Annotated in this window: 40 protein-coding genes, 1 pseudogene and 1 riboswitch (1 of these 42 running past the window's edge); of the genes and pseudogenes, 35 read left to right on the top strand and 6 right to left on the bottom strand. The window is 46.9% G+C overall.

What is annotated here, in order from left to right; translation table 11 throughout:
• The 10 genes from NSB28_RS23330 to NSB28_RS23285 form a co-directional block, all read left to right on the top strand.
• On the top strand, positions 1 to 439 hold the final stretch of the coding sequence (locus NSB28_RS23330) for an ABC transporter permease (RefSeq protein WP_109748706.1). It extends 503 nt beyond the left edge of the window; the window shows 439 of its 942 coding nt (coding positions 504–942); its start codon lies beyond the left edge, outside the window; its stop codon occupies positions 437 to 439.
• Positions 440 to 473: 34 nt separating this feature from the next.
• Positions 474 to 1,400 (top strand): carbohydrate ABC transporter permease, encoded by a 927-nt coding sequence (locus tag NSB28_RS23325; RefSeq protein ID WP_109748705.1) that lies wholly within the window; start codon positions 474 to 476, stop codon positions 1,398 to 1,400.
• A gap of 87 nt (positions 1,401 to 1,487) precedes the next feature.
• Complete coding sequence (locus NSB28_RS23320; protein ID WP_109748704.1) at positions 1,488 to 3,215, top strand: type 2 periplasmic-binding domain-containing protein; 1,728 nt, start codon at positions 1,488 to 1,490, stop codon at positions 3,213 to 3,215.
• Positions 3,216 to 3,387: 172 nt separating this feature from the next.
• On the top strand, positions 3,388 to 6,441 hold the full coding sequence (locus NSB28_RS23315; protein ID WP_109748703.1) for a glycosyl hydrolase 2 galactose-binding domain-containing protein: 3,054 nt from the start codon (positions 3,388 to 3,390) through the stop codon (positions 6,439 to 6,441).
• A gap of 2 nt (positions 6,442 to 6,443) precedes the next feature.
• Positions 6,444 to 7,526 (top strand): glucuronyl esterase domain-containing protein, encoded by a 1,083-nt coding sequence (locus tag NSB28_RS23310; RefSeq protein ID WP_109748702.1) that lies wholly within the window; start codon positions 6,444 to 6,446, stop codon positions 7,524 to 7,526.
• A 13-nt stretch (positions 7,527 to 7,539) separates the two neighbouring features.
• A complete protein-coding gene (locus tag NSB28_RS23305; RefSeq protein ID WP_257497932.1) occupies positions 7,540 to 9,819 on the top strand; it encodes a glycoside hydrolase family 95 protein in 2,280 nt (759 codons plus the stop codon).
• 22 nt (positions 9,820 to 9,841) lie between these two features.
• Positions 9,842 to 12,562: a hypothetical protein gene (locus NSB28_RS23300; RefSeq protein WP_109748700.1), complete on the top strand. Its 2,721-nt coding sequence runs from the start codon at positions 9,842 to 9,844 to the stop codon at positions 12,560 to 12,562.
• A 19-nt stretch (positions 12,563 to 12,581) separates the two neighbouring features.
• Positions 12,582 to 13,928: an alpha-L-fucosidase gene (locus tag NSB28_RS23295; RefSeq protein ID WP_109748699.1), complete on the top strand. Its 1,347-nt coding sequence runs from the start codon at positions 12,582 to 12,584 to the stop codon at positions 13,926 to 13,928.
• Positions 13,929 to 13,939: 11 nt separating this feature from the next.
• Positions 13,940 to 15,961, top strand: a complete 2,022-nt coding sequence (locus NSB28_RS23290; protein WP_109748698.1) for a beta-galactosidase — start codon at positions 13,940 to 13,942, stop codon at positions 15,959 to 15,961.
• On the top strand, positions 15,958 to 18,258 hold the full coding sequence (locus tag NSB28_RS23285; RefSeq protein ID WP_109748697.1) for a glycoside hydrolase family 31 protein: 2,301 nt from the start codon (positions 15,958 to 15,960) through the stop codon (positions 18,256 to 18,258). Before NSB28_RS23290 ends, NSB28_RS23285 begins: the two co-directional genes overlap by 4 nt.
• Positions 18,259 to 18,351: 93 nt before the next feature.
• On the opposite strand, the gene NSB28_RS23280 is transcribed toward NSB28_RS23285, so the two are convergent.
• Positions 18,352 to 20,160 (bottom strand): sensor histidine kinase, encoded by a 1,809-nt coding sequence (locus tag NSB28_RS23280; protein WP_109748696.1) that lies wholly within the window; start codon positions 20,158 to 20,160, stop codon positions 18,352 to 18,354.
• A 259-nt stretch (positions 20,161 to 20,419) separates the two neighbouring features.
• Between NSB28_RS23280 and NSB28_RS23275 the strand changes: the two genes are divergently transcribed.
• The 7 genes and pseudogenes from NSB28_RS23275 to NSB28_RS23245 all read left to right on the top strand — a co-directional run bounded on the left by NSB28_RS23275 (position 20,420) and on the right by NSB28_RS23245 (position 29,524).
• Positions 20,420 to 22,168, top strand: coding sequence for an extracellular solute-binding protein (locus tag NSB28_RS23275; RefSeq protein WP_257497931.1), 1,749 nt, complete (start codon positions 20,420 to 20,422; stop codon positions 22,166 to 22,168).
• Between the two features lie 107 nt (positions 22,169 to 22,275).
• Positions 22,276 to 22,468: riboswitch (cobalamin riboswitch) on the top strand.
• Positions 22,469 to 22,650: 182 nt separating this feature from the next.
• On the top strand, positions 22,651 to 24,252 hold the full coding sequence (locus tag NSB28_RS23270) for an ABC transporter substrate-binding protein (RefSeq protein ID WP_109748694.1): 1,602 nt from the start codon (positions 22,651 to 22,653) through the stop codon (positions 24,250 to 24,252).
• Between the two features lie 5 nt (positions 24,253 to 24,257).
• Positions 24,258 to 25,208 (top strand): ABC transporter permease, encoded by a 951-nt coding sequence (locus NSB28_RS23265; protein ID WP_109748693.1) that lies wholly within the window; start codon positions 24,258 to 24,260, stop codon positions 25,206 to 25,208.
• Positions 25,208 to 26,032 carry an ABC transporter permease gene (locus NSB28_RS23260; protein ID WP_109748692.1) on the top strand — a complete coding sequence of 275 codons (825 nt, stop codon included), beginning with the start codon at positions 25,208 to 25,210 and terminating at the stop codon, positions 26,030 to 26,032. The genes NSB28_RS23265 and NSB28_RS23260 overlap by 1 nt, the downstream gene beginning before the upstream one ends.
• Positions 26,025 to 26,987, top strand: coding sequence for an ABC transporter ATP-binding protein (locus NSB28_RS23255; RefSeq protein ID WP_109748691.1), 963 nt, complete (start codon positions 26,025 to 26,027; stop codon positions 26,985 to 26,987). Before NSB28_RS23260 ends, NSB28_RS23255 begins: the two co-directional genes overlap by 8 nt.
• Positions 26,980 to 27,498: pseudogene (locus NSB28_RS23250) on the top strand (ATP-binding cassette domain-containing protein); the annotation flags it as partial. The gene NSB28_RS23255 and the pseudogene NSB28_RS23250, both read left to right, overlap by 8 nt.
• A gap of 262 nt (positions 27,499 to 27,760) precedes the next feature.
• Positions 27,761 to 29,524, top strand: a complete 1,764-nt coding sequence (locus NSB28_RS23245) for a LysR substrate-binding domain-containing protein (RefSeq protein WP_109748690.1) — start codon at positions 27,761 to 27,763, stop codon at positions 29,522 to 29,524.
• A gap of 197 nt (positions 29,525 to 29,721) precedes the next feature.
• Here NSB28_RS23245 and NSB28_RS23240 read toward each other — a convergent pair whose 3' ends face one another.
• The 5 genes from NSB28_RS23240 to NSB28_RS23220 all read right to left on the bottom strand — a co-directional run bounded on the left by NSB28_RS23240 (position 29,722) and on the right by NSB28_RS23220 (position 35,985).
• The gene (locus NSB28_RS23240; protein WP_109748689.1) at positions 29,722 to 31,983 is read right to left on the bottom strand and encodes an ABC transporter permease; all 2,262 of its coding nucleotides are present in this window, start codon (positions 31,981 to 31,983) and stop codon (positions 29,722 to 29,724) included.
• Positions 31,983 to 32,684 (bottom strand): ABC transporter ATP-binding protein, encoded by a 702-nt coding sequence (locus NSB28_RS23235; RefSeq protein ID WP_109748688.1) that lies wholly within the window; start codon positions 32,682 to 32,684, stop codon positions 31,983 to 31,985. Before NSB28_RS23235 ends, NSB28_RS23240 begins: the two co-directional genes overlap by 1 nt.
• A 73-nt stretch (positions 32,685 to 32,757) precedes the next feature.
• The gene (locus NSB28_RS23230; RefSeq protein WP_257497930.1) at positions 32,758 to 33,342 is read right to left on the bottom strand and encodes a TetR/AcrR family transcriptional regulator; all 585 of its coding nucleotides are present in this window, start codon (positions 33,340 to 33,342) and stop codon (positions 32,758 to 32,760) included.
• A 162-nt stretch (positions 33,343 to 33,504) separates the two neighbouring features.
• Positions 33,505 to 34,920: a glucuronate isomerase gene (gene uxaC, locus NSB28_RS23225; RefSeq protein WP_109748686.1), complete on the bottom strand. Its 1,416-nt coding sequence runs from the start codon at positions 34,918 to 34,920 to the stop codon at positions 33,505 to 33,507.
• Between the two features lie 60 nt (positions 34,921 to 34,980).
• Positions 34,981 to 35,985, bottom strand: coding sequence for a LacI family DNA-binding transcriptional regulator (locus NSB28_RS23220; RefSeq protein ID WP_109748718.1), 1,005 nt, complete (start codon positions 35,983 to 35,985; stop codon positions 34,981 to 34,983).
• 267 nt (positions 35,986 to 36,252) lie between these two features.
• Between NSB28_RS23220 and NSB28_RS23215 the strand changes: the two genes are divergently transcribed.
• The 18 genes from NSB28_RS23215 (at position 36,253) to NSB28_RS23130 (ending at position 57,508) form a co-directional block, all read left to right on the top strand.
• A complete protein-coding gene (locus tag NSB28_RS23215; protein ID WP_109748717.1) occupies positions 36,253 to 37,737 on the top strand; it encodes a tagaturonate reductase in 1,485 nt (494 codons plus the stop codon).
• A 41-nt stretch (positions 37,738 to 37,778) separates the two neighbouring features.
• Positions 37,779 to 38,918, top strand: coding sequence for a uroporphyrinogen decarboxylase family protein (locus tag NSB28_RS23210; RefSeq protein WP_109748685.1), 1,140 nt, complete (start codon positions 37,779 to 37,781; stop codon positions 38,916 to 38,918).
• Entirely contained in the window at positions 38,915 to 39,955 is a 1,041-nt protein-coding gene (locus tag NSB28_RS23205) for a uroporphyrinogen decarboxylase family protein (RefSeq protein WP_109748684.1), read from the top strand. The genes NSB28_RS23210 and NSB28_RS23205 overlap by 4 nt, the downstream gene beginning before the upstream one ends.
• 226 nt (positions 39,956 to 40,181) lie before the next feature.
• A complete protein-coding gene (locus tag NSB28_RS23200; RefSeq protein ID WP_109748683.1) occupies positions 40,182 to 40,892 on the top strand; it encodes an IspD/TarI family cytidylyltransferase in 711 nt (236 codons plus the stop codon).
• Positions 40,893 to 40,902: 10 nt separating this feature from the next.
• Positions 40,903 to 42,006, top strand: coding sequence for an NAD-dependent epimerase/dehydratase family protein (locus NSB28_RS23195; RefSeq protein WP_109748682.1), 1,104 nt, complete (start codon positions 40,903 to 40,905; stop codon positions 42,004 to 42,006).
• 45 nt (positions 42,007 to 42,051) lie between these two features.
• Positions 42,052 to 42,819 (top strand): DeoR/GlpR family DNA-binding transcription regulator, encoded by a 768-nt coding sequence (locus tag NSB28_RS23190; RefSeq protein ID WP_109748681.1) that lies wholly within the window; start codon positions 42,052 to 42,054, stop codon positions 42,817 to 42,819.
• Between the two features lie 59 nt (positions 42,820 to 42,878).
• The gene (locus NSB28_RS23185) at positions 42,879 to 44,303 is read left to right on the top strand and encodes a rhamnulokinase (RefSeq protein ID WP_109748680.1); all 1,425 of its coding nucleotides are present in this window, start codon (positions 42,879 to 42,881) and stop codon (positions 44,301 to 44,303) included.
• A gap of 22 nt (positions 44,304 to 44,325) precedes the next feature.
• Positions 44,326 to 45,990, top strand: a complete 1,665-nt coding sequence (locus NSB28_RS23180; RefSeq protein WP_109748679.1) for a propanediol/glycerol family dehydratase large subunit — start codon at positions 44,326 to 44,328, stop codon at positions 45,988 to 45,990.
• A gap of 14 nt (positions 45,991 to 46,004) precedes the next feature.
• Positions 46,005 to 46,658, top strand: a complete 654-nt coding sequence (locus NSB28_RS23175) for a propanediol/glycerol family dehydratase medium subunit (RefSeq protein ID WP_109748678.1) — start codon at positions 46,005 to 46,007, stop codon at positions 46,656 to 46,658.
• The gene (locus NSB28_RS23170) at positions 46,655 to 47,053 is read left to right on the top strand and encodes a diol dehydratase small subunit (protein ID WP_243135024.1); all 399 of its coding nucleotides are present in this window, start codon (positions 46,655 to 46,657) and stop codon (positions 47,051 to 47,053) included. Before NSB28_RS23175 ends, NSB28_RS23170 begins: the two co-directional genes overlap by 4 nt.
• On the top strand, positions 47,050 to 48,864 hold the full coding sequence (locus tag NSB28_RS23165) for a diol dehydratase reactivase subunit alpha (RefSeq protein WP_109748677.1): 1,815 nt from the start codon (positions 47,050 to 47,052) through the stop codon (positions 48,862 to 48,864). The genes NSB28_RS23170 and NSB28_RS23165 overlap by 4 nt, the downstream gene beginning before the upstream one ends.
• A 1-nt stretch (position 48,865) precedes the next feature.
• Complete coding sequence (locus NSB28_RS23160) at positions 48,866 to 49,207, top strand: glycerol dehydratase reactivase beta/small subunit family protein (protein ID WP_109748676.1); 342 nt, start codon at positions 48,866 to 48,868, stop codon at positions 49,205 to 49,207.
• Between the two features lie 18 nt (positions 49,208 to 49,225).
• Entirely contained in the window at positions 49,226 to 50,308 is a 1,083-nt protein-coding gene (locus NSB28_RS23155) for a cob(I)yrinic acid a,c-diamide adenosyltransferase (protein ID WP_109748675.1), read from the top strand.
• A 230-nt stretch (positions 50,309 to 50,538) separates the two neighbouring features.
• On the top strand, positions 50,539 to 53,460 hold the full coding sequence (locus NSB28_RS23150) for an insulinase family protein (protein WP_109748715.1): 2,922 nt from the start codon (positions 50,539 to 50,541) through the stop codon (positions 53,458 to 53,460).
• 23 nt (positions 53,461 to 53,483) lie between these two features.
• Positions 53,484 to 54,389 (top strand): GTPase Era, encoded by a 906-nt coding sequence (gene era, locus NSB28_RS23145; RefSeq protein ID WP_109748674.1) that lies wholly within the window; start codon positions 53,484 to 53,486, stop codon positions 54,387 to 54,389.
• A gap of 39 nt (positions 54,390 to 54,428) precedes the next feature.
• Positions 54,429 to 55,181, top strand: a complete 753-nt coding sequence (gene recO, locus NSB28_RS23140; RefSeq protein ID WP_109748673.1) for a DNA repair protein RecO — start codon at positions 54,429 to 54,431, stop codon at positions 55,179 to 55,181.
• Between the two features lie 133 nt (positions 55,182 to 55,314).
• Positions 55,315 to 56,034 carry a hypothetical protein gene (locus NSB28_RS23135; RefSeq protein ID WP_109748672.1) on the top strand — a complete coding sequence of 240 codons (720 nt, stop codon included), beginning with the start codon at positions 55,315 to 55,317 and terminating at the stop codon, positions 56,032 to 56,034.
• Between the two features lie 85 nt (positions 56,035 to 56,119).
• Positions 56,120 to 57,508, top strand: a complete 1,389-nt coding sequence (locus NSB28_RS23130) for a glycine--tRNA ligase (protein WP_109748671.1) — start codon at positions 56,120 to 56,122, stop codon at positions 57,506 to 57,508.
• The last annotated feature ends 163 nt before the right edge of the window (positions 57,509 to 57,671 follow it).

Here is a 57,671-nt window from a genome sequence, read left to right as displayed (position 1 = left end):
TAAATGGATATATCTGATCATTGTGATCCAGTCGCTCTGGAAGAGTGTAGGATGGGGATCCATCGTATATCTGGCTGCTATCTCAGGAATTGACCAGTCACTTTATGAGGCAGCTAAGATGGACGGCGCAAACAGATTCCAGTGTATGTTAAAGATTACGCTTCCGAGTATCATGCCTACAGTAGCAGTTATGCTGATCCTGAGAATGGGAAGCATCATTTCTGTAGACTTTGAACAGGTATTCCTTATGAATAATGCCATGGTTAAATCACAGCTGGAGGTATTTGAAGTTTATATCTACAACAACAGTATTGGAGCCGGCAGTACACAGTACTCCTACACAACAGCGATTGGTCTGTTTAAATCAGTGATCAATACTGGCCTGGTTATTTTCACTAACTGGATCACCAGCCGTAAAGGTTATGAAGGCGTTATGTAACCAATCATGTGGAAGATAGAAAGGAGATTGTGAAATGTCAGACGGTGCAAATACGAGAGCGTATTCAGGACAAATAAAGAAGAGAAACAAACTTGGCATGAAAGCCAAAGAAAATGTATATCAGGGAATTTTATGGATTCTTCTGATCGTGTTGGCAGCAACAATGATTTTACCCTTTGTATATGTAGTGCTTCTTTCCTTTACAGATTCTACTGCATATGTGGCCGGAGAGTTTATGCTCTGGCCCAAGAAATGGTCACTGGCGGCATACGAGTTGATTTTGAGCGGTTCAGGTTTCCTGAACTCCCTTAAAACAACACTTATAATTACCGCTGTCGGTGTTCCCTTAAGTGTACTTTTAAACGCAGGGCTGGCTTACATGCTTTCCAAGCCGGTTCCGGGAAAAAGTTTTCTTAACAAATATGTAATGATAACCATGCTGTTTTCAGCAGGTATGGTGCCAAACTTTATGAATATCAAGAGCCTTAATCTGATAGATAATTATTTTGCCCTTATCCTGCCGGCAGCCTGCGGGGCCTGGAATATCATGGTAATGCGTTCCTTCTTCCAGTCGCTTCCGGTTGAGCTGGAGGAAGCAGCAAAGATTGACGGATGCGGACAGCTGAAGATTTTCGGTACCATCGTAATACCGCTTTCCAAGGCAATGCTTGCCACAATGACCTTGTTCTCATTCGTGAGCTACTGGAATACATATTTCAATTCCATCATGTACATGACTTCCACATCAAAGTCTACACTGCAGGTTTATGTACAGAAGGTTGTGCTTTCATCAAACATCTCGGATGTCATGGATATCCAGACAACAGTAGTTAACGCAGTACCCCAGGAAGTTATGAGAATGGCGGCAGTCGTAGTCGTAGTGCTTCCGGTGCTTATCATCTATCCGTTCCTGCAGAAGTATTTTGAGTCAGGTATGATGGTAGGAGCAGTAAAAGGCTGATGGATATCAGCATAGTTACCATAATGAGCAAAAACGCAGCGCGTTTTTGAATAAAGTAAAAACAATATAATTATAGGAGGAATGAACATGAAAAAGAATTTTCGTAATCAGGTAGCATTTGGGCTGGCAGCAGTTCTGGCTGTGGGAAGCCTTGCAGGATGCGGAGACGGAAAAAAAGATTCTACAGAAGCCAAGACTGAAGCCAAGACAGAGGCTGCTAAGACAGAAGCAGCAGAGGAAACTAAGGCTGCAGAGAAAGAGACTGCTGCAGTTGAGGCAACTGAGGCAGCTACCACAAAATCAGGAGACCGTATGACAATTTCTGTCATGGGTATTGACTGGGGTTATGGCCCTCAGGCAGGCAGCGATATGGAGAAATACTGGGAAGATTTATTCGATGTAAATTTGGAAATTGAATGGATCAACTATCAGGATTATGACCAGAAGGTAAATACACTTATCGCATCTGACAGTATTCCTGATGTCATCCAGGTCAGCAAACAGGGAAATGGTTCTTACTATTATCCGATTTTCACACAGGCTGTAGATGCTGGCGTATTCGTAGATATGACACCGTATTTATTTGACAATGGAAACGGGATCGCTGAGACAAATGCTGTTATGAAGAACTGGGACGACGCTATGTGGGCTCAGACAAAATATAAAGACGGCATCTATATCCTGCCGAGAAGCAAAGCTGAAAGCGGACAGAACTCAGGTATTGAAGTGCGTAAAGACCTGATGGAGAAATATGGCTTTACAGAAGAGCCGACTACAATGGATGAATTAAAAGACTTCCTCATTGGCCTTTCAAAAGCAGCTTCAGAAGGCGAAGGCAAGAAGATCTATGGCTTAGAGTTCTATGATGACGGCAAAAAAGGATTTATGAATGACTACATCAAGGCATTTGCAATTGCATTTACAGGACAGACAGACTGGGCAGTTGATGAAAATGGTGACTTCCAGTATATGCAGTTCCAGGATTCCTATATTGACTTCCTGAACTGGATGAAAGATCTGTATGATGCAGGCGCTATTGATCCTGAATTTGCATTAAATAACTCTGACACATCCAAGTGGAAAGCTGGAAATTCAGTGGCATTCTTAAGTGCATGGTACAACTGGAACCAGTCAGCTGACCTGACAAGCAACAAGATCTTTGACGAGAGCACACCGGCTACATATGAAGCATGGTGCCTGATGCCTGTCAAAGGACCTAAGGCATACACAGTAAGTCCGAACTACACAGATGTTGACTCCTGTATCGCTATCAGCTCCAAGTGTGATGATGCAAAGATCCAGAAGATCATGGAGATATTCAACGGAACAGAAGAGCAGTACCCGGGATACAACGATGTTATGAAAGACGGCGTGGAAGGCCTTCACTACACACTGCTTGAAGACGGAACAAAAGATACAACTGATGAAGCATTCAAGAAAGCAAGACAGGACGGATATGTGGGCGCATGGAACCAGATCTTCTTAAAGACAGATATGGACCAGGTAACAGATAAGTTTATGAGACCGGGCGCAAAGGGAGCTTCTGAAGAAAATATTGCAAGAGTAAAAGAAATCAAAGAATTCGTATACAGCGACCTGGCTGCTACAGGAATGACAAATGCGATCCAGAACCTTCAGTCTGCAACATATGACAATACATGGAACGTGCTTACAGATGACGTTGACACAATGTGCGCTCAGTATGTAATGGGACAGATCGGTGAAGAAGAATGGAAGAGCTTTGTACAGGGAATCGTAGAGTCATCTGATTACCAGACAATACAGCAGGAGTTCAAAGAGGCAGCAGCACAATAAGTATTACAGTAATCAGTACAGTAATTAGTTAAGTACAAGCAGGGCCCTTACCAGTATCGCTGGAGAGCGATGCTGGACAGGGCCTATATTATTGCGTGGGAGGGCAGCTTCCCATGCAGTAATATAGGCCCTTGCGGCGTATTAAAAATGGCAGAAGGAAAGGACTAAGAAAATGGCTGATCAGGATTTTTTTCGCGAAATAGCTAAGACGAAACACCCGATAGGGAGCACCGACAAAGAGGTTGTTCCAGTTCCGGTCCCGGAGATTTATTTTAAGGAGACGAAGGAGAACTGCGGGCTGACTGCCCCCTGGAAGGAAAAGCAGACATTTGAAGAACAGTGTGACAGTTTTAAAAAGGATTTGGAGGCAATGCGAATAAAATACAGGCCGTTTCTGGAGAATTTTCTCCCGAAGCTGCCGGGGACTTTAAGACAGACTGAAATCAAGTGTTTTGAGTTCCGCTATCTGGATAAGGGTGAGGTATTCACAGAGAGAAATGACCCGGATAAAGAATGGGAAAAAGTAAGTGTGCCGGATTACAGGGGACCGGCTGAAGAAAACGGAAAATGGAAGGCATATTACAGGTGCTGGTTTGGCGCAGATGAGATCATGGGGGAAGGCGGCAGGCTTCCCGGCGGACACAGGGCTGTGCTGGCGTTTCAATGTGTGGATTACATCGCCAGGGTCTATGTGAACGGCAATTACGTCGGCGGGCATGAAGGCCTTTTCGCTCCGTTTTCTTTTGATGTGACGGATTATCTGCAGGAGAAGAATGAGCTTGTGGTCATCTGTGAAAATGATATACCCATCCTTGGAGTGGGGCCGGTGCTTGACGGCGATAAGATATATGCGGCTACAGGCCCGGGCTGGGATGATCCGGCAGTTGGATGGCATCACTGTCCGGCCGGAGCCGGGATCTTTGGAAAGGTGACGCTGGAATGCCGCCCTGAGATCTATATTGATGATATATTTGTCAGGCCTGACATCGACCATGACAGTGCCGAGATCCGGCTTGGTGTCTATAATTATACAGATGAAGTACAGGAAGGATTTGACCTGAGTATATCACTTCTGCCCCGGAATTATGAGGGAGGGGAAATAGGAAGTCTGAAGACCGGGATAGCCTATGCGGGTCCCGGAAAAAACGAGTACCGTTATTTCGTGCCTCTGAAAGGGTACCGTCTGTGGAATATGGAAACTCCCTGGCTCTATGGGGCGCAGGCTGTTATTTCAAAAGATGGAAGGGCCGTTTCCGCCAGATCCGGAAATTTTGGAATGAAAAAATTTGTGAGCGATGAGAACAGTGTTCCTAAGGGAAAATTCTATCTGAACAATGAACCTGTCGTACTGCGGGGCGCCAATGAGATGGGACATCTGCAGCAGTGCGTGATGCAGGGGGATTTTGAACAGCTGATCGATGACATTCTGATTGCCAAGCTCTGCAATATGAATTATTACAGAGTTACACAGAGGCCAGTCCAGGAGGAGATATACGATTATTTTGATATGCTTGGGATCATGCACCAGTGTGACCTGCCTCTCTTCGGCTTTTTGAGGCGCCCCCAGTTTGCGGAAGCGCTGCGCCAGACAGTGGAGATGGAGCATCTTATAAGAAGGCATGTCTCCACATGCATGGTCACATTTATAAATGAACCTATGTGCATCAGGAGGACAGAGGATCCGAATGATAAATATTCAAAGAGATATGAGGCCAAAGGACACAGACATCTTTTGAGAGATGAGCTGGAAGCCTTCTTTGCGGCAGCGAGAAAGGCTGTTTACATTGAGAATCCTGACAGGGTGATCAAAAATGTGGAGGGTGACTACGACGCTCCGACTGCAGAGGGGATGCCGGATTTCCATTCCTACACCATGTGGTATACAAACCATGGGGAACCGATCGGCAGGCTGATGAGGGGATATCTTCCACCTGTGAAGGACGGCTGGATGATAGGCTGCGGAGAATACGGGGCTGAAGGGCTGGATAATGAAAATATAATTCGGAACATGTACCCGAAGGAATGGCTTCAGACGGACAGCCAGGGCAGGTGGTATCCTGACAGGATCGTAAGGGCACAGACACATTCCGTTCAGGGGGACTGGTACCAGGAGCAGGACAATATCAGCGACTGGGTAAGAGAAAGCCAGATCCATCAGGCAAGGGCGACAAAGCTTATGACAGATGCATACCGCAGAAGGGGTGATGTCATGAACCAGACAGCCATCCACCTTCTTATAGATGCATGGCCCTCAGGCTGGATGAAGACTCTGCTGGACTGCAGGCGGCAGCCTAAGCGCGCCTATTTCGCCTACAGGGAATCCCTTGTCCCGTTCAGGGTAAACCTCTATACAGGGCGCAGCTGTGTCTATGAGGACGAGACAGTGGAAGTGGAGGCATGGCTTCTCAACGACACAGGAAAAAGCCAGAATGTCAGGATAATGGCTGGAGCCTGGAATGATGGCGAAGAGCAGCCGTATATGACTTTTGAACTGGAGGCTTCTTCTGATGCGGCTGCGGCCGGATGCGCAGGCAGGATTCCTGTCAGGTTCTTAAATCTGGATGCGGAAACAGGCCCGCGCAGGGTCTGCGTGAAGGCAGCTGTATTTGGATCAGACGGCAGACTCATAAACCAGGAGGCGATTACTCTGGATGTTTATAAGAGAATAGCGCTGGATATAAAGGCCCATGCTGTGGGAAAAGAGGCGAAGGAGCTGTGTTCTTATCTGACAGGAATGAAGGAATGTGCAGGGCCGGAGGCGGATATCTGGGTATCCGGCAGTATATGCCAGGAAGATGTGGACAGACTGGCCAGACATGTGGAGGATGGCGGCAGGGGGATACTGCTGCTTCCGGAAGCAGCGGCTGCCTGCAGGATAGGAAACGAAGAAGTCAGGACAAGAGCATGCGGTGATCTTTTCTTCGCAGCAGCCACAGAAGGATTCAGGAAATACCCGCTGTCCATGCTCTTTAATGAAGAAAAGGGATATATTGACGCAACAGCGGCATTTACAATAGACACAGGGCTGCCGGGCGAAGATCTTATATATACGTATGATAAGAAAGGCTTTAACGGAAGCTGTGGGGCAAAACCCCACCTTCCATTTGTAAAAAGGTGTACTTACGGAAATGGCGAACTGATATTAGTTAGTCTTGGCAGAAGCGGCAGGGTCGGATGCAATGCCGGGCTTGATGAACTGCTAGGAGATCTGATAGGAGGAAAATAAGAATGGGATTTCTACAGTCAGAGATAGAAAAACGCCGGATTCCGGAGCTTTTCGGGATGGATGTTAAAGGAGGTGCTGTAAGTCAGGAGTTCTGGAGAAAACGCAGAGAACAGATCAAAGGGCTGCTGTCAGAACAGTTTGCCGGATATGCGACGAGGCTGTCATTTAAAACGTCCGGAACTGTAGTCAGGGAGGAACAGAATGGATTTGGAGGAAAAGCTGTCGTTAAGACGGTCCAGCTGGATATCAGGTCTGATTTTTCCCATGCCGCGTTTCCTTTCCAGATTGCGCTGCCGAAGAAGGCAGAGAATCCGCCGCTTTTTCTGTACCTGTCCTTTACGCCTGAGATAGCGGACGGAATAGGTGAGGAAATACTGGATGAGGGATATGCCATAGCAAGCGTCTGCTATCAGGATATGGCGCCTGACTATTACGACGAGCATAAAAACGGTCTGGGGCGCTTCTGCACAAGAAATCCGTTTGACAGCTGGGGAAAGCTTAAGATATGGTCCTGGGGGGCATCCCGCATACTGGATTATATCCTGGAAAATGAGAGTATCGATGAGGAGCGTGCGGCTGTTATGGGACACTCCAGGCTGGGTAAGACAGCTCTGCTTGCAGGGGCTTTCGATGAGAGATTCAGCCTTACCGCCGCAATCCAGTCAGGCGCAGGAGGCGCCGCCCTGTTTCGGGGAAAGAGCGGGGAGCAGATAGAGAACCTGAATGGCAGGGGTTCGCGGCTCTGGTTTGCAGGAAACTTTTTTGAGTACCTGGGGAAGACAGAGGAACTGCCCTTTGACCAGCATTTCCTGCTTTCCCTGACAGCGCCCCGGCACCTGTATGTATCAAGCGCCGCAGAAGATGGCTGGGCAGACCCCAGGTCAGAATTTCTGGGCTGTGCTGCCGCTTCAAAGGCCTTTGAACTCTATGGAAAAAAAGGTCTGGTGACTCCTGATAAGTATCCTGAAACAGGCGATGTGCTCTGCGAGGGCAGCATTGGCTATCACATGAGAGAGGGGACACATTATCTGAGCCGGGATGACTGGCACAGAGTGATGGATTACCGCAGCAGACACCATGTCTGAGAGGAGATTAAAAATGAGAGGATTATCCATTTATCTGAAGAGGCCCGCAAGAAAATGGGATGACGGGCTGCCGCTGGGGAATGGGCGGCTGGGCACCATGGTTATGGGAAAACTGAAGGAAGAGACGATCATTATTAATGAAGAGACTCTCTGCTACGGACCTTCAAGAGACAGGGAAAACCCTGATGCATACGGGGAGCTTCAGAATATAAGAGAACTGCTTCTTGAGGGACGGGTGGAGAAAGCTGCCTTTCTTGCTAAGATGGCGCTGACATCCACACCTAAGTATAATAATCCGTATCAGCCGGCCGGAGACCTGAGACTCTGTTTTCTGGGAGAGACAGGAAAGGCTGAAAATTATGAACGCCGTCTTGATATCAGCAGGGCAGCTGCGAAGGTTACATATGAGATGAACGGCACCCGGTATGAGAGAGAACATCTGGTGAGCAGGAAATATAATGTACTGGCAGTGAGGATCAGAGCTGTAGGGACCGGAAGTATCACTGTAAGCGCCAATATCAGCAGAAAGCCTTTTGAAGAATATACAGGGAAGCTGGGAGAGCGTACTGCAGGAAACTGGGGAGAGAATGGTGTGGGAGGCATGCATTATCTCAGCGCTGTCAGAATTGCATCTCCTGATGCCAGGAACCTGGGCGACGCAGTATATATAGAAGAAAAAAAAGAGACAGTCATATATCTGACATCTTTAACGGACTACGATGACTGCCTGAAAGGAAACAGGAAAGAGGTAGAGGAGGCTTACGGGAATCTGGGCCGGGAGGCGCAGGAGATACTTGACAGAGCGGAGGCAGCAGGATTTGAACAGATCCTTCAGGAGCATCTCAGGGATTATGGTGAGCTTTACAATAATTTTGAGCTGTGTCTTGGCAGTGAGTGCGTAAATGAGTGTTTATCAGAAGAGACAGCAATAACTACAGATGAGATGCTGAAGGGCTTCAGAGAAGGAAATCGTGAAAATGAGCTGCAGCTTGCCATGCTGCTGGTACAGTTTGCCAGGTATCTTATGATATCCTCTTCGGACGGCTGCCGTCTGCCGGCAAACCTTCAGGGATTGTGGAGCGGAGCGTATGAGCCGCCCTGGCAGTGCCAGTACACGATCAATATAAATACTCAGATGAACTATTGGTTTGTAGAAAAGGCTGGGCTTTCCAGATGCCATCTGCCTCTGTTTGGCCTGATCAGGCTGCTGGCTCAAAACGGCAGGAAGACAGCGGATAAGCTTTACCACAGCAGGGGATTTTGTGCCCACCACAATACTAATGTATGGGGCTGCACAGCGCCTGAGGGGATTTTTGATGCCTCCCCATATTGGGTAATGGGAGGAGCATGGCTTTGTATACACCTCTATGATCACTATGAGTATACAAAAGACAAGAAATTTTTGGAGGAGTCCATGCCGCTGATGCGGGAGGCGATCAGGTTTTTTGAGGATTACCTCTATGAACTGCCAAACGGATATCTTGTAACAGGGCCGGTGGTATCCCCGGAAAATACATACAGGTCCAGGAAAGGTGAGACAGGCGCGCTGGCCATGGGGACAGCAATGGATAACTGCATCCTGCGCCAGCTGCTCACCTCCTACATAAAGGGAATGAGTGAACTCTCTATATGTGATGAGGAAGAGTCAGCCCTTCTGGAAGGTATGCTCAATAAGCTGCCGCCTTTGATGATTGGCAGTGACGGAAGGCTGCTGGAATGGATGGAGGAGTATGAAGAGACAGAGCCGGGGCACCGCCATATCTCACATCTGTACGGCCTTCATCCGGGCAATGAGATCACTCCGGAAAAAAAGGAGCTGTTTGATGCAGCCAGAAAGACACTGGAATACAGGCTGGCAAACGGAGGCGGACATACAGGCTGGAGCAGGGCATGGCTTGCCTGCTTTGCGGCCAGGCTTCAGGACGGAGAAGCGCTCAGGGAGAATATTGCCCAGCTGCTGTCTAAATGTATACAGGACAATATGCTGGATGTACACCCACCCTTCCAGATCGACGGCAATTTCGGCATAGCGGAGGCAGTGCTTGAGGGCCTGGTGCAGGAAAGAAACGGCAGGACATATCTGCTGCCTGCCATTCCCAAGCGCTGGGAGTGCGGTATGGTGAAGGGGTTCTGCCTGAGAGGCGGGCGCAGGATAGATATGAGCTGGGAAAACGGCAGACCAGTATCAGTAACACTTTATGCATCAGAGGATACTGATTCAGTGTTCTGCTGGAAGGACAGGGAAATGAAGATATTCTGTCCTGCAGGAAAGTCAGTTGAATTTAAGTTTTAATAGATAATAATTGGAGGAAAATATGAAGAAAGTCACTATTATTGGAAATGGAATCGTAAGCGCCCGTATCGGGCTGGGATTGGAAAGAGCCACATCAGCATTAAAGGCAGCGGGCTATGAGGTGGATTTTGCCAAGATGCCGGAGCAGTACGCTGATTACAGAAAGATTGAAGGAAAGAAGCTTTATGTTTCTGTGTACGGACAAGACGGTTTCCTGAAATGGCTGGAAGAAAATGAAATTCTGGTATTCCATACACATGCACCCGGAAAAGAAGGGTTTTATATAGAAACATGCCCGGCGGAATTAAATGTGATCTGCGGAGGCGATGATACAGGAGCGCTCTACGGCTGCATGGAGCTGTGCGACAGGATAGAAAGAGACGGCGAATACCCGGCTGAGATCACATTTGGAGACGCGCCTGCCTTCAAACTGAGAGGGCCGGCTGTGGGCCTCCAGAAGACAAAGGTTGAGGCGCCCAGGCTTACATATGAATATCCTATCACACCTGAGCGTTTCCCATGGTTTTACGATAAGGAAATGTGGACAAGATTCCTGGATATGATGCTGGATATGCGCTGTAATGTGCTTTATATCTGGAGCGGCCATCCATTCTCATCTCTGGTTAAGGTTCCCGATTATCCGGAAGCTCTGGAGGTCACAGAGGAAGAATTTGAGATGAACAGGGAAGTATTCGGATGGCTCACATCAGAATGTGACAGGAGGGGAATCTGGGTTGTGCTGAAGTTCTACAATATCCATATCCCTCTGCCGTTTGCACAGCATCATGGACTGGAGCTGCTGCAGAGCAATATCAATCCTCTTGTTGCTGACTATACAAAGAAATCTATTACAGAGTTTATTAAGTCCTTCCCGCATATCGGTCTTATGGTATGTCTTGGAGAGGCGCTGAGGGGAACTCAGAACAAGACAGACTGGTTTATTGACACGATTATCCCGGCTGTGAAAGACGGAGTGAAGGAAGCAGGGCTTACAGAAGAGCCGCCTGTCATTTTAAGGGGACATGACTGTGACCCCATCGGAGCCATGGAAGAGGCCCAGAAGATATATTCCCATCTCTACACCATGTGGAAGTATAATGGGGAGAGCCTCACGACTTATTACCCGAAGGGAAAATGGCAGACGATCCATCAGACTCTTTCAGGGCTTGGGACTACACATATTATGAATGTCCATATCCTGGCCGACTTAGAGCCGTTCCAGTTTAATGCGCCGCTCTACATACAGAAATGTGTGCAGGCAGGGCAGAGCCGCTACGGCTGCAACGGACTGCATCTGTATCCTCTGTTCTACTGGGACTGGCCTTATACGCCTGACAAGGTATCGCCGCGCCTGCTTCAGATGGACCGCGACTATATCTGGTTTGCAGCGTGGTTCCGTTATGCATGGAATCCAAACAGGGAGGAAAACACAGAGAGAGAACACTGGATCAATGTCTTTGCAAAGCATTACAAAATCCCAGCCGGTTCAGCAGCTAAGCTTCTGGAGGCTCAGGAGAACGCTGCACAGTGTGCGCCGAAGATCCTGGGAAGAGTTGGAATCACAGAGGGAAACCGCCAGACTATGAGCCTTGGAATGAGCATGAGCCAGTTTACAAATGTAAACAGATACCGTCCGAATAAGGAGCTGTGGGATTCTGTAGCCCGCAAGGGAGAGCAGCCGGACGACTATATGTTAAAGGAAGTGGCGGGAGAGGCCCACATCGGGGAGACTCCTTATGACTGTGTAAAAGAAGTAAGCGCCCATGCCAAAAAGGCCCTTGCCCTCTGCGGGGAAGTCATTGAGACGGAAGGCAGCGGCAGCGAGGACTTAAACCGTCTTTATACAGATGCCAGGGCTATATATGAAATGTCAATGTCCTACTGTAAAAAGATAGAAGCTGCCATGGAGATACTCCGCTACAAATACACTATGGATGAGAAATGCAGAGGCGATGTGGCCCTGCTGGAAAAGGCTGAGAAGCTGATGGAGGAATCTCTGGAAGAGTACAGAAAGCTGGCAGAACTGACAGACAAGACTTATCTCTATGCCAACAGCATGCAGACCCCCCAGAGAAAGATCCCATTCCCAAATGGGGAGACATACGGCCACTGGACATCATGTCTGCCGGAATATGAAAAGGAGCTGGCCTGCTTCAAATCACATCTGGCTGACCTGAAAGCAGGCATACTGCCCACAGACCACACAAAGGAAGTGACAGCAGAGCCGCTGACACCGGCGCCGTTTAAGCTGCTGGGAACGGATGGATGTGAGACGTACAGGCTTGTCAAGGGAGACAGCGTGTTCTCAGACTGTTCCTGCAAGGTCATCAACCTGGCGCCGGAGCTGGAAAAAATGACTGCCGTCAGGATGGGCCTGGGAGCGGCAATTGAAGAAGGCGTGACCGTTAAACTGGAACTGCCGGAGGACTCCTATGTGCTGGTGGGATACATGAATGCAAAGGGTGTGGAATGGCTGCAGCTGCCGGACCTGGAGACGAATACACATGCAGATGACAGGGGAGGGCTTACTGTTGTCTATGCAAATGCGATTAAAGCCGAGGCCTGCCCTCCCATCAACATCCATGCGTACCGCTATGAAAAGGGAACTCATGAGATATATTTCGGCACAGGCGCATTTATGATTGCGGGCGTTGTATCTGCTGATACGAAAATGAAGCCGAGAAACGCGAACCTGGGCGGAGAAGGCCTGGAGACGCTGGACTGGCTTTATGAGGAAGATTAACAATAAGGAGGAAATAAAAATGGCGACAAAGTTACCTAGAGAAATGACAGGCGCAGAGCTGAAATCCATGCTCAAGAGCAGTATTAATTTGAAGAGCTTAGGGGGAGTGAAGTGCCCGGAATTAAAGCTTCAGCCTGAAGACCTCCAGTGGTGGAGAGACGCTAAGGTTGGAATGTTCGTACATTGGGGCCTCTATTCTATCCTGGGAAGAGGGGAATGGGCCAGGTTCAATGAGCAGATTCCAAAGGAAGAATATGAAGGGCTGGCGGATGAGTTTAATCCCCAGGACTTCTCCATGACAGAGTGGACAGACCTGGCAAAAGAATTCGGCGCTAAATATATGGTCATGGTGACAAGGCATCATGACGGATTTGCCCTCTGGGACAGCAAGGCCAGCTATGAAGGCTTTAACAGCTACAATACAGCTTCCCACAGAGATTTTGTAAAAGAATATACAGATGCGGCAAGAGCTGCGGGCCTGAAGGTCGGCCTGTATTATTCACCCATGGACTGGAGGTTCCCGGGATACTTTGATCCGGAAGGGCTGCCTGAAAATGCCCAGCTCATGAAGGATCAGTGCTACGGCCAGGTAGAAGAGCTGTGCAGCAAATACGGTCCTATTGATATCATGTGGTATGACGGCGGCTGGCTGGCGCACAAGGGAAGTGACACATCCAGCGCCTGGTTCTGGGAGCCGGTCAAATTAAATAAGATTGTCCGCAAATACAATCCCAAAACTCTGCTGAACCCGCGTTCCGGCTATGAAGGCGACTTCTACTGTGATGAGGGAAGCCATGAGATCACAGGAAAGATCCTTCCTGTGCCGTGGGAAAAGAATATGTGCGTATGCAGCGGCTGCTCCTGGGGCTGGATGGCTGATGACCCTGTATCAGATTTTGACTGGCTCATAAAGATGCTTGTAAATGTCATCTGCCGGGATGGAAACTTCCTCTTAAATGTGGGGCCTGACAGGAACGGTAAGCTCTCAGATGAAGTCAAGAACAGGATGAGAGAGATCGGGGACTGGCTCAGGAAATACGCTGATGCAGTCTACGGCACAAGGGGAGGCCCGATCGAGCCGGTGGACAATGTGTACGGCACCACTTCAAACGGAAATAAAATATATCTGCATGTGCTTGACACAAAAGAGTGCTCAGCGCAGTGGATACCTCTGGAGGGATATAAGATCAAAGCCGCTGCCACATATGAGGGCGATGCAGTTCCGTTTGTCCAGAATGAGGGAGCTTTTAAGGTTGACTTAAACGGAATAGAAAAGCCTGAGACAGACACGGTCATTGTGCTTACACTTGACAGGGATGTAGAGAGAAAGCAGGCAGAGGAAGTCTATTTCACAGGAAAAGAATAAGGAGAGAGAAGATGTATTACGGAGCAGCATATTACCCGGAGCATAAGACGGCGGAAGAACTGGAACATGACATGATACTTCTGATCGAATCCGGCATTAACACAGTCAGAATGGGTGAGTTTGCCTGGTGCAGAATGGAACCCAGGGAGGGAGAGTACCAGTTTGACTGGCTGGAGGCAGCTGTGGAGAGGCTGGGAAAGGCAGGGATCAGAAGCATCATCTGCACTCCCACAGCCTGCCCTCCCGCATGGCTTGTATATAAGCATCCGGAGGTTGTGTACGTGGATAACAGGGGCCTGGAGCGCCCCTTTGGCGGAAGACGGTTCTACTGCTATAACAATCCTGTGTACAGAGAATACTCCAGGAAGATAACAGAAGAGATCGGAAGGCGTTTTGGAAAAAATCCATATGTGTGCGGATTCCAGATTGATAATGAACCGGCCCAGGAGGCATCAGGAAGGTGCCACTGCCCTGTCTGCCAGGCTAAGTTCTCAGAGTGGCTTAAAGACAAATATAAGACCATAGAAGAGTATAACCGCCGCAGCGGCAATATTTTCTGGGGACAGGATTACGACAGCTTTGACCAGATCAGGATGCCGGTGAACACAATAGAAGTAAGTGCAGAGCAGAAAATGCCGGTCTATTTTGAAAATCCCACGCTGAGGCTGGAATACGAGCGCTTCTGCAGTGAATCCCAGATCGAGTACCAGGACATCCAGTCAGATGTGCTCCATGGCTATACGGAGTATCCTGTCACAACAAACGGAACAGGCCTTGCAACGAACAGCATCGATTATTATAAGAGCACAAGAAAGCTGGACTGCTATGGATTTGACTATTATCCCGGGCTCAGGGATGCTGCAGTAGATTCCTTCCCCTATGCATTTGCAAGGGGAGTCAAGGACGGGGCGCCGTTCTGGGTCATGGAATTCATGTCAGGGGGAGGCCACCGTTTTGGAGGCTCAGGGCGCGTACAGCCTAATCCCGGTGCATTAAAGCAGGCAGTGCTGCAGTCATTTGCCCATGGAGCGGAAATGATGCTGCATTTCCAGTTCCGCACGTTCCCGTTCGGGGCTGAGCAGCTGAATTATGCTATTGTTGATATGGATGGAGTCCCAAGGCGCAGATATTATGAAATGCAGGAGACAGCCCGGCTTTTAAAGGAGCTGGAACCTCTTGAAAATGCCGGATTTGCAAATGAGATCGCCATCTGTGTGGACTATGACACACACTGGGCTCTGCGCATAAAGCCTGTTAATGACCCGGATTTTAAATATCTGGACTATGCGGGAAAGATGTACCATGTGCTGGAGGACAACGGATATAATTCTGACGTGATAAGCTATGATGCAGATTTCTCCAAATATAAATTCCTCATTGTGCCGTCAGCTTTTGTGGCTTCCAGAGAGTTTCAGCAGAAGCTGCGCAGATTTACAGAGGAGGGCGGCATACTGCTTGGAACCTTCCTGACCTCAGCTAAAAATGAGGACAACGTGGGCTATACAGATTCACTTCCGGCAGGTCTGACAGATGTTTTCGGGGCTGTTGTGGAGGAAGTGGAGCCTGTTTTTAAGGATAACCACACGAATGTCCGCCTGGATCTGGACGGATCAGAAGCAGTCAGCACAGACGGCATGTGGTCTGATATACTTGGAGGAAGCGCCAGGGCCATAGGCACATATACCCAGGACTATAAGACAGACAGCATGGTCATCAGCGAGAATACTTATGGCAAAGGAACAGCAGTCTACATGGGCACTGATCTGGAAAAAGAGGCCATGGGAGAGCTGTTTCAGTATCTGTGCCGGAGGGCGGGGATCTCTAAGAACCCGGTGAAGGCAGAAGAAAAGATAGAGGTAGTCCGCCGTGTCCTGAATGGTGAAAACTACTATTATGTCTTTAATTTTACAGCAAAAGAAGCGGAAGTAAGTGTAGAGACGCCGGTCTATGATTACCTGAAGAAATGCAGGTATGAGGAGAAGGCAGTCCTGGAGCGCAATGGTTTTGCTGTGTTGAAGGAGATAAAGGGATGATTAAAAAAGTAAACAGTATAGTAAGGGTTGTCTGCACTCCTGACGGAAATGTCAAGGCGCCAGGTACAACGATCACAAGTAAAAAGGAATATGATACAGTCATCTGCACGCCTGGAATGGAGGGGGAGGAGATATCCCTTGAAAGAAACGGCGAAGAGATCATAAAGCAGACAGGCTATGCCTTTGAGGAAAGAGAGATCTTTAAATACCTCATTGAAGGCGGTAAAGCCAGGATCGTTACAAAAAAGACCATTGACGGAGAGCGCTCCTTTGTGGAAAACGCTTCCACAGTAAAAACAGGTGAAGCCTTTACCGGGATACTGCGTCTTGCTGTCACAGAGGGTGAGGGAATCTACGGCCTGGGACAGCACGAAAATGGAACCTACAATTACAGGAATGTAAAAGAGTATCTCTATCAGAACAACATGCAGATCCCCATGCCTGTGTTCCTGTCCTCAAAGGGATATGCTGTGTTTTTTGACGCAGACTGCCTGATGACATATGAAGAGGCTGACAATGCGATCACACTGACATTTGATGCTGTGGACCAGATAGCTTATTATGTGATCACAGGAAATAATTTTGATGACCTTATCGCAGGGATCAGAGAGCTGACTGGAAAGGCAGTGATGCTGCCCAGGTGGGCTTTCGGCTATGTACAGTCAAAGGAGCGCTATGTTTCTGAGGAAGATATTTTAAGTACTGCGGCAGAATTTCAAAAACGGGGAATACCTGTATCCTGCCTTGTCCTGGACTGGAAGTCCTGGGAGGAAGGGAAATGGGGGAATAAGATCGTAGACAAGGAGCGGTTCCCTGACCTGAAAAGGATGACAGATAAGCTCCACAGTGACGATATTGCATTTATGATATCCATCTGGCCCAACATGAATAAAGGATGCGAAAATAACCAGGAAATGATGGATGCCGGAAAGCTGCTGGCAAACCTTTCCACATACGACGCATTTGACCCTGAGGCCAGAGACCTTTACTGGAAGCAGCTTGAGAGAGAGCTCTTTACAGGAGGCTGTGATGCGTGGTGGTGTGATTCTACAGAGCCTTTCACCCCGGACTGGAATGGACTTGCGAAGAGAGAAGAAGATGAACGCTACGAGCTGGCAAAGGAAAACCTTACAAGATACTTCGATGCCAGAGTGGCAAACACATATGCCCTGGCACATGCCAAAGGAGTTTACGAGCACCAGAGGGCAGCAAGCAGCGAGAAGCGTGTAGTGAACCTGACTCGTTCCGGTTCCCCCTCTATCCAGCAGTACGGTGTCATTCTCTGGTCAGGCGATATCATGGCCACCTGGGATGTGTTCCGCAATCAGATCGCAGAGGGACTGAGCATGTGCATGTCAGGCATTCCCTATTGGACCCTTGACATAGGAGCATTTTTTGCTGGTTCAACGGAAGGCTTCAGGCGTTTTAGCAATGTGACGGAGGGGGAAGCGCCCTGGTTCTGGCACGGCCTGTTTGAAGGCGGGACAGAGGATAACGGATATAAAGAGCTGTATACAAGGTGGCTCCAGTTTGGAACCTTTCTCCCTGTAATGCGTTCCCACGGGACGGATACTCCCAGGGAGCCGTGGAATTTTGGAGAGCCGGGCAGCAAATATTACGACACAATTGTAGATTACATCAAGCTTCGTTATGAGATGCTGCCGTATTCTTATTCACTGGCACATCAGGTAGAGACAGACAGTTATACCATGTTCCGCAGCCTTATGTTCGATTTTGCACAGGATGAGAAGGTGAAGGATATCTCAGGAGAGTTCATGTACGGACCGGCGTATCTTGTCTGCCCTGTAACGAAGGCTCTGGAATATGGTCCGGAAAATGAAAAGCTGGGTCAAGAGGAGAAGTGGGATGTCTATCTGCCGGCCGGAGCAAAATGGTATCATCAGAAGACAAAAGAAGTATATGAGGGCGGCGTTTCCCGCACTGTGGATGCGCCTGTCAGCTGGCAGCCTGTATTTATCCGGGCAGGAGCTGTTGTGCCGCTTAGCAGCAAAGGCACAAAAGACGGCATAGCCGATGTGATAGAAGTATACGAAGGTGCAGACGGCAGCTTTGCATACTATCTGGATAATGGGATGGATTACCAATATGAACAGGGAAATTATGCAGTCATTTCCATGGAATACAATGACGGAAGCAAAGAACTGACACTTGCCGCAGCAGAGGGAGACTTCGAATATCCAAAAGAATATCTTATCAGGTATTACAGGGAAGACGGCAGCTGTACAGAGAGAGAAATGCATTACGGCGGGGCAGAGACAAAAGCCGCTCTGGCGTAGGTTTATATGAAATATTGATGCACGGATATACCCCCGGTCAGCTGGCCGGGGGTATATTTGCAGTCCTGTTTTCAATTCAGCAGGTAACCAGCATTACTGCAGGTCTTCAGGGAGAACGGGCGGGATAGCAAACACGATGCGGAACCCTTTTCCCTGGCTGCCCACCTGTGGATGGAGCCTGGACTCTTCGCCGAAGACCAGCTTCAGCCGGGAGTTGACATTGGAGAGGGCAAAGCCATTATCTTCATCACGGCTGAGAACAGGCTGGGAGAGTTTTTCCTCAAGTGATTTAAGCTCATCAGGCGTGATGGAAGCGCCGTTATCTTCAATGGAAAATTCCAGCCAGTCTTTATCATCTTTATGCACTGACTGTATGGATATGGTCAGCATGTTGTCATCTCTGTCAAGAACCATGCCGTGCACAAAATAATTCTCGATCAGGGGCTGAAGTGTGTTTTTCGGTATGCCGTAGATCTTCAGGGCATTGCCGATGAAGAACTCGTAGTCAAAATTCCCATAGCGGTACATATAAAGATTAATGAGGTTTTCGCATAAGTTAAGTTCCTCGCCGATGGACACATACAGAGTCCTTCTTGTCTGGTTCCTGTACATTTTGGAGAGCAGCAGCAGCATCTGTGACGCATCGCTGTATTTGCCCTGAGTGATCTGTACCCGGATCTGCTCCAGCGCGTTATAGAGAAAATGCGGGTTTATGCTCGTCTGCATGGCGTACAGCTCGGCTTTTTTCTGGGAGATCTCAAAGAGATATGCCTTTTCAATATTATGCTGCAGTTCATCACACATCCTGTTAAAACTGTTGGTGATCTGGGTAAATTCATCATTATTGTCAGGTACAGGGAGCCTGTAGTCCAGGTTATTCTGGCCTACCAGATTCATCCCTTTCTGTATTGTCTTGATTTTTTTGTCTGCGATCCTCAGTGTTATCACATACAGCAGTATAGAAGCCGCACAGATGATGACGGCAAGCACTGCCAGAATCACCTGGGTGAAGCTTCTTGTGATAGTTCCCGCAGGCAGCTGGTAATTGGCAAAAAATTCATAGTGTCCATTATAAACGGAAGTAAAGTAATAGCTTTTTCCGTTCAGCATTCTGCTGACAACGGGCATCTGGATGGTAGAAGAACCGGAGGGAATCTGCTCAGCAGTCAGGATCCCCTTTGTATACTCATAGTTCCCGTCAGAAGAGAAGAGAATATTCCTGTCAGTGTCAGTAAGTGTAAAAGTAGCTGACGGATCCAGATGTGAGGTGGACAAGGAATTCGTAAACTCTGCTGTGGAGTACAAAATAATGATCTGACCCAGAGTAGCCAGGTTGTCACCGGTATAATCAAAGATAGTTCCGCTCAGCCCATAGACATGGTCCGCAGGCTTTTCATACCCTCCGCAGAGGGCTTCCAGCTGGGAGTCAGACAATATCTGCAGCTGGTACGGGGTAAAGTCAAAATTCACCTTGTTCAGGGTGAGGGGGATGAGTGTATCTGAGCTTGTATTGTACTGAAAAAGCTCTCCTTCATTTGTGGCAAGGAGGACACCCCGGCAGTACTGGTCATAGCGGCATATTTCCTTAAGCATCTGGATGATGGCCCGGTTCGTGCTGTAGGCGATCGTAGGGTGCTTTTTATAGAGGCTGCACAGGGCCTGATACCTGGATGGGCTTGAAAAGACAGGCGCCAGGGTATTTGCCAGAGAATTTTGCTTTGTAGTAAGTATTGAAGACAGATTACTGACGGCAATATCATAATTCTTCAGATATTCCGACTTTTCCTGGTTCCTGATCATGGAGCTGGACAGTATAAAAAGCAAAGCTGTGATGGCACAGACAGTGGATATGCTGATAAGCATCATTTTCGAATAATACCCGGAGGTCAGTTTTTTTATCATTGAGAAGCTCCTTTATGTAAAATCAAATACCCTGCTTATTTTGTTGAAAATAAGAAGAAGTCTGTTATAATCAAAAGGAAAAGATATATCCTGTCGCCGCAGGCGATTTTAAATGGATTTTTGCATGTAACTGTGAACGTACTGAACAGTTACAGCCATTAAAATTATAGCAGGACGGAAATGAAAATGCAAGACACGCATGAAAACGCGCGGCTTTGCAGCGAGAAGCGTGTTAACAGCAACAGGAGGATATAAAGAAGTGTTAGACAGAAAACAGCAGATTAAAAAGGAAAGAGTATGGTTAATGAGGACTGCGGCCCTGGCAGGGGCCCTTACGCTGGCTCTGGGCGGCTGTGCCTCCGGGGAAAAGCAGGGCGCCAGTGCGGCATCAGCTGAGCAGGAGGTAATACTCAGCGCCTTCGTGCAGCAGGCTGTCACGTCTGACTCCGGAATATGGGAAGGGTGGGCGGCTCAAAAGCTGTATAATGATACAAATCTGAAAGTAGATTTCTATGCCACGGGAACTGAAGTGGAGCAGAAGCTTAAACAGTATATAGCTGCGGGGACACTGCCGGACATCATTGGCTTTAAAGATCTTGACCAGGCCCAGCTTGCTATGGATGCAGGCCTGCTGGTCCCCTTAGATGAATATAAGGATAAGCTTCCCGCTATTTTCGGGACAGAGGAATATCAGAGCGCCATATCCTACTCAATGGAGAATACCAGCAATAATACAGGAAAGCTGTATATCATGCCCACCTCTGTGGGGCCTGTGTCTTACAATGCCTACAACTGGGTGCCCATGCTCCAGTGGGATGCCTACAAACAGGCAGGGATGCCAAAGATAAATACACTTGAGGACTATCTGGATGTGGTTGAAAAGATGGTTGAGTTAAAGCCCTATACGGATTCAGGAGAAAAAGTATACGGATTTTCACTGTTTTCAGACTGGGATAAGTATTCTGCCCTGGAAATCGCGGCCCTGTCGTATTTTTATGGGATTGATACAGAGTATGTCTCACCGCTGATGGAGACAAATGTGGTGACAAAGGAAACAAACTGCATTCTGAGGGAAGACAGCTTTTATAAACGGGCTTTGAGATTCTATTTCATGGCCAATCAGAGAGGGCTTCTGGACCCGGATTCCATGACACAGAGCTACAGCAGCCTGGATAAGAAGTTCAGTGAGGGAAGGATCATGTTTTCCTGGTTTTCCTGGCTGTCTGGCACTTACAATATTGATTCGTCAGGCCATGTGAACAATGCCCAGCGGCCGGACGGGTATGCGAATGTGCCTGCCGGGGATATGAAGATATATGAAGCGCCTGACCAGATAATCGGGAGGAACTGGTATTTTGCCATCAGCAAAAACTGCAGAGAGATCGATAAGGCGTGTGAATTCCTGAACTGGATCTATGATCCTGAGGTGGAGCGTTATCTGTACAACGGGCCGGAAGGCGGAGTATGGAATTATAATGAGGATGGGGAGCCGGTGGTGACTGAGGAGGGCTGGCATGTGATAAACAATAAGGCCGAGGACATCATGCCTGTCAGGTGGGGAGGCGCTTTCCAGGACGGGACATATCTGCTGAACGCCCTGGGGCTGCAGGCCTCCACCATTATGGATGACGGCTATACCATCGGGTACAGGTATTGGCCCTCCAGTCTGAATGCAAATGCCACCCTGATGCAGAAGGAAGTAAATGAAATGCTTGGAACAGACACTCTGGCAGAGTATCTCTATAAGAATGATATGGTAGCAAAATCCACAATAGCCGTAAATATGATCCCGCCTGCTTCCGATGAGATGGAGACAAGGATAAATGCCATCGGGGAGATCGTGCGCGACTATTCATGGCAGATGGTCTATGCAAAGGATAACACAGAGTTTGAATCACTCTGGACGGTGATGGTGGAAAAAGCTGAGAAGCAGGGACTATATGATGTGGAAAGCTACTATAAAAATGCCTGGGAGAACGCCCTGACGAAAGCGGCGGAATATGAGTGAGACAGCGGCATGCGACTAGTACCATAAGTTTTTCTAATACCCCGGTTAAGAAAAAAATGAATATCTTTTTGTCTTATATTGTGGTAAAATCAAACCTGCAAGTTAAATAAATAATAAAGATGCAGAGGTACGCCGGAGGCAATTCCGGTGTTTAATAGGGAATACAGTGAGAATTCTGTAGCAGCCCGCTTTACTGTGATAATTATGCTTTTCTTCAAATATGCCACTGGCCCGCAAGGCTGGGAAGGCGGAGAGAGTGACGATTTAAGCCAGGAGACCTGCCCTGCATGAGAGACATGTGTTTTCGGTGGGGAAAAACAGGTAAATGAGCAATAGAAAGAGCGAGTATCAGATCTGCGTTTTTTCAGGAGCATACAGAAGAGTGATACTTCAATCGTTTACATGGATAAGGGCACTGCCGCCGGGCAGTGCCCTTTCCCGTTTCCGGAAAACCACTCACAGACAATGAAGGAGGAAAAAGAATGAAACGCAGCTGGAAGAAAATGACGGGCCTGTTCATGGCAGCAGCCCTGGGAGTAAGCCTTATGGGGTTTACAAGTGAGGCCAAGAGCACAGAGGGGGCGGCAGACGCCGCGGAGAGTCTGAATGAGACAAAAGAGATGGTGCTGGGATCAGTGCGTGATATGATCCCGGGGGAGGGAGATGCGTTTTATGTGAACCTGAGCGCTCAGGTATGGGAGCCATTAGTCATCAACAACAATCACAAGCTGGAGCCGGGGCTGGCAGAGTCCTGGGAGACAAATGATGACTGTACTGAATGGACATTCCACCTGGTGGAAAATGCATCATTCACAGACGGAGTAAAATTTGATGCAGATGCCTGCATGAAAAATATTGAAAGATATAAAGCAGGACCATTGACATCTACGTATACATCACTGAGCATAGATAAGTCATTTCCAAATCTTAAGGAGATGGTCAAAATTGATGATTACACTGTGAAATTTGTGTTCAGTGAGCCGATCACCACGCTGGATGCCCTGCTGGGAGATTACGGCAGTCCAATGATCAGCCCTAACTGTTTTGATGCGTCCACAGGGGAGATCACATCCCAGGTCGTGGGCACAGGACGCTATATCATTGATGAGCATGTACAGGACCAGTATGCTACATTTGTGAGAAATGAAGACTACTGGGGAGAAAACCCAGGCAAGCTTAAAAGCTACAGGGTAAACTGCATCCCTGATTCAGAGACACGCTATTCAGCACTCGTGTCAGGAGAGATCATGGGCCTGATGGACAATGGCGCTATCATGGTTGATGCGGCAGATAAGCTGGTTAAAAGTGATGACAGATTCGTGATTGAGCCCACAAAGAGTCATATGACGCATTACCTGTATGTCAACGGGTCCAAAGAATATTTAGGTGACGTGAGGCTGCGTCAGGCGATCAGCTATGCAATCGACAGGGAGCAGTTAAATGAGACTTTGTATGCAGGTCTGTGCTATCCGGCCTATGGCGCTCTGAGCAACCAGACACCGCTTTATAAGGACATTCAGGGTGAATACAATCTGGAAAAGGCAAAAGAGCTGGCGGATGAAGTGCTGGGGGGACAGCGCCTTCAGACTACCATGATCCTGGGACAGAGGGTAGTGGACGGCTATCCGGTGAAGGCAATGGCAGAATATATGCAGGCAGCCTTGTCTGAAATAGGTATAGATATGACGATCGAAGTGCTGGATAATGCTGTTACTACAGACAGGCTGAAAGCCGGCGATTATGATTTTAATATTACAGTGACAGGTTTAAACAGCGCAGATCCCTATGCAACTCTCTTTGGATGGATGGGAACAGAGGGCGGCAGTAATGTGAGCTACCACTGGAACTATTCTAATCCTGAGGTTGACGAACTGCTTTCAACTGTACTCAACGAGAAGGATGAGCAGAAGAGGGCAGAGATATATGGACGCCTCCAGGAAATTTCTGCAGAAGAGCTTCCGGTGATCTCCATCCTTTATTATGTGAATGTAAATATCCACAATAAAGAGGTCACAGGCTATGTATCTGACCTGTTTGATGGCGTGAGCATCCCGACCCTGGAATGGGCAGACGAAAGTAAATAGAAAATATGGCAGTTCTAAAATATATAGGGAAAAAGCTTCTGATGCTGGTCCCTGTCCTGTTTGGTATTTCAGTGCTGGCATTTATGCTTGGAATGGCTTCCCCGGGAGATCCGGTGGAGGCCATCCTCAATCCGGACGGGACGCAGATCATAGACCAGAAGGAGTATGATATAGTGCGGGAAAGGCTGGGACTGGATGATCCAGTACCCGTACAATATGTTAAATGGCTGAAGAATGCCCTTACAGGAGAGCTGGGGCGTTCCTTTTTTACGAATAAAGAAATAAAAGAACAAATGGCATACCGTCTGCCGTATACGATCCGTCTGGCCTGCTTCGGAATGGCGCTTACAGTAGTATTCGGCCTGCTTTTTGGAATTTTGATGGCCATGCGCCGGGATGGGCCTGTCGACCATGCGCTGCGATTTCTGACTACGCTGATGCTCTCTGTCCCGGGGTTCTGGCTGGCAATCCTGCTGATCCTGGTTTTTGTAGAAAAGCTTCATCTGCTGCCAACAAGCGGCCTGAATGGTTTTTCTTCCTATATAATGCCGGGTATCACAGTTGCCATATCAACAATAGGTGTCTGTGCCAGGCTGACGAGGACTTCTATTCTGGATGAACTGGGGAAACAGTATGTTACAGTAGCCAGCTCGAAGGGGCTGAATGCCAGGAAGGTTACAATGCGCCATGCATTCCGCAACTCCCTGATTCCAATTACAACATTCCTTGGAAATTATTTTGCAGGGATACTGGGAGGTTCTACTATCGCAGAGGTCATATTTAATATACCGGGTATTGGAAATTATGCTATATCTGCTGTAAAGTCGAGAGATTATTATGTAGTTCAGGCATATGTGCTTTTTACAGCGCTTGTTTATGTAGTCATGACTCTTGTCATAGATCTGTTGTATCTTGTTATAAATCCAAAGATAAGGGCGGGTGAAAAAATAGGGTGATGGGAAAAAAGAAAAAAACAGGCATTATAGCAGCATGCATTTTGCTGGCGGTGATCCTGCTCATGAGTATACTGGCTCCGGTTCTGGCGCCTTATGATCCGAACCAGATCGATATGAAAAACCCTCTTGCCATGTCCAGTGCAAAGCATCTGCTGGGGACGGATAATATAGGACGTGATGTGCTGAGCCGTGTCATGTATGGCGGGCGTCAGTCGATCCTGCTGGCTTTGGCGGCTACGGGGCTTTCCATGGCACTGGGCTGCCTGATCGGTATGGCTGCCGGATATTTCGGCGGCGCGGCGGATCTTCTTATCACCTCTGTATCAAATGTATTCCAGGGACTTCCTGGCATGACCATGATGATCGCCATAGCAGGACTTATGGGAGCAGGAGTGAAGAGTATGCTGCTGGCCCTGGTGCTGACTTCATGGGTGGGCTTTTCAAGACTTGTCAGAGGAGAGGTCATGAAATTGAAACAGGAGCTTTTTATAGAAGGGCTTAAGGGGATGGGGGCAGGGAATTTCAGGATACTGTTTATGCATATCGCCCCCAACCTTCTGAGCAGTATCACGATCATATTTGCTACCAGGATAGCAGGCTCGATCATGTCGGTGGCAGCTCTGAGCTTTCTGGGACTTGGCCTTCAGCCTCCCACTCCTGACTGGAGTGTTATGATCAATGATGCCAGGAGCTATTACAGGACGAATCCTCTTCTGGCGGTGGCGCCGGGTGTCTGCATTGTATGCCTTTCCCTGAGCATCAATATTATCGCAGACTGGCTGAGAGACAGATTTGATGTACGGAGGGACAGCGTTAATGAGTGAGAAAGAGTTAGGCAAGAATATCAGCCTGGAGAATTATAATATCTGTTTCGAGACAGCCAAGGGAAAAGTCAGGGCGGTGAAGGATGTCAACACTGTGTTTGAAGCCGGAAAAGTGACTGGTATGATAGGAGAGAGCGGAAGCGGAAAATCAGTACTTGGGATGGGGATCCTCAAACTTCTGGCATCAAATGCCAAGGTGGAGGGGAGATGCCTCTATGGTGATACAGAAATAAGCGCATATACAGAAAAACAGATGGATTCCTTCAGAGGTAAAGAAATTGCGCTGATTCCTCAAAATCCCGCCGAGGCGCTGGACCCTGTCATAAGGATAAAAAAGCAGCTGATAGAAGCTGTGACCTCACACGGCGGAGCGGCAAAAGCAGAGGGGGAGAAACGGTATGAAGCCCTAATGAAAAGATTTGGTTTCCAGGATTCCAGGGAGACCGGGAGAAAATATTCATTTCAGATGAGTGGCGGCATGAACCAACGTATTATTTCCGTTCTGGGCCTGATGGGTTCACCGAAATGGATCCTGGCAGATGAACCCACAAAAGGGCTGGATGCCATTCTGCGCAGACAGGTATATGGAGTACTGAAGGATATTCTATGTAATGATATAAAAAGTATGATAGTTATAACTCATGATGTGGCGCTGGCCCGCCGTCTCTGTGACAGGATACTTGTCCTGTACCAGGGAGAGGTCCTGGAACAGGGAGATACCTCCAGCGTACTGGGGCAGCCCCTTCATCCTTATACGGAAGGGCTTGTAAGGTCACTGCCGTCCAACGGGATGGTGCCTATTCCGCTGCCGGACAGAGATAAGGAGTCAGAGAGTAAAGAAGGATGTGTCTTTTATCCCAGGTGTCCCCGGGCATGTTCCAGATGTGTGCATGAGAAGCCGGGGGATTATCAGTCGGCAGACGGAAGGAAAGTGAGGTGTTTTCTGTATGCTTAAAGCCGAACATCTGAGCAAGCATTACTGCAGCGGAGTGATCAGAAAGCACCATGTAGATGCGGTCAGTGGCGTATCTTTTGAGATAGGGAAGGGTGAGATACTGGGAATTGCCGGAAACAGCGGCTGCGGTAAATCTACAATTGCCCGCATGCTGATGGGGCTGGAAGATCCGGACGAAGGAGCTGTCTGGCTTGACGGGCAGAAGATTTCCGGGCTTACCATGGGGCAGATGCGGGAGCACAGGAAAAAGATGCAGATGATATTCCAGCATCCTGAGTCTTCATTAGATCCGCAGAAGAAGATCCTTTTCAGCATGACGGAGCCTATGAAGATACATCGGGTGTACAGGGAACAGAAAAAAATGCAGCAGCGCATCGAAGAGCTGTTTGATCTGGTGGGAGTATCCACAGGTCTCCTGTCCAGATATCCCCACCAGATAAGCGGCGGAGAGGCACAGAGAATCATGATAGCGAGAGCTCTGACACTGGATCCGAAGGTGCTGATCCTGGATGAGCCGACCTCCATGCTGGATGTGTCGATCCAGGCCCATGTCATGTGCCTGCTGAAGGACCTGAGAAATAAACTGGATCTGACTTATCTGTTTATATCACATGATCTGGAAGTGTTGGGCTGGTTTTGTGACAGGATCAGCATTATGAGCCGGGGAAAGTTTGTAGAAAGCGGTGATACAGAGCAGATCATACATAATCCGGGACATCCCTTTACGAAGGAACTTGTGGACAGTTTTAGTAATTTCGGACAGGAGGAGAAAGATGAATGCAAACAGAATCCAGTATTTCCTGACGGCTGTGGAGGAGAAAAGCTTTACAGGAGCAGCCAGAAAGTATTTTGTGAGCCAGGCAGCAGTGACCCAGCAGATAGCGGCGATAGAGAAAGAACTGGATGTACAGCTGTTTGTTCGGAAAAGTAATGGCATAGAAGTTACGGAAGCAGGCAGATATTTATATGAAGAAATGAAACAGCTGATAGGCCGGTACCAGAAAGTTACAGAAAATCTGGGGGATTTTCAGAGAGAGCACACAGAATCATTTACGGTGGGAATCTCCCAACTCCAGGACTATGAATGGATCTCACCGCTCCTTCGGGATATTCGCCGGATGCATGCCCAGATGGAATTTCATCTGGCTGCAGGCGAACCAAAGGGACTGCTGGAGCGCTTAAAACAGGGAAGGCTTTCGCTTCTGGTTACAGATAATCCGGTCTATGAGGAGACACAGGGGATGGAGATACTGCCTGCATACCATACAGGAATCAGCCTGGTGGTACCTGCCGGCTCCGCGCTGGCAGGTAAGAGCCGGCTGCGTCTGGAGGACTTGAAGGAGATCCCTCTTATTCTGGCGGGAATGGAAGGACAGATGGAGGGGGCAGGATACTGGGAATTCTACAGGATCTGCAGAAATGTAGGATTTACTCCTCATGTGGCAGCCGGAGCAGCAAATTATTTAGAAGCACTGATACTTGTGGATGAAGGGGCAGGTACTGCTGTGTTTATGGAAGATATCACTTCATTTATCAAAGAACATTCTGGCATGAAGATTCTCAGGCTGGAGGCGCCGGGAATTGTGCAGAAGTTTTTGATGTACCGCAGGGAGGATGAGACACTGGAAATGAAAAGAGTGTTGAAATACCTGATCAGGGCCGGGAGAGAAAGAGACAGAGGTGGGCGTGCCGACTTAAAGGAAGATTTTGCGCTGCTGTGGCAGGAGGCGTTAAAAAGAGATGACGGGACCTACAGCCAGAGGTTGTCAGACGACCAGGCGGAGATCGACTTTTGGCACCGTTTCATGGAGAAACGAAAGACATATCAGCAGGATCCGTGGGCGGTAAAGATGTCATCTGCGGTATGTGAGGTGATTTCCGGCCTCAGTCAGGAGACGGTGCTGGAGATAGGCCCGGGATGGGGGAATTACACCATGGACCTGGCTGATATCTGCCGGGAACTGACATGTCTTGATATTTCCCCTGATGTCCTGAGGTTTATCAATAGATGGTCCAGAGAGCTGGGAAAGACGGAAATCAATACAGTGTGCTGTAAATGGGAAGATTTTGAGGCTGATAGAAAATATGATGTGATATTTGGATATAATTGTTTTTACAGAATGCTGCATCTGAGGGAATGTCTGGAAAAGATGGACCGGATGGCAGGAAAAATGTGTATCATCGGTATGGGTATGGGAGAGATAGAGAAGTACTATCTGGAGATGGAGGAGCAGCTCGGGGTCAGACTGGTCTATGATAAAAAAGACTACATCTATTTTGTGAATATTCTGTACCAGATGGGAATCGACGCAAATGTGAAGGTCATACCTCTCTCAAAAGATATCTCTTTTGGGGACTGGGATCAGGTCGTACAGTACGGCACCTCCTGTCTGTATAACCGCCAGGATGAGATGGAAGAGCACGGGGAGAAGATCGAAAAAATTCTGAGAAAGTACTTTATAAAGAAACAGGATGGAAATTATCATTACAGATATGATTACCGGGGAACCCTTGTCTACTGGAAACCCGGAGACTGAACCGGGAAATGACAGGTGCTGTAAAATAAGGCATTAATTAAGAATTGCCAGTTCCAGCAAATTGCTGGTTCTGGCGATTCTTCGAGTTTGTTGGAAAATCTCTTCTTCACTCTCTGCAAAAGATACGATTAAAATATTCCCAATGTTATCACCAACTATTTAGATATATCACACAATACAGAAATATAATGCCGTGATTAATCATTGATTTTTAAAGCGGATATCATATCAATATGATATATTTTCCTTGAAAGTAATTTACTGATCATCCACGACAAGAAAAATGTACCTAAAATACTGATAATATAAGCATACGCTGGAATATATACGCTAATATCAATCGAATCCTGTACTGTACTAAGCATTAAGATTGTCAAGCCATATCCAGTTGGTAATCCTATAATAATTCCTGCAATCGTAAGCCATAAATTTTGTTGTATCATCAGTTTTTTAATCCTTAAATTATGAAAACCTAATACTTTCAACGTTGCCATATCTCGATACCGTTCCATATAAGATAATGTTCCCAAATTATACAGTATTACACTGCCGAGTAAGACAGCAAATACTAAGAAAAGAACACTCAACATAACAGATGCATTTAACATCATATCAAGAGCATATTTTAAATCGGATTTATGCTGTACACTGTCTACATAATCTGAATTAGTGAGCAATTTATCAGGTTTCTCTCCGATAATAGAAGTAGTATGAAAAGGGATACCTTCTGCGTCCATTTCACTTTTCAACATCGTAATACCCTGCGTCATAGGTGTACGGACAATATGCTTTACAACTTCAAGATACCATTCATCACTTCCGGTAAATTTCCACATTAATCGGTCACCCACTTCAATTCCTAATTTATTCGCGGTATTTCTGGACAAGGCGATACCTTCTTCCAATTCTATCTTTTTGCCCTCATTGTCATAGAGCCTTATAAAATCTTGACTTTCAACGCCGGTGAAAGCTGCGTTTTCTTCTTTGCCGTTAAATTTTATTTCTGCCGATGTTTCCATCAATTCTTCGCCATACATAGATTGAAGCAATTTATTTTTAAATTCTTCATCACTATAATTTCCAGTTACTTTTGTGTTATAAGTTTGTACTTTATCAAAAGTCCATTCGGACATATGATTCATAGAAGCAAACAAACCAAAAGAAGAAAAGAGCAGTGCAACACACCCCATGACACCCAAAATAGTCATGCTGCTTCTTAATTTATTTCGGAATATATCACGCATATTCCATTGTCCGTAAAATGATAAATGTTTCCACAAAAACGATAACGGCAATTCTTTATACTCTTTTTCTACGCTGTTTGAGTATAATATTTTCGCAGCATTTTCTTTTAAATATTTGTGACATACAGCCAATGAAACAGCCAGACAGAGCAACGCACAAGCAATGGGAAGCAGCCAGCTTCCTGCCACCATAGCTGACTTTAATTTTGGAAGAGTATACATTTCTTCCATGATCGGAAACAACAGCTTTGGCAGCGTTATATATCCTGCACACCAACCGAAAACCGAACCTAAAAGACAAACAAAAGTACTGTGTGATATGTAGTGAATATACAATGACCTTTTATGAAAGCCCATTGATTTTAATATCCCAATTTGCAGACGCTGGGAATTTAATAGACGGTGTACGGTTGTAATTGTAACAAGAATGGCAATAAACAAAAATACCATTGCAAAAATCAAGCCTATTTCTTTATGCTGTGTAATTTCGTCATTCATCACGGAATAGCTTGTATGGTCTTTTTGTAACACCACGGTAGTATCGTTTCCTTCTAACGTGTTAGAGATTGTTTTTTTCAGGTTTCCTGTACCAGATATAAGCAGCTGATTCCAGTGAATCTTTCCTATTTCTTTAATATCCCCTTCGTTGATAAAGGCAAAACCATTGTTTTTATGGTCTGGCACAAATTCCCCATTCCTTATGCTGTAAATATATTCTGGCGAATAACATAACCCAACTACTTCTTTTTCAATCTTTTTTCCGCCAATATCCAGTTCAATCTTGTCTTTTACTTCATAATTATTTTCTTTTGCAAATACAGCGTCTAACCAGATACCCGACTCATTTTTTGAATATTTTTTTCCGTCAAGAATTTTTAATTCTGAAATATTATTTTCGCCAGCCAGAACATATAAATCAATCGTTTTATCATCAACACTCTTTGGCGCAGAAATCAATAATGCCCTTTTTTCCACGTCATCAATGGAAGGATTTTTTTTAAGTTGATCTATATCCGATGACTGGAAATTGTCGCCCAGAACCCAGGCATCCGCAAGATGTGTTTCCTCGATATAGGAATGAAAGGTTTTACTCATGCCATTATATTCACCTGTAATACCAGAAAAGATAAAATTACCAGCAAACATCATCAAGAAAACAGCAATAAACGGGACTTTGTTTTTCCATACATCACGAAACATTTTACGAATTAGCATTACCACTCCAACTCCTTTATACTCATAGGTTTTTCATTGACTGCAGCATCTGAAATCCGCCCGTTTTTCAACCGGATAACCCTGTCTGCCACTTTTGCGATATTAGCATTATGTGTAACAACGACAGCAGTTTTGTGATACTCACGGCACACATCTTGTATCAGCTGCATCACCATGCACCCTGTTTCGCTGTCTAATGCACCAGTTGGCTCATCACATAAAAGAATTTCCGGATTTTTTACAATCGCTCTGGCAATAGAAACCCGTTGTTGTTCTCCGCCCGATAATTGACTGGGGAATTTTTTTAAATGCTGTTTCAGTCCAACTCTGTCCAAAATAGCGGCAGGGTCTAAAATATCGTCTTTAATGTCCTTCATTAGTGCGATATTTTCATATACAGTTAATGTAGGAATAAGATTGTAAAACTGAAAGATAAAGCCTATATCGTTAGCTCTGTATCGGGCCAGTTCATTTTCTTTCATTTTTGAAAGTGGTATATTATTTACAAATATCTCCCCACTGCTTAAGCAGTCAATTCCGCCCAGAATATTCAACAAGGTGCTTTTTCCAGCCCCGGATTGTCCCAATATCACAACAAATTCTCCATCTTCAATTCCAAAAGATATTTCATTTAGTGCAAAAGTTTGTCTTGCTCCGCTTTGATACATTTTGGTTGCATTTTTTGCAAGTATAATTGACATAACTTTTATTCCTTTCTTAAAAATGAGTATAAGAAAAACACGTACATAAAAGAACACTGTTTATGCAAGCGAGTTATCTTATTTGACTGATAATGCCATTGAATAAAACGTTAAAAAATTTAAAAAATTCCGCTTTGGCATCGTTCAAATTTTCGTGTTCGATTAAGACGTGTTTCACACATTCTATTAACATATTAAGTACAATTTCTGAATAATGAGAGTCATCATTGATATTGAAATATTCCTGTAAATGTTCGGTAAGAGAATATAATATTTTTTCCTTTCGCGCCAGCAAATGCGAGCTTTCTAATTTCAGAAGTATGATAACTTTTTTATCAAAGAAACAGCCAAGTTTGCTCCTGTCAAAATCATGTTCTATCTCTTTCATTTCTTTTAAAGCCTGCTCCTTTGTCATTAGATTAGCTTTTTCACCCTCTATATGCTTTGACATCATGCATTCTATATTCTCAATTGTCGGCAGAAGTATTTCTTCCAAAAGTATTTCTTTACTCTGGAAGTAATGATAAATATTCCCTTGTGTTGTATGTGCTTTTTGAGCAATTATACGCATAGACGCATTTTCATATCCTCTTTTCAGAAATTCGTCTGCAGCAACTTCAAGGATTTTTAATCGAACCTCATCTTTTTTTATCTGCACTTTATCACCTCTTTGATTACATGATATATGTTTGAAAAAGGTTTTGCAATAGATGTTCATTATTAAAAATCAAAAGTTACACAGCATTCATTTTTATATAGAAAAAAGCACACAAATCCTAATAGAAATGTGCGCTTTCTTCATTCTTCCAAAGGCAAAAACTTATTTTAATTTTAAGTCAAATCCAAAATATTTCACAGCGTTATTATAGGAAATACCTCTGATGATCTCTTCTAATGCTTTTTCATCATATGGATATTCACCGTTGTCTACCCAGCTGCCGATCAGTGAGCAGAGGATACGGCGGAAATACTCATGTCTTGTATAGGAAGTGAAGCTTCTGGAATCTGTGAGCATTCCAATAAAGTTCCCCAGGCATCCTAAATTAGCCAGTGAGGTGAGCTGCTCAATCATGCCTGTCTTGTGGTCATTGAACCACCATGCACTTCCCTGCTGGATCTTTGCAGCGGCGCTGCTGTCCTGGAAACAGCCGATGATGGTGCCTATGGAAGCATTATCATTCGGGTTCAGGGAGTAGAGAACTGTTTTTGGAAGCGTGTCATCCTTATTTAAAGCATTTAAGAAATCAGCCATCTGTGAGGATGGTGCATAGTTGTTTATACAGTCAAAGCCTGTATCAGGTCCCAGTTTCTCAAACATCAGATCATTGTTGTCACGTTTGCATCCATAATGTAGCTGCATTACCCAGCCCATCTTGTGGTATTCCCTGCCGACAAAGAGCATGAATGCCGTCTTGAATTTCAGTTCCTCTTCCTTTGTGACAGATTCTCCATTCAGGCGTTTTGAAAAAATTCTTTCGATCTCTGCATCATCTGCAGGAACATGCATTACATATTCCAGAGCATGGTCGGATACAGAGCAGCCGTGTTCCGCGAAATAGGAGAGTCTGTTCTTCAGGGCAAGTTTGAGCCCTTCAAAACTTTTCACGGGTACATTGCTGGCTTCTTCAAGCTTGGCAATATAAGAAAGATAGTCTGGCTTTTCCAGGTTCATAGCCTTGTCCGGTCTCCAGGCCGGAAGCACCTGCACTTCAAAGGAAGGATCGGCAGCGATCTTCTCATGCCAGATCAGGCTGTCCACAGGGTCATCAGTAGTGCAGATCAGTGTTACGTTTGACTGTCTGATGATTCCTCTGACGCTCATATCATCCTCGTGGAGTCGTGCATTGCAGAGGTTCCATACTTCTTCTGCGTTGTCTCCGTTCAGGGAGCCTGTGTATCCGAAATATTTCTGCAGCTCCAGGTGGCTCCAGTGATAGAGTGGATTTCCTATGCATTTAGGAAGTGTTTCAGCCCATTTCTGAAATTTCTCACGGTCGGTGGCATCGCCGGTGATGTAGTATTCATCCACGCCGTTAGAGCGCATTGCGCGCCATTTGTAATGGTCACCTCCCAGCCATACCTGGGCGATGTTGTCAAATTTCCTGTCCTCTGCGATCTCCTGGGGATTGATGTGGCAGTGGTAATCCAGGACAGGAGTAGTTGCTGCGAATTTGTGATACAGCTCCTTTGCAGCCTCTGTGTTCAGTAAAAAGTCTTTGTCCATAAAGGTTTTCATGTTTTTCCTCCTAAAATTTATTTATTTTTACGCATCTTCCTGTAATACTTTGGATAAATGCTAAAACACTGTGTCAGTAGTGCCCCTGGCAATGATCTCACCTGTTATCATGGTCTTGGAGGGCACGGTTTTCTGGTCCAGGACCTGCATCAGCATTGAGACTGCATTGGTGCAGGAAAATTCAAGACGGTTATCTACAGTCGTGAGCTCAGGCTCGCAGCAGATCCCCATTTTTGAGTTATTATAACCTGTTATGCATAAATCATCCGGCACGCTTCTGCCTGAAGCCTGGGCATATTTCAGGACGCTGATCCCCATATCATCGTCAGAGGTGATAAAGACATCATGGTTTTGAAATTCCCGGTCATTTAAGAGCAGGTCGCGCACAGAAAGGATATCGGCGCTGAAGCAGCAGCTTTTTATCTTGTCCGGGGACAGGCCATGATCTGCACAGGCGCGTTTATAGCCCGCCAGTTTGTGCCTTCCGCTGTATGAAAGGGAGCGGTAGAGATAGACAGGCGAAGTGCGGCCGCTCTGCAGCAGCTTAGAGGTCACGCGGTAAATGGCCTGTTCGTCATCGCAGAGAGAGCAGTAAATATTATCTCCCTTCAGATAACCATTCACAATGATAATAGGAACGTCCCCGGCAGCATCCAGTATATATTGATTCTGTTTCGCATTCTTTTCTATAAAGCTGGAACCGGCCAGGATGACCGCGTCTACGCGTTTGGACAGAAGGAGGCTTAAATATTTTTCTTTCGCATCATGCTCGTAGCCTGTACAGCAAAGCAGTGAATCATATCCGTGCCTGCGGAGCTCCTGCTCCAGATAGTAAATGGCATTTGCAAGAAAAGTGTCGGAAGAGTCTGCGCTGAGGATGCCGATTGTCTTCATAGTATTCAGGCCAAGGCTTCTGGCAAACACATTGGGGGTGTAGCCTGTCTCCTCTATGACTGAAAGGACCTTTTGCCTGGTGCGCTCGCTTACCTTTCCGCTTCCATTGAGGACGCGGGAGACTGTGGCTATGGAAACGCCTGCTTTTTTAGATATGTCATATATGTTCATAAACATCAGCCTTTCTTGAGTACATTGGCGATGTAAGCAGCGGTGTAAGTCCTTACATCATTCTGCAATTTATTATAAAGGTTAAAGGGAGAAAAATCAATAAACATTTCTTGAAATTTATCAATATAATTTAAAAAATTAAATAAAGTGGGTATCCTACCCATTGACAAAAAATAAAAAAGAGGATATCATTTGTGTAAGTACTTACATTTTGGACGGCAGATTGGCGCCGTATCAGGATTACAAGCAGAAAGAGAGGAAAAAGGCATGAAAAAATTATGTTATGCTACACTTAAAGAGCAGGGATACGGCGGTTATCTCCTGGAAAAAGCACCTGAGAGAGTGCTTCAGTTTGGTGAGGGAAATTTCCTGAGGGCTTTTGTTGACTATTTTATTGATATGATGAACGAGAAGGCAGGCTTTAATTCAAAAGTCGTGCTGTGCCAGCCTATAGCTCCCGGACTTGCCCCTATGATCAATGAGCAGGAAGGATTATATACTCTTTATCTGAGAGGCTTTGAAAACGGTCAGAAGGTAAATGATAAAAGGATCATCAGCTGTGTAAGCAGATGCCTGAATCCGTATGAGGATTTCCAGAGCCTGCTGGATTGTGCAAAAAATCCTGATCTGCGCTATATCGCATGTAATACTACAGAGGCCGGCATTGTATATGACCCGTCCTGCCAGTATACAGACCGCCCGGCCGCCAGCTATCCCGGCAAGCTGACACAGTTCCTGTACGAGAGATTCCGTATCTTCGGCAAAGAAAAAGGGAAGGGCTTTGTGGTGCTCTCCTGCGAGCTGATCGATGACAACGGCAGGGAACTGGAGAAATGCGTGCTTTCCTATGCTGACCAGTGGAAACTGGGAGATGATTTTATAAGCTGGATAAAGGAAGAAAATATTTTCTGCTCCACGCTTGTTGACCGGATTGTGACAGGATATCCGAGAAGTGAGGCAGATGCCCTCAATCAGGAGAATGGATATATAGATAACCTGATCGATACAGGAGAAGTGTTTGGCTTCTGGGTCATCGAAGGGCCGGAGTCCTTAAAAGAGGAGCTTCCGTTTGAAAAAGCCGGGCTTCCTGTAATCATTACAGATAATCACAAGCCCTATAAGCAGAGAAAGGTGCGTATTTTAAATGGAGCGCATACGAGTATGGTGCTTGGCGCCTATCTGGCAGGCCAGGATATCGTGCGTGACTGTATGCATGATGAAGTGATCAGGGGATTTATGAATAAGACCATCTATGAAGAGATCATCCCCACCCTCACACTGCCGGAAGAGGAGCTTAAAGGGTTTGCAGCCAGCGTGACTGAGCGGTTCCAGAATCCGTTCATCGACCATGCGCTTCTCTCTATTGCACTGAATTCTACTTCAAAGTGGAAAGCCAGGGTTATGCCGAGCCTGAAAGGATATGTTGAAAAATTCGGCAGGCTTCCGGAATGTATCTGCGCCTCACTTGCATTTTATATTGCCTTCTATACAGGGGACCATATGTCGGCAGAGGGTCTTACAGGTCTTCGGGGAACAGAGGAGTATGTGATCAAGGATGACGCAAATGTCTTGGAATTCTATGATGCGCATAAAAATGACGATGCTGCCGCACTTACACATGCCGTACTGTCAAATACAGCCTTCTGGGGCGAAGACCTTACAGTAATACCCCAGTTGGAAAAGTTTGTTGCAGACACACTGAAGACAATAAAAGAAAAAGGCACTTATGAAGTGACGAAAGCATATTGCTGAAAAAGAGTAACTGCTGCATATGACCATCAAAGGAGAGAAAAATGCTCGAAACAAAATTTGACACCACGCTCCGTGATTCCCAGGGCACCGCTGTAGCGCCCGTGGCGCCGGAACAATTTGATCTAAATGCTTACCAGGAATATGAGGCGGAGCTGCTTGAAAATAACAGAGAATTTGTAAAAGCCGGAGAAGGACTGCTGGTTTACCGGCGTGTCCGCGCGGATGGGGTGTTTTACGATAAATGCAGGGATTATAAAGAGTCGCTTGCCCTTCAGCTGGGGGCCCTCAGGATGAGCATGGGCTACAAGGCCGATATTGCCAATTTTCTGGAGCCATGGTATGGGATAGGCTATATTGCATCAAGCTTTGGAGGCAAATACAGGTGGGATGAAGGCCAGGCGCCAAGTGTGGAGCAGCCTTTTGAAAGTGTGTCACAGATCCTCCAGAGTGATTACGTGCCTGTATCTGCCACTGATACGGGAAAGCATACACTGGAAATGATAGAATACTTTATGGATAAGACAAAGGGAAAGGTTCCTGTCTCTTTTTCAGATATCCAGTCGCCTATGAATATGCTCAGCTATTTAGTCCCAGTCACCAATCTTTTTTATGATATTATTGATGAGCCGGAAAAGGTAGAGGAGGCAGCAGGCCTCCTGACAGATCTGCTCACAGATTTTCTGAAGGAACAGAGGAAGCTGATCGGGGATGCGCTTGCAAGGCCGGGGCATGGATTTGCCAGCAGCCGTGAATTCACAGGAGTGGGACTGAGCAATGATCTGTCCATAATGCTTCAGGAAGATGATTATGAGGATGTCTTCAAATCCTGCGACGAGAGACTGGGAGATGAATTTGGCGGTGTTGTCTATCATTCCTGCGGTGTCTGGGAAAAGAAGATCAACATGGTAAAGAATTACAGGAATGTATTTATGGCTGACGGAGCTTTTACCCCGGAGACAGACCCGGCGCCTAACAGGCCGGAGGTATTCGGAGATGCTTTTGCCGGAAGCGGCATTATCTTAAACGCAAGAGCTGTGGGAAGCTGCGAGACTGCCATGGACGCGTTTTCTAAGCTTTGGAGGCCGGGACAGAAGCTGATCTGTGTTACATACTGCAAGACTTGCGAAGAACAGGAGCGCTTATACAAAAAACTGCATGAAATGGAGAGAGGCATCAGATGAAATACGATATAACATTTCACCCATCCTGGTGGCATGAGAATGCCGGAGTTGATTTTACACAGGATTTCTTTGATGAGCCTGAGTACAGGATGGAATGTGATATTAAAATGAGAAAAGCCCTGTATGACCACTTCGGGGAGTATGGGATCGGAGAGAAGAATCCTGTAAAGCGCCCCCTTCTTGGGACTGACCTGCTTGCAGCGGGATATCTGCTGTCAGAGCTTATGGGCTGCGGCATTGTATATGAAGCAGATAATTCACCCCAGGTCATATGCAGGAATCTGGATGAAGACGAAATCGAAGAGGTGACGGCTCCGGACCTGAAGTGCAGTGACGTCTGGAAACGTACTCAGAAGCAGATTGATTACATGCTGGATAAATATGGCCGCGTGGAGACCTATGTCAATCTCCAGGGCATTCAGAATATTGCCATGGATCTGATGGGCCAGGAGGTCATGGTGGCCTATTACACAGCTGAGGAGGAAGTGAACGGCCTGCTGTCAGAAATCACAAAAATGTCAATCGATGTGGGCAGAAAGTTTAAGGCGCTTTCAAATGATATTTCTGGCGGTGTGACAGCCATCGTGCGCCAGACAAGACCGGAAGTCTACCTGACCTCTAACTGCTCTGTAGAGATGGTATCAAATGATCTGTATGAAAAGTTCCTGCTGCCTTATGACCAGCAGATGGCAGACGCATTCGGGAGCTTTGGCGTGCACCACTGCGGAAAGTCAATGGAGCATGTTGTTGAAGGATATTCCAAAATAAAAGGCCTGGATTTTGCGGAAGTGGGGGCATTTTCAGATATGAAGGCTGTCAGGAGGGCGCTGCCTGGCGTCTTCTTAAATGCCCGGTACAGCCCGGTCCGCCTGATGAATGCAACTGGGGAAGAGGTCATGGAGGAAGTGCGCGCGCTGGTAGAGGACGGCGCAGAAAACGGAGGACTGATTTCTGTTTCCTGTGTTGGTCTTGATAAAAACATAAGTGATGATAAGATCAAGTATTTTCTGGAGGCCTGCCGGAGGATAGAGTTATAATACTGGGCCATATGTTAAAATTAAATAGCAGAAATACCGGACAGCCGCATAAACATAGTGTTTATGCGGCTGTTTCATGAGCAGTAACGATTCGTTTTACATTAGCCTTATTCTATGATAAACTGTAGATATTCAGCAGATACTGTCCGCTCCGCAACCAGTAGCACACTGTATAAAGCAGCGCATGTGGACAGTAACAGCCTGAGATATTATGGAGGATACAGATATGAATACAGCGCTTATTATTGCAGGCGGGTCCGGAGCCAGGATGCATCAGGATATCCCGAAGCAGTTTTTAACAGTAAATGAAAAACCGGTTATCGTCTATACACTGGAGGCTTTCCAGAAAGCTCCTGAGATAGACGTGATAGCGGTAGTATGCATTTCCGGATGGGAGCAGGTGTTGTGGGCGTATGCCAACCAGTTCAACATCACGAAATTAAAACATGTGGTGCCTGGCGGTGAAAACGGACAGGCTTCCATCAGAAACGGCGTTTTTGAGCTGGAGAAAAATTACAGTAAGGATGATGTGGTCTTGATCCATGATGCGATCAGGCCTATGGTGTCTGAGGAGATCATCAGCGACTGCATTGTAAAGACGAAGCAGTTTGGCTGTGCGATTGCGTCTGTCCCATGTGCTGAGGCCATGCTGGAGACGGAGGATGGGATCCTGGCTGATAAGAGCTATCCCAGGGAAAATCTGAAACGGACCCAGACCCCCCAGGGATTCCATATTGGAGATATATGTGAGCTGCACAGGAATGCGCTTGAAAAGGGAATCACTAATTCAGTGGCATCATGCACACTCATGATAGAGATGGGGCAGAGGGTATACTTCTCAGCAGGTTCTGAGAAGAACATTAAACTGACAACAGTAGAGGATATTGATATTTTTAAGGCTCTGCTGCTTGCAAAGAGATCCGAATGGCTGAAATGAGAGGTGAGAGATGAAGTATTCCAGGGTTTATGAAGAAAGCTTATTATCAGCCGTGTCAGATGTGAAGGGACTAGATAAAATAAAAGGCAGCACGGTAATGGTGACAGGCGCCACAGGCCTGATAGGATCTGCTGTGGCGGATCTGCTGGCGGCTGCCGGACGCTCAGAGGATGACAGGCAGCAGGAGGCGGGGGCAGTCAGGGTCCTGGCCGCATGCCGTGATGAAGAAAAATTCAGGGAACGTTTTGGAGGTTTGGGCAATAACAGAAAGATAGAATTTGTCTATTATGATGCCCAGGAAACAGTGGAACTTGCCACAGTGCCCGATTATATTATACACTGCGCAGGCAATTCCCATCCGGAATCCTTCAGGAAGGAGCCTGCAGAGACACTGGTTGGGAGTATTACAGGGCTGGATAATCTATTTAAGTTTGCCAGGAAAAATAAACGTATAAAGAGGATACTGTATGTCTCTTCGAGTGAAGTGTACGGCAGCAGGAAGGGCAGTGAGTTATATAAAGAGGACGATTACTGTTATCTGGATTTTCTGAACAGCCGTGCCTGCTATCCGTCAGGTAAGAGAGCTGCGGAGACTCTCTGCAGCTGTTATATAGAAGAGTACGGCATGGATGCAGTTGTGGTAAGGCCGGGTCATGTCTATGGGCCTACACAGACAGCCAGTGATTCAAGAGCTGCCTCGCAGTTTTTCCGGGATGTGATGCAGGGAAAGGACATTGTGATGAAGAGCAGCGGCATGCAGCTGCGCTCCTACTGCCATGTGCTGGACTGTGCTTCGGCTATTTTAACGGTACTGCTTGAAGGGGCCTGCGGGGAAGCATATAATATCTCCAATCCTGATTCTGTAGTGACCATAAGGGATATGGCGGAGTGCATCGCCGGCTGTGCCGGACGCCGGGTCATTTTTCAGGAAGCAGGGGAGGCGGAAAAGAAGGGCTTTAATTTTATGTCCTGCTCTGCCCTGGATGCAGGCAAGCTGCTGAAACTGGGGTGGAAAGGGAGATATCCCATGAGAGATGGGGTACAGAACACTCTTGACTGTCTGAAATCCAACAAAAAACAAAAAGAAAACTTGCAAAACCACATTGTTGTGTAGTATAATAATCCTATAATTTAGGGGTACTGCAAGGGGGCACACTATATGCTGGCAATTGAGAGAAAAAACGAGATTTTGTCGATTCTGCAGAAAGAGCAGAGAGTTCTGGTCTCAGAACTGAGCCAGAGGTACAATGTAACAGAGGAGACAATCCGGCGGGACCTGGAGAAGCTGGAGAGAGAGGGATTTGTTAAAAAGACTTACGGCGGAGCAGTGTTAAATAAGCATATCACAATGGACATGCCGCTGAAGATCAGGGAACAGACAAACAGGAAGGAAAAGCAGGCTATTGCCAGAAAGGTGGCAAGTCTTGTTGAAGAGGGCGACTGCATGATGCTGGACAGCTCTTCCACATCACTGATGATAGCCCAGGAACTCAAGAAAAAGAAAAAGCTGACTGTAATAACAAATTCAGTGGAGGTATTGATTGAACTGGCCGGAAACGACGGGATAAAGGTGATCTCCACGGGAGGGAATCTGAGGGATTCCTCTTTATCGCTTGTGGGTAAATCAGCCCTGGAAGTACTTTCCAGATATAATGTGGATAAGGCTATCCTTTCCTGCAAGGGAATTGACATTGAAAAAGGCATCACAGATTCTAATGAGATGGAAGCCGAAGTGAAGATCGGCATGCGCAGAAGCGCAAAACAGACAGTACTTGCCGCAGACAGCAGTAAAATGGGCGAGGTATTTTTTGTGAAGGTCATGAACCTGAAAAAGGGAGATATCCTTGTCACGGACAAGATACCTGAAGAATGGCACAAAAAGCTTGATGAGCGGGGCGTCAGAGTGGTGCTCTGCAGTGCAGAATAGGAGTTAACCGCACAGCGGCTTAATCACTTATATTAAAATTCAAATGAGAGGTGTATGAGATGGGAGAAACAATTTATAATCTGGCTTTTGACTTTGGAGCATCCAGCGGAAGAATGATTCTCAGCAAATATCAGGATGGGAAAATTGAACTTGAAGAATTACATAGGTTTCCAAATGATCCGGTAAGGATCGGTAAGAATTTCTACTGGGATACATTCCGTCTGTACCATGAAATGAAAGTAGGACTGAAAAAGGCAGCAGCTAAAAAGCTTCCAATCCAGAGCCTCGCGATAGACACCTGGGGAGTTGATTACGGTCTCATCGATAAAGACGGCAACCTGATCGGCAACCCTGTAAATTACAGGGATGACAGGACGATCGGAGTTCTGGAGGAGATAGGAAAGCTGGTACCGCTGGATGAGCTGTATGCAAAGACAGGTATCCAGTTTATGAACTTTAATACATTGTTCCAGCTCTATGCAGATAAGAAGATGAGGCCTGACATCTACGAGAAGGCAGTCCGTCTTCTGTTTATGCCGGAGTTATTCGGATATTTCCTGACCGGAAAGATGTACAATGAATATACCTTTGCAAGCACAGGACAGCTTCTGGACGCTAAGAAGAGAGACTGGGATTACGATATTATTGAGAGATGCGGAATCAAAAAAGAATTCTTCGGAGAGCTGACAAAACCGGGTACTGTTATCGGTGACCTGCTTCCTGAGGTAGTGGAAGAGACAGGACTCTCAGGCGTGAAGGTCATTGCAGTCGGAAGCCACGATACGGCATCGGCAGTGGCGGCCACACCTTTTGCTGACAAGAATGCGGCCTTCTTAAGCTGCGGAACATGGTCACTTCTGGGTATGGAGCTGGATGAGCCGGTACTCACAAAAGAGTCCTTTGAATACAACTATACGAATGAAGGCGGCGTAGAAGGAAAGATCCGCTTCCTGAAGAATATTAACGGTCTGTGGATCATGCAGAACCTGAGAAAGAACTGGTGTGAATTTGAGGCACAGGTATCCTTCCCTGACATCATAAAAGCCTCTAAAGAAGCGAAGAGAAAAGATTTTATTATCAATCCAAACGACCCGAGATTCACAGCTCCTTATAATATGATGAAAGAAGTTATCGGGTATTGTGAAGAGCACGGACAGGGAACTCCTGAAGGACTGGGAGAGATCGCAATGGCTATCTATAACGGACTTACACAGGAGTATGGGACAACTGTCAAAAATCTGGAGGTAATCACAGGCAAGACTATTCCATGCATGAACATTGTGGGAGGCGGTATACAGGATCAGCTTCTCTGCCAGCTGACGGCAAATGCCATTGGCAAAAAGGTTGTCACAGGTCCGGTTGAGGGATCAGTACTTGGAAATGTCATTATGCAGCTGAAGGCAATGGGAGAGATCGCCACCCTGGAAGAGGGGCGTGATATTGTCCGCAGATCCTTTGAACAGAATGAGTATCTTCCTGAATAAGAGATAAAGGTGAAGAAATCATATGAAAAAATCAAAACGTATTGAAACGCTGGACAAGCGTCCGGTGAATAAAGACGGTTTTATAAATGAATGGCCGGAGATGGGGTTTGTGGCAATGAAAAGCCCGTATGACCCCAAACCTTCAGTCAGGGTTGAAGATGGAGTGATCGTGGAGCTGGACGGAAAAGCCAGAGCCGATTTTGACTTCATGGACCAGTTTATCGCTGATTATGCCATACGCATTGACAGAGCCGAGGCTTCCATGGCAGTGTCCTCCCTGGATATCGCCAGGAAGATCGTGAACATCAATGTCTCCAGAAAGGAGATCCTTGAGATCGTATCAGGGATCACTCCGGCCAAGATGGCTGAGATAATCAATTACCTGAATGTGGTTGAGATGATGATGGGCATGCAGAAAATGAGGGCCAGGAGGGTTCCGGGCAACCAGGCGCACATCACTAACCTGAAGGATGATCCTGTCCAGATAGCTGCCGATGCGGCGGAGGGGGCTCTGAGGGGATTCAGTGAGGAAGAGACTACGACAGGCATTGCCAGGTATGCGCCGTTCAATGCCATAGCCCTGCTGATCGGCTCCCAGGCAGGCCGCAAGGGCGTGCTGACCCAGTGTGCAGTGGAAGAGGCGACAGAGCTTGAACTGGGCATCAGGGGACTTACAACGTATGCGGAGACACTCTCTGTGTATGGCACGGAAAAGGTTTTTATTGACGGTGACGATACTCCGTATTCTAAGGCATTCTTAAATGCCGCATATGCATCAAGAGGGCTTAAGGTACGTTTTACATCCGGGTCAGGCTCAGAAGTACTGATGGGGAGCAGCGAGCAGAAATCCATGCTCTATCTGGAATGCCGCTGTCTCTATGTGACAAAGGGGGCAGGCTCCCAGGGTATCCAGAACGGGTCTGTCAGCTGTATCGGCGTGGCTGCAAGTGTTCCTTCAGGAATACGTGAGGTCATGGGAGAAAACCTGGTGGCTGCGCTTCTGGGACTGGAATGTGCATCTTCAAATGACCAGAGCTTTTCAAACTCGGATATGAGAAGGACAGCCAGGACGATGCTGCAGTTTATGCCGGGAACTGACTTTATTTTCTCGGGATATGCAGCAGAGCCTAATTATGACAATATGTTTGCAGGCTCGAACTTTGATGCTGAGGATTTTGACGACTACAACGTGCTGCAGAGAGATATGCAGGTGGACGGCGGTCTGCGTCCTGTTACGGAAGAGCAGGTCATCCGTGTGAGATGGGAGGCTGCGAAAGCTGTGCAGGCAGTATTTAAATACCTGGGCCTCACTGAAGTCACAGATGAGCAGGTGGAGGCTGTTGTGTATGCCCATGGCAGCAAGGACACCCTGAAAAGGGATGTGGCCTCTGACCTGATGTCAGCTGATGATCTTATGAAGCGCGGCATCACAGGCATTGATGTGGTAAAGGCGCTGGCTGAGAGCGGATTTGAGGAACTGGCGGAAAGCATTCTGGAAATGCTTAAGCAGCGTGTGATCGGAGACTATATGCATACAGCGGCTATTCTGGATGAGCATTTCCAGGTGATGTCAGGAGTGAATACTCCAAATGATTATATGGGACCGGGAACAGGATACAGAGTGGATGGCAGGCGCTGGGAAGAGATCAAAGCGATTCCCCACATCATTGATCCTGATGACTTTTAAGGAGGCGGCAGGTTATGGAAATAAATGAAGAACTGATACAGGCCATTACCAGGGCCGTCATGAAAGAGATAGATAAAAACGGACAGTCCGGCGGCGGTTCCCTTACGGGAAAGACGAGGATGATGCCGAAAACTTCTTATAAAGGATATCCTCAGGCTGTAAAAGGGTCGGATCCGAAGGAGGTAGTTATCGGTGTCGGACCGGCATTCCAGAAAGAAATAAAGGCTACGATCACAGGGATCCCCCTTGACGATGTGCTGCAGAATATTCGGGCAGGGATCGAGGAAGAGGGTATGGTATCCAGGGTCGTTAAGGTATTGAAGACCTCTGATGTATGTTTTATGGGACTTGAAGCTGCTAAGATTTCAGGTTCAGGAATAGGCATCGGCCTCCAGTCAAAGGGAACAGCCGTTATTCATCAGAAGGATCTTTATCCTTTGTCAAACCTGGAACTGTTTCCTCAGGCACCCCTCATTACCCTGGATATGTACAGGAAGATCGGCCAGAATGCGGCCAGGTATGTAAAGGGTGAGAAGGTGACGCCTATAGAGTCTGTCAACGACCCCATGGTCAGGGCAAAATTCCAGGTGAAGGCAGCTCTGATGCATATTAAAGAGACAGAACAGGTAGACCCGGAGATTCCAATGATTGAATGGGGGAAAGCATGATGGTGAGATATCCGTTAGGAGCAAATGAAGCAGACAGCATCACTTCCAGAACAGGAAAAAAGCTGTCTGAGATCACCCTGGACGAAATTAAAAAGGGGAATATACATCCGGATGATATAAAGATCTCGAAGGAGATGCTCTCAAAGCAGGGGGAAGTGGCAAGACAGAATGACAATCCTGCCATGGCTGCAAACTTCCAGAGAGCTTCTGAACTCGTTGACGTACCGGATGATGTGATTTTGGAAATGTATAACAAGCTGCGCCCAAACAGATCCACTAAGCTTGAACTGGTGCAGATGGCCCAGGAGCTTTTGGATAAATACGGCGCTGTAAACTGTGCAAGGCTGGTTATGGAAGCAGCAGAAATATATGAAAAGAGAGGCATCCTTCTTTGAAACTGATAGCAGGTGTTGATATTGGAAATTCCACAACTGAAGTGTGCATCGGGGATATGCAGGCTGACGGAAGCATCCGCTTTGTCAGCGGGGCATCCCGGATGACCACAGGCACAAAGGGAACCCCCGCAAATGTGGGGGGAATATGTGCTGCACTGGAAGAGGCCATGGACAAAGTCCAGAGGCCTGTTTCTGATATCCATCTGGTCTGTCTCAATGAGGCGGCCCCTGTAATCGGAGATACGGCTATGGAAACTATCACGGAGACTATTATCACTGAGTCCTCCATGATCGGCCATAACCCGTCGACTCCGGCAGGCGCCGGCCAGGCTGTAGGGGAGCTTATATTCCTTGAACACCTGGGAGAGGGAATAAAGGGGCAGCCCTACATTGTGGCTGCTGCCGCAGTACATACATATGAGGAGATCGCCGGGCAGCTGAATGCGCATCACGGCCGCCTGGATATCAGGGGGCTGATCCTGCAGGCAGATGAGGCAGTGCTTGTAGAGAACAGGCTTGTGTTTGAGATTCCAATCGTAGATGAGGTGCGCCATATCAGGAATATCCCTGAGGGAAAGCAGGCCGCTATTGAGGTGGCGCTGCCGGGGCAGACTGTCAGGATGCTCTCAAATCCCTACGGGATAGCCACACTTCTGAAGCTGACACCCCAGGAGACAAGGTCTGTGACACCTATCGCGAAGAATCTGATAGGAAAGCGCAGCGCTGTGGTGATCAAGACTCCCCATGGGAATATCAGAGAGAATATTCTTCCGGCGGGTGAGATCTATCTTCACGGAGACAGAGAGGCCATGGTAAATATTGACGCCGGGGCTGACAAGATCATGGCGGCACTGGAAGGTGCCGGATTGATCAGGGATATAAGCGGCCAGGCAGATACAAATGTGGGAAATATGCTTTCCAGGATAAAAATAGGCATGGCAGAAGTCTCGGAGGAGGCCTTGGATGCTGTGCGCATTACTGATATCCTGGCTGTCGACACTATGGCGCCCGTTCAGATATCCGGGTCACTGGCAGGAGAGACCTGCATGGAAAAGGCTGTGGGTATAGCGGCTATGGTAAAGACAAAACAGCTTCCTATGGAGCGGATAGCCAGGAGGCTTCAGAGAGAGCTTATGGTTAATGTAAAGGTGGCAGGCGTGGAGGCTGTGATGGCATCACTTGGAGCGCTTACCACGCCGGGCACCCAGCTTCCTGTGGCAGTGCTTGATATGGGAGGAGGGTCTACAGATGCAGCCCTCATAGAGTGTGACGGCACTGTCAGAACCACCCATCAGGCAGGGGCAGGAGAACTGGTGACACTGCTGATACAGACTGAACTGGGCTTAAAGAGCCGTATCAGTGCGGAGCAGATCAAGAAATACCCCATGGCAAAGGTGGAGAGCCTGTTTCACATGCGTCTGGAAAATGGACAGATGCAGTTTTTCCAGGAATCCATCGACCCGAGATATTTTGGCCATGTGGTTTTGCTGACACCGGGAGAACTTCTGAAAATTGAAGAAGACATTCCGATGGAAAAGATATATAATGTAAGAAGAGATGCTAAAAGGAAAGTATTTGTCAGAAATGCACTCAGAGCATTGCGGGAGGTAGCGCCTGATCATGAATTAAAGGCGATCTCCAATGTGGTGCTGGTAGGCGGTTCAGCGGAGGATTTTGAAGTCCCGGAGATGCTGATGGAGGAACTGTCAGAGTACAGGATAGTGTGCGGACGGGGAAATATCAGAAGCAGTGAGGGACCGCGCAACGCTGTGGCTACAGGCCTGGTGCTTTCCTATTTGGGAGGAAAATAAAATGGTAGTGAATAAACCCTCCATTTTTATATATACCAACGAGCCGGATGCGGATTATCTGCGTGAGATATGTGCAGGTATTGAAGAAGAAGGCGTACTGTATGAAGTCCATGAGAAAGAAAATATGGAACTGGATGAGCTTGCATATGAGGCGGCAAATGAATCCATGCTGGGGTCGGGAATAGGCATCAGAGGAAGGCGTGCTGCAATGCAGATGCGCCGGCTTTTGAAAGGACAGAATGTATTTGAAGTGAACTATCCAAGCTTTTTGCAGTGCAGAAATCTGGGCGCGAACAGCGCCAGAGCGATTAAGAAAATGCCGTTTAAGGATGTATTTCAGTAAACTATAAGGACTGAGCTTATGAATATTTATACGAAGAATGGCGATGCGGGCATGACCAGCATTGTAAAGACAAAGAATATCCCAAAATCAGATGAGCGTATCCAGCTGCTGGGTACGATTGATGAGCTGACAAGTCATCTTGGTCTTGTCAAGGCTGAATTTGGGGGAGAGAAAGTGAGAGAGACACTGGAGCATATCCAGCAGACTCTGATCACTGTTATGGCAGGGATAGCAGACCCTCACAATATTAAATACAGGCTCAAGGATACTGAAGCAGCGGGACTTGAAGAGGAGATCGACAGAATGGAAGGTCTCTTTGACAGAAAGAAGGAATTCGTCCTGCCGGGCGAAAACCGCCTGTCAGCCCAGATAGATGTGGCCAGGACAGTTGCCAGGCGTGCCGAGAGATGTCTGGCTCTTGTAAGCATCCGCTATGGTTCGGACGCCCAGACTAAGAAGTATATGAACAGGCTGGCCGATTATCTTTATGTGCTTGCCAGATATACAGACGCCGTAAGTGTTACAGAGCCACGCACAGCAGAAATGGACAGTGCAGCGGCCAGCAACGGCCGGGCGGCTGGGACGGACAGTGCAGCGGCCAGCGGCCAGGCGGCCGGGATGGGAGGGGTTGACATGTCGGCTGTAAGCCAGGAAGTAGTTCAGGAAGTTTTAAAACGGATGGGCCAGACAGACAGGATCTCTCTGGATTCTGCAAAGAAGCTCATTGAGAAGATAGAGGAGCATTCCAGAAGGTCGGGCATGCAGTCAGTTATTGCAGTCTGCGGTCCGGACGGAAATCCCATCGCAGTACATGTGATGGACAATGCTTTTCTGGTAAGCTTTGATGTGGCAGTAAAAAAGGCATACACATCCGTAGCCGTAAAGATGTCCACAAAGGAATTGAGTGTCCTGGCCCAGCCGGGGGGAACATTCTACGGTGTAGATAAAATGGACGGAGGAAAGATCGTTATCTTCGGAGGCGGGGTGCCGCTGAAGATTGGCGATAAGATCATCGGGGGCCTTGGCATCAGCGGAGGTACAGGAGAGCAGGACCATGCACTTGCGGAGTATGGGCTGTCTGTACTCAGTGAAGTGCTGTAGAGGCAGATGATGCGGGTTAATGTTGATCATACAAATGATTATTCAATGATTATACATAAGTTCAGATAAAAGGCTGTTCCTTGGCGGGGACAGCTTTGTGTTTTTAGACTAACAATACAAAAAATGGCAATAATCCGTTTATAAGGGATTTATTTTAGGGGTTGGTTTTTACAGTGATATTTGATAAGATACTCTTTGAAAAGAAGAAGAACGGAGGCAGATACAGCAGTATGAAGTCGTATAACCTTCCAGCGTATGAGCTGGTTAAACAGGAAGAGATAACAGATATACAGTCATCAGGGTATGTATTTAAACATAAGAAGAGCGGCGCGCGTGTTATGGTAATCAGCAATGAAGATGAGAATAAGGTGTTCCATATTGCATTTCGGACACCGCCGGCAGACAGCACGGGGGTGGCCCATATCCTGGAGCACAGTGTGCTGTGCGGGAGCAGAAAATTTCCGTCTAAGGACCCGTTTGTGGAGCTGGTGAAGGGATCCCTCAATACATTTTTAAATGCAATGACATATCCGGACAAGACCATGTATCCGGTGGCAAGTTGCAATGATAAAGATTTTAAGAACCTCATGCATGTCTATATGGATGCAGTATTTTTTACGAATATCTATGAGAAAGAGGAGATATTCCGCCAGGAGGGCTGGTGCTACCATCTGGAGAAGCCTGAGGATGAGCTGACATATAACGGCGTTGTATATAATGAGATGAAAGGGGCGTTCTCATCCCCGGAGGATGTACTGGATCGGGAGATACTCAATTCTCTGTACCCTGACACACCCTATGGGAATGAATCGGGCGGTGATCCGGCGTTTATCCCTGATCTGAAATACTCTGAGTTTCTGGATTTCCACAGCAGGTATTATCATCCGTCCAACAGTTACATTTATCTCTATGGAAATATGGACGTGGAGGAGAGGCTGGAATGGCTTGACAGGGAATATTTATGCCAGTATGATGCTGTCTGCGTGGATTCGAAGATCCCTCTCCAGCCAGCCTTTGAGGCGCCGGCAGAGCTTATGGAGAAATACTCTATCTCTAATACAGATACAGAGACTGATAATACGTATCTTTCATTTAACGTCTCTGTTGGGACAAGCCTGGATGTGAAGCTGTCCAATGCCTTTGCAGTGATAGAATATGCCCTTCTCTCCGCACCCGGCGCACCGCTGAAGCAGGCCCTGCTTGATGCCAAGGTCGGCAAAGATATCATGGGGTCTTATGAAAGCGGCATTTACCAGCCCATGTTTTCAGTCATTGCCAAGAATTCAAACCTTTCTTCCAGGGAAGAGTTTCTGCGGATCATCCGTGAAGTATTGAGCGGTATCGTGGAAAACGGAGTAGATGAGAAAGCTCTGCTCGCAGGAATCAATAATATGGAATTCAGATTCAGGGAGGCCGATTATGGTTCTTATCCCAAGGGCCTCATGTATGGAATTGACGTTATGGACAGCTGGCTTTACGATGATGAACATCCGTTTGATTATCTCAGGCAGCTGGATGTATTTGAATTTTTAAAGGAGCAGGTAGGAACAGGGTATTATGAGGGGCTGATCAAAAAATATCTGCTTGAGAACACACATGCTTCAGTGGTGATCGTAGAGCCTGAGAAAGGCCTGACAGCCAGGATCGATGAGGAGACAAGAAATAAGCTGGCTGCCTATAAAGCAGGACTCTCCAGGGAGGAGATAGACCTTCTGGTGGAGAAGACCGAAAAGCTGCGCCTGTTCCAGGAGACACCTTCCACTGAGGAGGAACTGGAAACGATCCCCATGCTCCAGAAGGAGGATATTAAAAAAACTGTAGAGCCGCTCTATAATGAAGAACATGATTTTGACGGCACTAAGGTGCTCTATCACAGGCTGCCCACAAATGGAGTCGCCTATCTGAGCCTGCTTTTTAGCGCTGACTGTGTTCCGAAGGAATATATTCCATATCTGGGGATACTGCGTTCTGTGCTGACTATGGTAGACACAGAGAATTACACCTACGGGGAGCTGTTTAATGAGATAAATATCAATACAGGCGGTATATTTACAGGGCTGTTTGCATATGCCGATCCGGAGAGAGAAAATGCCTACAGGGCTGTATTTGAGATCAAGTCCAAAACACTGTATGATAAGATAGGTTTTACCTTTAATATGATTGAAGAGATCATCCTCACATCAAAGGTGGACGACGAGAAGAGGCTCTATGAGATTATTGCTGAGATCAAGTCAAGACTGTCCATGAGGCTGAATTCAGCAGGGCACTCCACGGCAGCATCGAGAGCGATGTCTTATTTCTCAAATCCTGCAGTCTTCAGCGATTCTGTGACAGGGATAGCCTACTACAAGCTGATCGAGGAGATAGAAGAGCATTTTGATGAGAAGAAAGCTGAGCTGATCAGTATACTGAAAGAACTCATCAGGCTTTTGTTCAGGCAGGACAATATGATGGTCAATTATACTTCAGATCCGGAAGGCTTTGAAGGGCTTGACGCATATGTGGGAGAGCTTAAGAGCAAGCTTGGGACAGATAAGGTGCAGCCTGTGGACAACCAGTTAAGCCCGGGCGGACATAATGAGGGCTTTATGACGTCCTCTAAGATACAGTATGTGGCAAGGGCAGGAAACTTTAAGAAGGCAGGCTATGAGTACACAGGAGCCCTGAAGATCCTGAAGCTGATCTTAAGCTATGAGTATCTCTGGGTCAACATACGTGTGAAGGGCGGAGCTTATGGCTGCATGAGCGGATTTGGCAGGACTGGGGATTCTTATTTTGTATCCTACAGGGATCCTAATCTGAGGAAGACAGACGAGGTCTATCAGGGAATAGCAGATTATGTGAAAAACTTCCAGGTGTCAGACAGAGATATGCTCAAGTATATAATAGGGACTGTCAGTGAGCTGGATACACCCCTGACCCCGAGCGGCAAGGGAAGCCGTTCTCTGAGCGCATATTTAAATAAGATGTCTGAAGAGGAGCTGCAGAGGGAAAGAAATGAAGTCCTGAACGCAGGACAGGAAGATATCAGGGCTCTGGCTCCGATCATTGAAGCGATCCTGGCAGAGGACTGTATCTGTGTGATCGGAAATGAAGAAAAGCTTCAGGAAGAAAAAGACATGTTTGACGAGCTCAAGCCTTTTGTAGGTTAAGCTTTATAGATGAAAGGATACTTATGACAAATAATAATTATAAATCAGGGTTTGCCACATTAATAGGAAGGCCGAACGTGGGCAAATCTACACTGATGAACCAGCTGATCGGACAGAAGATCGCCATCACCTCCAACAAGCCGCAGACTACGAGAAACCGCATCCAGACAGTTTACTCCTGTGATGCAGGGCAGATCGTATTTGTGGATACTCCGGGTATCCACAAAGCAAAAAACAAGCTGGGTGAGTATATGGTCAATGTTGCAGAGAGGACATTGAGTGAGGTGGATGTGATACTGTGGCTGGTTGAGCCGACTACTTTCATCGGGGCAGGAGAGCGCCATATCGCGGAGCAGCTGAAAAAGACAACGACACCTGTTATTCTGGTGATCAATAAGATCGATACAGTTAAGAGAGAAGACATCTTAAGATTCATCGATGAATACAGAAAGATCTACGATTTTGCCGAGATCATACCTGTATCTGCGCTGAAAGGCATGAATACAGACGATGTCATTGATTCAATTTTTAAATACCTTCCGTATGGCCCGCAGTTTTATGATGAGGATACAGTTACAGACCAGCCTCAGAGGCAGATCGCGGCTGAGCTTATCAGGGAAAAGGCCCTCAGGTGCCTGGATGAGGAAATACCCCATGGAATAGCTGTTTCCATTGAAAAGATGAAGGAAAGGCAGGGGGGGAAGATCATGGATATAGAAGCAACGATCATCTGTGAGAGAGACTCCCACAAAGGAATCATTATAGGGAAGGGCGGTGCTATGCTCCGCAAGATCGGTTCTGCAGCCAGGAAGGAAATAGAGGATATGCTGGAAATGAAGGTGTATCTCCAGCTCTGGGTAAAAGTAAAAAAAGACTGGAGAGACAGTGATTTTCTTTTGAAGAATTTTGGATATGACAAAAAAGAGTAACTACTAAGATATCTGAGAGATCAGGCAGGTGTTCCAATAATGGGAGAAAAGTTAGCCTTAACGGGGATGGTCCTGCTGGCCGTCCCCATTGGAGAAAATGATAAGCGTGTTGTGATATTGACAAAAGAAAGAGGTAAGATCAGTGCATTTGCAAAGGGGGCGCGGCGGCAGAACAGCAGTCTGCTGGCGGCAGCCAACCCTTTTTCTTTTGGTACTTTTTACTGTTATGAAGGAAGGTCATCCTACAATCTCGTTCAGGCGGATATAGACCAGTATTTCTCTGAACTCCACACAGATTTTGAGGGGGCCTATTATGGCTTTTATTTTCTGGAGTTTGCAGATTTTTATTCAGGGGAGAACAATGATGAGAGCCAGATGCTCAATCTGCTGTACGTCTCGCTGAGGGCTCTTGTGAGGGGGACTCCGGACCACGTGCTGGTCAGGTATATCTATGAGCTGAAGGCCATGGTCATAAACGGGGAATATCCCCAGGTATTCTCCTGCCTGGAGTGCGGCAGGGAGGATGGCCTGGCGGCATACTGGCCCGCCAGGGAGAGCCTGGTGTGCAGCGGCTGTGCTGCAGGACAGAACGGGCTTTTAACGCTTTCGGGTTCCACTGTGTATACTCTGCAGTATATAATCAGTGCGCCTCTGAACAAGCTCTATTCCTTTACAGTCACCCGGGAAGTGTTTACGGAACTGAAAATGGTGATGGAACGGTTCAGGAGCAGGCATATCGAAAAGAAGTTTAAATCTTTAGAGGTACTTAATACAATCCTCCGCGAACAGTAACCATGTGATCCCCATTGTTTTTGTTATAATCTGAATTTCGTGTTGAAAAACAGGAAGTTTAAAGGTATAATGATAAAGAATATCCGCAGGCCGGGAAAATAGGGGTCTTGTGGTTTAGGGAGGATAATAATAGATGAAGAAAAGCAAACTTTGGATCTGCATGGCGATGTCAGTCTGTATGCTGGCAGGATGCGGCGGTTTTTCACCTGATGAGACAGGTGTGTCTGTTGCTAAGAACGGGGCAGTTAAATCAGTCGCTATCGAAAATCTGGACAAAGATTATTATAAAGAAGATGAACTGAAAAATATGATTGATTCTTCCGTTTCTGAGTATAATCAGGGCGGGGAAAAGGTTAAAATGGATGGTTTCGAAGTAAAGGATAAGAAGGCCACGCTTACTTTGGAATTTACTTCATCGGCCGACTACGCTGCATTTAATAATGTAACTTTTTTTACGGGAACAGTTTCGGAAGCCAAATCAGCCGGATATGATTTTAATGAGGAATTCCTGGCTGTGGAAAAAGGAAAGGCAAAGTCTGCTGCAGATACGGGCACAGTGGAGCTTTCAGGGAATTACAAGGTTGTCATCCTGGAAGAGCCGATGCTTGTAGAGGTACCGGGAAATATTGTGTATGTGAGCAGCAATATAGAAGTGACAGGAAAAAAAGAGGCGAGGATGAAGGCCCAGGAACAAAAAGGAGCAGCTGAGTCACCAGAGACGCAGCAGAGCCAGGCAAGTACAGAAGCGTCAACCGGGGAAACTTTAGCAGTGCCTGTCATCAGCGGGGTGACACAGACGGAAGCTGGTTCCGGTTCAGATAAGCCTCAGCTGGGATATATCGTATACGAATGATACATAAAGTGTTAACTATTCAGCTTAAACAGGCGGAAATCAAAGACCCGCAGCAATAAATATTAAGGAAGATGAGGAGATTAAAATGGAAAAGACAATGGACAAAATTGTTGCATTATCTAAAGCGAGAGGATTTGTATATCCGGGATCGGAGATCTACGGAGGACTGGCAAATACCTGGGACTATGGAAATCTGGGTGTAGAGCTTAAAAATAATGTAAAGCAGGCCTGGTGGAAGAAGTTTGTGCAGGAGAACCCATATAACGTAGGAGTGGACTGCGCTATCCTGATGAATCCCCAGACATGGGTGGCATCCGGCCATCTGGGAGGATTTTCTGATCCGCTTATGGACTGCAGGGAGTGCCATGAGAGATTCCGCGCCGACAAGCTCATTGAGGATTTTTGTGAGGAGAAGGGAATTGAGATTGAAGGCAGTGTAGATGCATGGAGCCAGGAAAAGATGAAGGGATTCATAGAGGAGCACCAGATCCCGTGTCCTACCTGCGGAAAGCACAATTTTACAGATATCCGTCAGTTTAACCTGATGTTTAAGACCTTCCAGGGTGTCACAGAGGACGCAAAAAATACAGTTTATCTGAGGCCTGAGACTGCACAGGGAATATTTGTAAACTTTAAAAATGTCCAGAGGACATCCAGAAAGAAAATACCTTTTGGAATCGGACAGATTGGTAAATCCTTCAGAAATGAGATTACCCCTGGAAACTTTACATTCCGTACAAGAGAATTTGAGCAGATGGAGCTGGAATTCTTCTGTGAACCGGGAACAGATCTTGAGTGGTTTGCTTACTGGAAACAGTTCTGTCTGGACTGGCTGAAAAACCTGGGAATGAAAGAAGACGAGATGCGCGCCCGTGACCACGCTCAGGAAGAGCTCTGCTTCTACAGCAAGGCTACCACTGATATTGAGTTCCTCTTCCCGTTCGGCTGGGGTGAACTGTGGGGTGTGGCTGACAGGACAGACTATGACCTGACACAGCATCAGGAGGTTTCAGGACAGGATATGAGCTATTTCGATGATGAAAAGAAGGAGAAATATGTGCCTTATGTCATTGAGCCGTCTCTGGGAGCTGACCGTGTTGTTCTCGCTTTCCTGTGCAGCGCATATGACGAAGAAGAGCTGGAAGGCGGAGATATGAGGACAGTGCTTCATTTCCATCCGGCCATCGCTCCTGTCAAGATCGGAGTGCTCCCACTTTCTAAAAAGCTCAATGAGGGCGCTGAGAAAGTATTTGCATCTCTCTCAAAGAACTACAACTGTGAATTTGACGACAGAGGAAATATCGGAAAACGTTACAGACGCCAAGATGAGATAGGAACACCGTTCTGTGTCACATACGACTTCGATTCCGAGACAGACGGAGCAGTGACAGTCCGTGACCGCGATACAATGGAGCAGGAACGCGTCAAAATAGAAGATTTGGCACAATATTTTGCTGAAAAATTTGCATATTAATAGAATTTAAGAAAAGCAGCCGGATGAGGACCGTGGGAGACGGGGGATCCGGCTGCTTTTTTACAGGACGCTTTGTGCGGAGAATGGTGAGCCGTCAGGAAGGGGAGCGGTGGGGTTCGTTGTTCTGTCCGAACCGCTGCGGAGTGAAAATCTAAGGCTCCGT

This window comes from Murimonas intestini (assembly GCF_024622195.1).
Lineage (GTDB): Bacteria > Bacillota > Clostridia > Lachnospirales > Lachnospiraceae > Murimonas > Murimonas intestini.
The sequence above is the reverse complement of the archived record's forward strand: the minus strand, read 5'-3'. Positions and strand labels throughout refer to the sequence as shown.

What these genes read in the sequence shown, in the direction of transcription:
- NSB28_RS23290 (WP_109748698.1), top strand. Translation starts at nt 13,940, where the DNA reads ATGTATTACGGAGCAGCATATTACCCGGAGCATAAGACGGCGGAAGAA.
- NSB28_RS23315 (WP_109748703.1), top strand. Translation starts at nt 3,388, where the DNA reads ATGGCTGATCAGGATTTTTTTCGCGAAATAGCTAAGACGAAACACCCG.
- NSB28_RS23130 (WP_109748671.1), top strand. Translation starts at nt 56,120, where the DNA reads ATGGAAAAGACAATGGACAAAATTGTTGCATTATCTAAAGCGAGAGGA.
- NSB28_RS23195 (WP_109748682.1), top strand. Translation starts at nt 40,903, where the DNA reads ATGAAGTATTCCAGGGTTTATGAAGAAAGCTTATTATCAGCCGTGTCA.
- recO (WP_109748673.1), top strand. Translation starts at nt 54,429, where the DNA reads ATGGGAGAAAAGTTAGCCTTAACGGGGATGGTCCTGCTGGCCGTCCCC.
- NSB28_RS23155 (WP_109748675.1), top strand. Translation starts at nt 49,226, where the DNA reads ATGAATATTTATACGAAGAATGGCGATGCGGGCATGACCAGCATTGTA.
- NSB28_RS23160 (WP_109748676.1), top strand. Translation starts at nt 48,866, where the DNA reads ATGGTAGTGAATAAACCCTCCATTTTTATATATACCAACGAGCCGGAT.
- NSB28_RS23285 (WP_109748697.1), top strand. Translation starts at nt 15,958, where the DNA reads ATGATTAAAAAAGTAAACAGTATAGTAAGGGTTGTCTGCACTCCTGAC.
- NSB28_RS23150 (WP_109748715.1), top strand. Translation starts at nt 50,539, where the DNA reads ATGAAGTCGTATAACCTTCCAGCGTATGAGCTGGTTAAACAGGAAGAG.
- NSB28_RS23170 (WP_243135024.1), top strand. Translation starts at nt 46,655, where the DNA reads ATGATGGTGAGATATCCGTTAGGAGCAAATGAAGCAGACAGCATCACT.
- NSB28_RS23270 (WP_109748694.1), top strand. Translation starts at nt 22,651, where the DNA reads ATGAAACGCAGCTGGAAGAAAATGACGGGCCTGTTCATGGCAGCAGCC.
- NSB28_RS23235 (WP_109748688.1), bottom strand. Translation starts at nt 32,684, where the DNA reads ATGTCAATTATACTTGCAAAAAATGCAACCAAAATGTATCAAAGCGGA.
- NSB28_RS23205 (WP_109748684.1), top strand. Translation starts at nt 38,915, where the DNA reads ATGAAATACGATATAACATTTCACCCATCCTGGTGGCATGAGAATGCC.
- NSB28_RS23245 (WP_109748690.1), top strand. Translation starts at nt 27,761, where the DNA reads ATGAATGCAAACAGAATCCAGTATTTCCTGACGGCTGTGGAGGAGAAA.
- era (WP_109748674.1), top strand. Translation starts at nt 53,484, where the DNA reads ATGACAAATAATAATTATAAATCAGGGTTTGCCACATTAATAGGAAGG.
- NSB28_RS23210 (WP_109748685.1), top strand. Translation starts at nt 37,779, where the DNA reads ATGCTCGAAACAAAATTTGACACCACGCTCCGTGATTCCCAGGGCACC.
- NSB28_RS23135 (WP_109748672.1), top strand. Translation starts at nt 55,315, where the DNA reads ATGAAGAAAAGCAAACTTTGGATCTGCATGGCGATGTCAGTCTGTATG.
- NSB28_RS23300 (WP_109748700.1), top strand. Translation starts at nt 9,842, where the DNA reads ATGAAGAAAGTCACTATTATTGGAAATGGAATCGTAAGCGCCCGTATC.
- NSB28_RS23215 (WP_109748717.1), top strand. Translation starts at nt 36,253, where the DNA reads ATGAAAAAATTATGTTATGCTACACTTAAAGAGCAGGGATACGGCGGT.
- NSB28_RS23175 (WP_109748678.1), top strand. Translation starts at nt 46,005, where the DNA reads ATGGAAATAAATGAAGAACTGATACAGGCCATTACCAGGGCCGTCATG.
- NSB28_RS23240 (WP_109748689.1), bottom strand. Translation starts at nt 31,983, where the DNA reads ATGCTAATTCGTAAAATGTTTCGTGATGTATGGAAAAACAAAGTCCCG.
- NSB28_RS23190 (WP_109748681.1), top strand. Translation starts at nt 42,052, where the DNA reads ATGCTGGCAATTGAGAGAAAAAACGAGATTTTGTCGATTCTGCAGAAA.
- NSB28_RS23280 (WP_109748696.1), bottom strand. Translation starts at nt 20,160, where the DNA reads ATGATAAAAAAACTGACCTCCGGGTATTATTCGAAAATGATGCTTATC.
- uxaC (WP_109748686.1), bottom strand. Translation starts at nt 34,920, where the DNA reads ATGAAAACCTTTATGGACAAAGACTTTTTACTGAACACAGAGGCTGCA.
- NSB28_RS23325 (WP_109748705.1), top strand. Translation starts at nt 474, where the DNA reads ATGTCAGACGGTGCAAATACGAGAGCGTATTCAGGACAAATAAAGAAG.
- NSB28_RS23200 (WP_109748683.1), top strand. Translation starts at nt 40,182, where the DNA reads ATGAATACAGCGCTTATTATTGCAGGCGGGTCCGGAGCCAGGATGCAT.
- NSB28_RS23265 (WP_109748693.1), top strand. Translation starts at nt 24,258, where the DNA reads ATGGCAGTTCTAAAATATATAGGGAAAAAGCTTCTGATGCTGGTCCCT.
- NSB28_RS23220 (WP_109748718.1), bottom strand. Translation starts at nt 35,985, where the DNA reads ATGAACATATATGACATATCTAAAAAAGCAGGCGTTTCCATAGCCACA.
- NSB28_RS23260 (WP_109748692.1), top strand. Translation starts at nt 25,208, where the DNA reads ATGGGAAAAAAGAAAAAAACAGGCATTATAGCAGCATGCATTTTGCTG.
- NSB28_RS23320 (WP_109748704.1), top strand. Translation starts at nt 1,488, where the DNA reads ATGAAAAAGAATTTTCGTAATCAGGTAGCATTTGGGCTGGCAGCAGTT.
- NSB28_RS23310 (WP_109748702.1), top strand. Translation starts at nt 6,444, where the DNA reads ATGGGATTTCTACAGTCAGAGATAGAAAAACGCCGGATTCCGGAGCTT.
- NSB28_RS23305 (WP_257497932.1), top strand. Translation starts at nt 7,540, where the DNA reads ATGAGAGGATTATCCATTTATCTGAAGAGGCCCGCAAGAAAATGGGAT.
- NSB28_RS23185 (WP_109748680.1), top strand. Translation starts at nt 42,879, where the DNA reads ATGGGAGAAACAATTTATAATCTGGCTTTTGACTTTGGAGCATCCAGC.
- NSB28_RS23295 (WP_109748699.1), top strand. Translation starts at nt 12,582, where the DNA reads ATGGCGACAAAGTTACCTAGAGAAATGACAGGCGCAGAGCTGAAATCC.
- NSB28_RS23180 (WP_109748679.1), top strand. Translation starts at nt 44,326, where the DNA reads ATGAAAAAATCAAAACGTATTGAAACGCTGGACAAGCGTCCGGTGAAT.
- NSB28_RS23255 (WP_109748691.1), top strand. Translation starts at nt 26,025, where the DNA reads ATGAGTGAGAAAGAGTTAGGCAAGAATATCAGCCTGGAGAATTATAAT.